Raw genomic sequence first — 55,583 nt, 5'->3', positions numbered from 1 at the left:
CACAGCCAGTTATCGGATGATGGCGAGGTTGAGAACGACGGCGGCGCCGGCCTTCCGCCGTTGGCGACCCTGAGCACTGTGGAACTGGCAGGGCTTTACCTTGCCGCCTTCAAGCAGCAACGCAAGCGCGAAGTGGAGCGGGGGATTTCGCTGGTGGGTCCCCACCGCGATGAGCTGGAACTGATGCTGGGACAGGCGCCCGCCAAAGGCTACGCCTCCCACGGCGAAACCTGGTCCTTGGCGCTGGCCCTGCGGCTGGCGTCCTACTACGTGTTCTGCGATGACGATCCTGCCCCCGGCGCGGCGCCGGTCCTGATTCTCGACGACGTCTTTGCCGAACTGGACAACCAGCGCCGGTCTAAGCTCGCCGGCATCGTTGCCGGCGCCGAGCAAGTGATCGTGACCGCCGCCGTGGCCGAAGACATCCCTGAAACACTGAGCGGCGAACAGTTCAAGGTGGTTCCGGGAGGCGTGGCCAGTGGCCAGGAAACCGTCTGAGCGCCGGCTGAACGCGCAGGAACAGGCAGAACAGCCGGTCCAATCCGGCCTGCCGGATATTGCGGGGCGTCCGCAGCCGGCCGGGCCGCCGACAGCGGAGCCCGCCCACGGCGCAGGTGCCGAGGAGGACTTGGACGCGGCGAAAGCGGTCCTCAACAGGGTGCGCCTGGCGGCGGCCGCGCGTGGCGACGTGCGCACCCGGGCCAACAGCCGCCGTCGTCAATCCCGAGGTAACCGGCCCGCTGCAACACCGCAGGACTTCGGCCGCGATCCGCAGGGCCTGGGCAGGGTGTTCGACCGGTTCGTCGCAGAACGCGGCTGGAACTCCCCCGTGGCCGTGGGGTCAGTGATTTCGCGGTGGGATGAATTGGTCGGCCCGGACATTGCGGCCCACTGCCGGCCCGAAAGCTTCGAGGACACGACGGTGCAAGTGCGCTGCGATTCCACCGCCTGGGCCACGCAGTTGAGACTGCTGAACAGCAACTTGCTGAAGCGCTTTGCCGACAAGTTGGGCCCCGGCGTCGTGACCAAAATCCAGGTATTGGCGCCCGCCGCGCCCAACTGGCGTAAGGGCAAACGGACCGTCAGCGGCCGCGGACCGCGGGATACCTACGGCTGATTCGACCCGTCGAGGCGTGCTATCCGGAATCGTCCGGGAGGCGCTTGCGTAAACGGCATGCAGAGCGCTGCGGAGGCCTACAGACATACACCGTCCCATGTGGCACCCGGCGGCGGCGTTAAAAGCCGGTTTCCGTGCCGCTTAGAGGCATGTTCGTGCAGGATTCACCGTCCCGACACGGTAGAATTGACTGGGCGGCGCCCGTCCTCACGCTGGAGGGGCGCCGACACACGAGTCCATCCGGACGGAACACAAGGAGTCAACGGCAACTGTGGCAGAGGACAACGAGCTGGAAAACACCGGCGCAGAACCCGCAATGGCAGAGGGCAACGACGGCAAGCATTACGACGCCAGCGACATCACTGTCCTCGAAGGTCTGGAAGCCGTCCGCAAGCGGCCAGGCATGTACATCGGTTCCACCGGTCCGCGTGGTCTGCACCACCTGGTCTATGAGGTCGTAGACAACTCCGTTGATGAAGCACTTGCGGGCTACTGCGACACCATCGAAGTCACGCTGATGGCTGACGGCGGTGTCCGCGTGGTGGACAACGGCCGCGGCATCCCCGTGGACATGCATCCGACCGAAGGCAAGCCGACGGTCCAGGTGGTCATGACCATCCTGCACGCCGGCGGCAAATTCGGCGGCGGCGGGTACGCGGTCTCCGGCGGCCTGCACGGCGTCGGCATCTCCGTGGTCAACGCCTTGTCCGCACGAGTGGAAACCGAGATCCGCCGCCAGGGCTACGTCTGGCAGCAGTCGTTCGCCAACGGTGGCATGCCGGTGGGCGATCTGCGCCGCGGCGAGGAGACCACCGAAACCGGGACGTCGCAGACCTTCTGGGCCGATCCGGAAATTTTCGAGTCCACCGAGTACGACTTTGAGACGCTGCGCGCCCGGTTCCAGCAGATGGCCTTCCTGAACAAGGGCCTGAAGATCATCCTGACCGATGAACGCCACCCGGAAACCCACGCCCCGTCCAGCGAAGACGTGGACCTGGACTCGGCCGGTTCCGAGGTCGAGACCACGCAGGAACATCGCCAGGTCGTCTACAAGTACGACAACGGGTTGCTGGATTACGTCACCCACCTGAACTCCTCCAAAAAGGTGGAAGTCATCCACCCCGAGGTCATTGCCTTCGAGACCGAGGACACGGAGCGGAAGCTCTCGGTGGAAATCGCGATGCAGTGGACCACCTCCTACTCGGAGAGCGTCCACACCTACGCCAACACCATCAACACGCATGAAGGCGGCACGCACGAAGAAGGCTTCCGCGCCGCGATGACGTCCTTGATCAACCGCTACGCGCGGGAAAAGAACCTGATCAAGGAGAAGGAAGACAACCTCACCGGCGACGACATCCGCGAAGGCCTGACCGCCGTCGTCTCGATGAAGTTGGGCGAACCCCAGTTCGAGGGCCAGACCAAGACCAAACTGGGCAACTCCGAGGCCAAGGGCTTTGTGCAGCGTGTTGTCACGGACGGGCTCGGCGACTGGCTGGAGCGCAACCCGGGCCCCGCCCGCGACGTCATCCGGAAGTCGATCCAGGCATCGCAGGCCCGGCTGGCCGCGCGGAAGGCACGCGAGTCCACCCGCCGCAAGGGTCTGCTGGAATCCGGCGGCATGCCGGGCAAGCTCAAGGACTGCTCGTCCCGTGACCCATCCAAGTCGGAAATCTACATTGTGGAGGGCGACTCGGCCGGTGGCTCGGCCGTCCGCGGCCGGAACCCGGAAACCCAGGCCATCCTGCCCTTGCGCGGCAAGATCCTGAACGTGGAGCGGGCCAGGCTGGACCGGGCCCTGAGCAACGCCGAAGTCCAGTCCATGATCACCGCGTTCGGTGCCGGCATCGGTGAGGACTTCGACGTCGAGAAGGCCCGCTACCACAAAATCATCCTGATGGCCGATGCCGACGTGGACGGCCAGCACATCACCACGCTGCTGCTGACCCTGCTGTTCCGGTACATGCGTCCGTTGATCGAACACGGTTACGTGTACCTGGCGCAGCCGCCGCTGTACCGGATCAAGTGGTCTAACCACGCGCACGACTATGTGTTCAGCGACCGCGAACGAGACGAAACCGTACGCCGCGGCCTCGCAAACAACCAGCGGCTGCCCAAGGAAAACGGCATCCAGCGGTACAAGGGCCTGGGCGAGATGGACTACACGGAGCTGTGGGACACCACCATGGACCCGGACCACCGCACACTGCTGCAGGTGACCATGGAGGACGCCGCCGCAGCGGACCAGATCTTCTCGGTGCTGATGGGCGAAGACGTCGAATCCCGGCGCTCCTTCATCCAGCAGAATGCCAAGGACGTCCGCTTCCTCGATATCTAGCGTGTCCCCTGGGGCCCGCCGCCGGCGGACCCAAGCAGCGGATCGCGACCAGGCTTTGACGTAAAGGAACTTAAACGATGAGCGACGAAGAGACGCCGGACCTGCCGGAAGGCATCGGCGAAGAGCCGATCGAGGGCGAAATCCTCACGGACCGGGTGGAGCAGGTTGACCTGCAGACCGAAATGCAGCGGTCCTACCTGGACTACGCCATGGCGGTTATCGTGGGCCGCGCACTGCCGGACGTCCGGGACGGACTCAAGCCGGTGCACCGGCGCGTGCTTTACGCGATGTTCGACGGCGGCTACCGGCCGGAGCGCTCCTTCAACAAGTGCGCCCGCGTGGTGGGCGAGGTCATGGGCCAGTACCACCCGCACGGCGACATGGCCATCTACGATGCACTGGTCCGCCTGATCCAAGACTGGACCATGCGGTACCCGCTGGCGCTGGGACAGGGCAACTTCGGCTCACCCGGCAACGACGGCGCTGCCGCCCCGCGGTACACCGAAACCAAGATGGCCCCGCTGGCGCTGGAAATGGTCCGCGACATCGACGAAGACACCGTTGATTTCCAGGACAACTATGACGGCAAGAACCAGGAACCCACCGTTCTGCCGGCCCGCTTCCCGAACCTGCTGGTCAATGGTTCCTCGGGCATCGCCGTCGGCATGGCCACCAACATCCCGCCCCACAACTTGCGGGAAGTGGCAGCCGGCGTCCAGTGGTATCTGGAAAATCCAACCGCCAGCCGCGAAGAGCTTCTCGAGGCCCTGATCCAGCGGATCAAGGGCCCGGACTTCCCCACCGGGGCGCAGATCCTGGGACACAAGGGCATAGAAGACGCCTACCGCACCGGCCGCGGTTCGATCACCATGCGGGCCGTGGTCAACGTCGAGGAGATCCAGGGCCGCACCTGCCTGGTGGTCACCGAACTTCCCTACCAGGCCAACCCGGATAACCTGGCGATGAAGATTGCCGAACTGGCCAAGGACGGCAAAGTCGCCGGCATCGCAGACCTGCGTGACGAGACGTCCGGCCGTACCGGCCAGCGCCTGGTCATCGTGCTCAAGCGCGACGCCGTGGCCAAGGTGGTCCTGAACAACCTCTACAAGCACACCTCGCTGCAGGAAAACTTCGCAGCCAACATGCTGGCGATCGTCGACGGCGTGCCGCGCACCCTGACCCTGGATGCCTTCATCCGGCATTGGGTCACGCACCAGTTGGAAGTCATTGTCCGCCGCACCCGCTTCCGGCTGAACAAGGCCGAGCAAGAAGCGCACATCCTGCGCGGCCTGCTCAAGGCTCTCGACGCCTTGGACGAAGTCATCGCGCTGATCCGTGCCTCCTCCACCTCCGAAGAGGCCCGCGACGGCCTGATGCAGTTGCTGGACATCGACGAGCAGCAGGCCCGGGCCATCCTGGACATGCAGCTGCGCCGCCTGGCCGCGCTGGAACGGCAAAAGATCCAGGACCGCCACGCGGAACTGGAACGCATGATCGAAGAGTTCAACCGCATCCTGGCCTCCGAAGAACTGCAGCGGAGCATTGTCAGCGAGGAACTGGCCGAGATTACTGAGAAGTTCGGCGACGACCGGCGGACTCAGATCATGATGGGCTACGGCGGGGACATGAGCGTGGAAGACCTCATTCCCGAAGAGGAAATGGTGGTCACCATTACCCGCGGCGGTTACGTCAAGCGCACCCGCAGCGACAACTACCGGTCGCAGCAGCGCGGCGGCAAGGGCGTGCGCGGCGCCCAACTGCGGGGGGACGACGTCGTCGAGCACTTCTTTGTCACGACGACGCACCACTGGCTGCTGTTCTTCACCAACCTGGGTCGGGTCTACCGGGCCAAAACCTACGAGCTGGCCGAAGCCGGACGCGACGCCAAGGGGCAGCACGTAGCGAACCTGCTGGCGTTCCAGCCGGATGAGCACATTGCCCAGGTGATGGACCTGAAGGATTACCAGCAGGCTCCCTACCTGGTGCTGGCCACCAAACGCGGGCTGATCAAGAAGACCCGGCTGGAAGACTACGACACCAACCGGTCCGCCGGTGTCATCGCGATCAACCTGCGCGAAGGCGACGAACTCGTGTCGGCGCGGCTGGTCTCTGAAACCGACGACATGATGCTGGTTTCCCGCCGGGGCCAGTCGCTGCGCTTCACCGCCACCGACGAAGCCCTGCGGCCGATGGGCCGGGCTACCTCGGGCGTGACAGGCATGAAGTTCCGCGAAGACGACGAGCTCCTGGTGGCCGGCGTGGTGCGCGACGACTCCTACGTCTTCATTGTCACCGAAGGCGGCTACGCCAAGCGGACCTTGGCCGACGAATACCGCGTTCAGGGCCGCGGGGGCCTGGGTATCAAGGTGGGCAAGTACCAAGAGGAACGCGGGCATTTGGTCGGCGCACTGATTGTCCAGGAAGAGGATGAAGTGCTGGTGGTGATGGAAAGCGGCAAGGTGGTCCGCTCGTCCGTCGCCGGCGTTCCCGCACGCGGCCGCGACACCATGGGCGTCATTTTCGCCAAGCCGGACAAGAAGGACCGCATCATCGCCGTGGCACGGAACTCCGAGCGGGGCCTGGGCGGCGACGAGGAAGATACCGAGAATCCGGACGCTCCGGAAGCTCCCGAAAACGGCACCGCAATCGACGCCGAGATCGACGCGGAAACCGATGCCGAAACCGACGCCGAAACTGCGCCGCAGGCCAACGATGAAGTACCGTTGGACGCAGACATGACGCAGTCCGCAGCCGAAACGCCGGCGCCGGAAAACGGAGGTAACGAGTGAGTACACCTAAAACGCCACGGCCGGGCACCCGCCCGCAGCCGGCCAACGCGCCTCGGGCTGGTACCACTCGCGGCGGCACGCCCGCCCGCCCCGCCCAGCGTCCGGCCAGCAGCGGGCAGCGTCCGGCCAACGGCGGGCAGCGCCCCGCCGGGCAGCCCGGACTGGTGCGGCCGGCGCCGAAAGCCAAGGTCCGCCGTGCCCGACTGCTGGTCAGCAAGGTGGACCCGTGGTCGGTGTTGAAGATGGCCTTCCTGCTCTCCGTTGCCTTGGGCATCGTCACCGTCGTGGCATCGATCGTGCTCTGGACAACGCTGGACATCACCGGCATTTTTGACCGCGTCAACGGGCTTCTGAGCGAAATTGCCGGTACTGAGGGCGGCGGCTTCGACCTGCGCTCCTATGCATCACTGGGACAGGTTGCATCCTTCGCCACCATCATCGCCGTCGTGAACGTGGTCTTGCTGACCGCGCTGGCCATGTTGTCCGCGGTGCTGTACAACATCTCGGCCACGCTGGTGGGCGGCATCGGGGTCACGCTGACGGACGACTGAGCGGATTTGAAGTTCCGGCCCGGCGTACTGTAAAGTCGTATCTCGGCCCGCAAGGGCAGGGGGCGTATAGCTCAGGCGGTTAGAGCGCTTCGCTGATAACGAAGAGGTCCCAGGTTCAAGTCCTGGTACGCCCACGGATTTACCCATTCCACCGATTTCGGGAGGACACCGTGAAGAAGTTGCTGCTGTTGGCAGCCGCGGCCGCGGGTGTGTTCGCTTATAAGAAGTGGCAGGAATCCGAAGCGGAGAGATCCGCATGGAGCAAGGCGACTGATAAAGTCGACTGACTCCGTCTCGGCCGGCCGGATACCGGCCGAAACCCTCCGGGGGCATGGCGCAATTGGTAGCGCACCTGCTTTGCAAGCAGGGGGTTAGGGGTTCGAGTCCCCTTGCCTCCACCGGATGAAAGGAAGGCCCGAACCGCAAGGTTCGGGTCTTCCTTTTTGTATAACCGCAGGTCGGCGCCGTTTTCGATAGCGAAGTGCCCAATGTTCTTACCAAGAGGCGACCCTCCGGACCGCTTCACTTGGTAGGTCTACGGTATAGAACTGGTAGTGCTTCGTGTTTGGTCTAGTGCGCCTAGGACTCCCGCGGAAACATGCGGGGAGCTGACAGTCGTCTCGACTAGGTGCGCCCGGTGCGCCTACCGAGGCCCGGCCGCGGCTGAAGGGCTGAGCCACCCGGTACACCCTTGGCGCTGGTGAATGGATTTTCAAATCCGCCTGTCAAAACAGACGCAAGTAGGTCCCAGTGCCACGCGACACAGTTAGACTCCGGAATATGAGCGATCAGCAGACTTCTCCCGAGGCCCGGTCGGGTTCCCGAGCGCAACCCGTTTCGACCAGTCGGCGGGCCGGCAAGATCGCATGGGCGGCATTTATCGCCGCAGCGATCGGTGTACTGCTCACCTGGTTCGCCACCTACGCCGGCCCCATCTCCGCACGGCAGGCAGCAGCCAGGGGGGACTACGACAACCTCTTCACTTTCGCCGCCATCGTCTGGGGTATCGTCATCGCTCTGAACATCACCGCCGTGATTCTCGGTGCAACGGGAATACGCCGTGGGGCTGGCAAGGCTCTGGCCGGCGCCGCAGTCGGCATCGGCGCTACCGGCATCGCAGGGTTCCTGGTAAACCTTCTGGTGACCTTCCAACTCTTGCCACTGCTGCACATAGCGCCGGCGTAGGGCGGCAGACCCTCACCCAACAACCAGAACGGCCGATTCGTGAATAATTCATTCACGAATCGGCCGTTCTGGTTAACGCTCATCGACTTGCGTCTGATTGAACAATACCGTCAGCGAACCACTTGGTGACGTTCGATGCGCATTGCCGACGATCGTCTGCCATAGCCCGGCGGCAGCTGCTCTGACGCTGCTTTGATCAGAATCAGATCCGGAAAGTACCGAGACAGATTCTTGCCCTGCCGCGACCAGATGGAAGTCTCATCCCCGTCGCGGGCAATCACCGCACGGTAGCCGTCCCACTTGGGCTCGTACCAGGCTCCGCCGGGTAGAGCCCGATACGGTCTCCCCAGCTGGCGGTGCAACGATGGGGCCATGCAGCAGCAGGCAATGATGCTCCTCGCCGTCGGTCTGATCCTGAATATGGGATCGGCCATCTACAACATCGCGCGGCCGCGGCGGAAAGGGGAACCGCTAGGGCCGCAGCGGACAGCGCTGCTTTCCCTGAGTTTGGTCGGTGCGCTCTGCATCGTCTGTGCGGCTGGTCTTTTCGTTGCTGGGGATCGTTGATCAATTCCCGATCTTGCTGAGCCGCATCAGGTAGGTTCAGTCCATATAAGGGTTATTCACGCCGGGGCCTTCCGAGCCACTCCCTTCCGGTGCATGGCGAAGACAAAGCGAGAAAAAGGAGCATGACATCACGAAGGTAATCTGGTTCGCGGGTGGAGTGCTCCTCAGCTTTTCCACCGTGTGCCTCATCGGCATCCTGACCATACAGATTGTGGGAGTCCGTGGCGGCGCGGTATTCGGCATCGACAATCAGTTGGTCGCTGTCACCGAGCCAAACCCTGGCTTTCCCCAACTGCTGGCAATAGCGGCAGTAGGTGCTGTGTCTATCGCCGTGCTGGCATTGGCTGTACGCAATCAATCCAAGGGCACTCGCTTCGCTTTTCGTTCAGGGTTCGTGGCAGCAACCCTCATTCAAGTCGCCGTGAGCGCTGTCTTGGCGACACACGGATCGACGTTCCCCAATCCCAACTATCCCAAACCACGCTGGGGCGAGGGATGGGTCATAGAAGGCGGAATGAACTCGGCGGTCCATCTGATCTTGATCATTGCCGGCTATCTCCTCTGTCGAACCTCTCCGTTTCGGAGAAGGCATGGGCACCAAGAAGCGACGCCGTTCTCGACACGGAATAACTGCGGCTTCGCACTTCCGAGCGTGGTCACTCGCCGGTGCCTGCCACGGCAATAGCGCGAAGTCTCTGGAGAAGGGGTAGTCCCGAGTGCAGTCAAACGTAGCCGACATTTCGAGGAATAGTACGTCTTGGTGGTCGTCCATCTGGGCGAGAACGCTGATCGGGTTGGCCCTCCTTCCCGCGTAAGTGCTCCTGCTGCACCACTTCGTCTACCTGTCCACAGACGCTGTCCAGACCCATTCCCAAGAAATCGGGGCAGCGGTGGGCGACGCTGTTTTATGGGGTGGAGTTGCCATGGCGGGCTTCGGATTGCTCGGGATCCTGGTCACGGTCTACTTGCCTAACAGGCGTCCCGTCGTCCCGGCCTGGTCACTTGCCATCTTGATGCTGCTTGCCTTGGTCGGCATCTGGGTCGTGACGCTGCTGAGCATTAGTGCTGCGAGCCTCCCTGATTCGCTGACACCACCGGTGGATCCTACGCTTGCACAGCGCCTCCACATCAGGAGGTGGGTGATCGACCTGTACCTGCCGGTGACATTCCTCGTCACCTGCATGGCCCTTATCCAACGCGTCACAGCCCGGCCCGAACACAGGCGATGGCCTTGGATTGGGTTCTCACTCGGCGCGGCCCCCTTCTTTGTGACCACCGTGCTGTTGGTGGTCGCCATCAGTTCAGAACTCGGCTAAGGAAACAAACAGGCGCCCGTCACCCTGAAGAAGGTTGGGCGTTGAAGGACTAACTCCGGTTTCTTTCGGCGCGGCTCTTGGCTATGCGCCACGCCACGAACATGAGTCCGGCGGCGACGAAAAATCCTGAGGAGATCAGCAGGCTGACGAGAAGGGACTCACCGTTCGCCAGGCGGAGCACAGCAGTGGCAATACCTCCGACCATCCAAACAACAGTCAAGAGCAGCGCTTCTTTTTGCGTCAATGCGCCGAACCTACCGACCGGCTCTTTCCCCATGCGGGTAGCCTAGCGCCAAGCAGTCCATGTCTGATGAACGCAGGAGGAACGATGAGCACATTCCGTTGGAGTCTCGCCACATGCGCCGGAGTCGGCCTTGTGTGGTCTCTGATCCTCGTAGCCCAGGGAAACGTCGGATTTTGGGGAACCGCGGTAGGCATGGTCTTTCTGCTGATCTCTGTAGCTGCTTTGGCTCAGGCAGATCGCAAGAGGAAGAAGTAAACGAGGAGTGACAGTGGCGCCCGCCCACCTTGCTGGTAGCTGTCCTCGGCGTTGCCTTCCCGAGATGGGATGAGGTTATTGAACAGATGATCCATTTTCGTAGACGGCCTTCACCGTGTAGCTGACATCCGGAGCGCCCGTCACCTCGAAAGAGGATTGGTCCGGTGACAGTGGAGATGACGAGAATGCGCGGGTTGTACCCTCATTCGGATCCGCGCAGGCTACTTCGTCACTGTCATGCAAAAGGAGAGTCCCGGCGCTGAGGCAAGTCAGCTCCACATAAATGTGGACGACTGTAGCGGGTCCGCCTACATGTTCTGCAGCCTGGACGACCGCCTGATCGTGCGCCCGATCCGTGATGGGCTTCAACGCCCACAACATAACCGACATTATCGTGTGTGCTACTCGTGCGGGGGTGGACTTTTCACAGCTAGTCGATAACACCACACGCTCACGGCCACGAGCGTTAGACCCAGGGCAAAGGAAATCCAGTAGAAGACCGTTGCAGGGCGGCCCTCCACCACGACGGCAACCACCGTGTTGGTCACCAGCAACAACGCAATAAAGCCCATGAACAAGGCTTGGCCTTTGGTCGGCTGTTTCTTGTCCTTGGCGCCCATGCCCTGAGCCTAACGGAGCAGTCAACAGACCGCCGCGCGGGCAGTACGACTGACATTATGTTGTGGCAACCCGGCCCACAAAGAGCGTTGGCTGACCCACGGCGACAGGGGCCTGATCGAGTCCCCTTGCCTCCACCCGATGAGAGAGGCCCAGATCTGCGGATCGGGGCCTCTCTGCATGTGTACCGGATGCGTGATTGCCCCGTGTCGCCCCTACGCTGATGGGGTGATCATTTTCCTGGCCACGCTGGCCGTGCTCGGCATTTCCGCCTCTGGTCCCATCATGGCGGCCACTGCAGCGCCGGCCCTCGCCATCGCGTTCTGGCGAAACATGCTCGGTGCAGTGGTGATGGGAGTTCCGTCAGCCATCGGCCACCGCCGGGAGTTCCGGCAACTCACGACGTCGGACCTTGGCTACAGCGCGCTGGCGGCGGCCGCGCTGGCACTTCACTTCGCCTGCTTCATCACGGCGCTGCAGTTGACCTCCGTGGCGGCGGCGACCGCTCTGGTCTGCCTGCAGTCGGCATGGATAGTCCTGTTTAATCGGCTTCGAGGAGTCAAGGCGTCGCGGCTGATCTTGTCCGGCGTCGGTCTCGCCTTCGTCGGGGTGTTGGTGATTTCCGGGTTCGACCTGCGGGTCTCCAGCGAAGCGCTCCTGGGCGACCTGCTTGGCCTGATCGGCGGAGCTATGGCAGGAATCTACACGATGGCCGGAGGGCGGGTTCGTCGCCGCCTCTCGACCGGACCGTACACCACCATCTGTTACGGTCTGTGCGCAGTGATCCTGCTGGTGATGGCGCTGGCATTCGGCCAACCGCTGGTCGGGTTCCCAGTTGATGCCTGGGTCGGGATCATCGGCGTGACCGGCGTCGCCCAGTTGCTGGGCCACTCGGTCTTCAACCACCTGCTGGCCGTCCTGAGTCCGCTGGTGGTTTCCATGTTCATCCTGCTGGAAATTCCAGGAGCAGCGCTGCTGGCGGCCATTTTCCTCAATCAGAGCCTGCCGTGGGGCACCTACCTCGGGCTGGGCCTGATCCTGGCCGGGCTGGCCGCCGTTGTGCTTGCCCAGAACCGGCCAAAACTGGTTGCCCCGGCGCCGGCCCCGGAAGCCAGGGGCCCGGCCCCGGAATAGCCGGCTACAGCCCGCCGCGGGGAACGCGCAGCTGGGTGCGGGCTTGGTGGACCCGGCGCAGCAGTTTTGCCGGATAGTACACGGTCATGAAGATCAGCATCGGCACCTGAAGCACGCGGCGGTGGATCTTGTGCGCTTTGTACGTCCGCTCGAAGCGAGTGACGTAGTACCGGTAGTCCTTGGGCGAATCTTCCAACCGGCGGGCGGACATGCCGCTGATCATTTCCGGCACGTATTGGATCCTGAGAGCGTGGTCGGCCAGATGAACCGAAATATCGATGTCCTCGTGCAACTGGTCCTCTTCATCACGGCAAACCTCTTGGCTGATGATGTCCCAGGCTCCGCGCCGGATGGCCATATTGGATCCGAAGAGGAAGTGGTACTGCTTCTTGGCCAGCTTTAACACAAAGCGGCGCATGCGGTCGTCGGCCTGCAACCCGAAGCGGCGCATCGGCATGTCGTAGTACAGCACCGGGCCGGTGCACGCCATCACTTCCGGGTCGGCGAAGGCCCGCTGCACCTGCTCGACCCAGTCTGGTTCCAGCACCGAATCCGCGTCGATCCTGCCCAGGATTTCCCCGGTGGCGTGGGCAAAACCGAAATTGCGGGTGGGAATCAGGCCCTGTTCGGCATCCTGATGAAGCAGGATCAGCGGCACGTCCGGGTACTCGTCCTGCATTTGGCGGACCAAGTCAGCTGTTGCATCGGTGGATTTGTTGTCCACCACGATGATTTCCGCTGGAGCCACGGACTGGCACAGGGCAGCATAGATGCACTGGCGGATGACGGACTCTTCATTGAAGGCCGGAATGATGATCGATACCCCGGGCGCGGCGTTCTTCACGGCATGAATCTATCAGCCGTGTTCTCTGTGGGCGGGGAGGCGCGGGCCGTGCTTCGCTGCGTCCTGAAACGGCGAATGGGAGCCCCCATCCGGGAGCTCCCATTCGCAGGTCGGGTTCGCTAGGGACTTACTCCTTGGCGTCCTTCTCCTCCGCCTTGTCGGCAACTTCAGCTGCCTTCTGCCCGGCCGAACGCGCCGAACGGGAGGCGCCGTTGCTGGCGGCGCCGGTTGCTGCAGCAGCTTGGCCCGGGGCAGTGCCCGCTGCAGCATCTGCACCCACGTTTTCCACGGCATGCTTGGCCGAGCCGGTAGCAGAAGTGGTTCCAGCACTAGTCTCAGCGGTTGCTGCAGTCGGTGTCGCATTGGTGGTGTTGGTTACCTGTGCGGCAGGCGGGGTGGTGGGCTGGACCGGTGTCTTCCACGGATCTTCGACGGGCCGTGCTGCGCGCCAGGCGGCCACGGCGGCCACGGCTGCTGCGGCGAGAATGCCAATGATCAGCCAAACCTTGCCGCCGCCGGACTTTTGCTGCTCCTTCAGCTCCTTGGCGGCGGACAGCTTGGCGCTTCTGGCACCTGCCTTGTGGGCTTTCTGCAGCTCCATGGCGGTCAGCTTTGCTCTCTCAGCAGCCGCCTTCTGGATCTTCTTGATGGCTCGTTTGGATCCGCCGGCCTTGATGAGTGCAGCTTGAACCGAGGGAGGCACGGCGTCCTTGTCCAAGGTCCTGGCGACCTGGTCGGCGGTTGCGCCGATCCGGGCTGAGACGGTCGGAATGTACTCGCTGACCACCTTGTCGCGGGCATGCGTGATGGCCGGGGTTGCACGGTCGAGGGTGACCTGGATCCGCGGTGCCGCTTCATCCACGGCGTGGGAAATCATTGGGGCCAAGCTGTCCAGCTTCTCCTGGAGTCGCGGCGTGACAGTGGCAACGCCGTGCGAGAGATCCTTCGCTGCGGCTCCAATACCTTTTTCAATCCGCGGGACGGCCCAGTTCCTAGCGGCTTCCACTTTGGGAGAGGCCCAGTCCTTTGCCGTTCCTACGGCGACAAAAATGTTGCCTTCTGCATCGCGGGCTACTCGATCGGTTTTCTTCACTACTACCTCCCGGAGATGGTGACGGTCGCTCATCAGCCTACTTCCTGTGCTTGGGCACGGCTATGCCGTTGAAGGAATGCGGAGGATTTTCACTCACCGCGGAACCGGCCATTGGCGGGCTCCGGCCGAAATCGGCGTGGAAGAATGGTGCCATGACTGCCATTGCTACAGCTAAAGCCACTATCCACACCAACCACGGCGACATCGTGGTGAACCTGTTCGGCAACCACGCCCCGAAGACCGTGAAGAACTTCGTGGGACTGGCCACCGGTGAAATCACCTGGAAGCACCCGCAAACCGGTGAAGAGACCAACGCTCCCCTCTACGACGGCGTGATCTTCCACCGCATCATCAAGGACTTCATGCTCCAGGGAGGCGACCCGCTGGGCCAGGGAATCGGCGGCCCGGGTTACCAATTTGACGACGAAATCAACCCGGACCTGGACTTCAACGAACCGTACAAGCTGGCCATGGCCAATGCAGGTATCCAGGGTGGCCGCGGCACCAACGGGTCGCAGTTCTTCATCACCACCGTCCCCACCACCTGGCTCCAGGGCAAGCACACGATCTTTGGCGACGTCACCGACGAAGCCTCTCGCGCCGTCGTCGATTCCCTTAATGCTGTGGCCACGGACATGCGTGACAAGCCGCTGGAAGATGTGGTCATCAACAACATCACCGTAGAGCAGCTCTAAGTTGCCTACCGTCCCCGCCCGGAACGCCGGGCGGGGACCATGTCCCAGCAGGAGCGCCTCCATGTCCTACGGAATGCCGGCCGAACCGCCGCAGACCGATGTCCCTGTCTGCCCGCGGCATCCAGACCGCGTCTCCTATGTGCGCTGCCAGCGCTGCGGCCGCCCGGCCTGCCCCGAATGCCAGCGCACGGCCTCGGTAGGCATCCAGTGCGTCGATTGCGTCAGGGAAACCTCCCGAAGCACGCCCGCGGTGCGTACGGTCTACGGCGGAGCCGCGGTGATGGGCCGGCCGGTGGTGACCTTGACCTTAATCGGCATCTGCGCCGTTGCGTACCTGCTGCAGTGGGTGATCCCGGGCTTCACCGAACAGTTCTTGTACGCTCCGCTGTACACCCTGCCGAATCCATACCTCCCGGCGGAACCATGGCGGATGATCACTTCGGCCTTCCTGCATTCGCCGAACTTTCTGCTGCACATCGCCTTCAACCTCTACGCCTTGTGGATCCTGGGCCGGCACCTGGAGCCATTACTGGGCCGCCTGCGGTTCCTGGCGCTGTACCTGTTGTCCGGCTTCGGCGGATCGGTAGGCGTGCTCCTGCTTTCGGCGCCCAATGTTCCGGTGGTCGGCGCCTCGGGGGCGATCTTTGGACTCTTTGGGGCCTTGTTCATTGTGCAGCGGCAGCGGGGCGGCGACGTGCGGTCGCTGTTGGTGCTGATTGGTATCAATGCCGTGCTGGGGTTTGTGGTGGCCGGGATAGCCTGGCAGGCCCATCTGGGCGGTCTGCTGGTCGGCGCCCTGTCCGCAGTGGTGCTGGCCTACGCACCCAAGGGTAAAAACCGCAGCATCGTGCAGTTCGCGGGTCTCACAGCCATTTTCCTGCTCCTGGTGGCAGTGACGGCGCTCAAGGCCTTCGGCTAGGCACGCCAGGTTCGCCCCAGGCGGGCAGGTTCCGCGTCCTTTTCGGATGCGGTTACCTGCCCGCCTTTGTTATTTCCCCAGCCTGTGGGTGGGACTGTGGAGAGACTCCGGTCGCTTTCCATGGATAAACGGTTTTATCCACAGGGGTTGTCCACAGTGAGGATAAGTTACACACATGTAGTTCCACAGGTGTGGATAACGTGGTTCCGGCGATGGAGGGGCAGAGGCGGGAATAATCCCCAAAGTTATGCACGCCTGTGGATAACTTCGGTCTACAAGTGTGAAAACGTGGACAACTAAGACTGCAACCCCTGCAGCGTGGCGTGCATTACCGTGGAGGCGCGACACAATCGAACGGCGGGAGACACAAGCGGGCCCGGCAACCCGGCCGTCGGGTAATCTTGAAAATCCGGTCCCTGGCTCGACCAGCCATGGACTGCGCGGCCGTCCCGAACCCAGTTGACAGTCGAATCGAATGCCGCGCCCTCGCGTTTTGCACGGCCTGCCGGGTCTGATCGAGGACCTGCTCCTGCCAGCCTGTGCCAGGCCGGGCCACCCATGCGCCCTTCCGTGATGGGAAGGATCAACAGAAGGAAACATACGTGACTACCGAAACCGGCAACTCCGCACGAATCGACCTCACCAGCGAGGAAATCTTCAGCGCCCACGAGGGTGGCAAGCTGCAGATCGGCCTCACTGCGCCGCTGGAGAGCAAGCGCGACCTTTCCATCGCCTACACCCCCGGAGTAGCCCAGGTCAGCCGCGCGATCAACACGGATCCTGAACTGGCGCAGAAGTACACGTGGGCCTCACGTTTAGTGGCCGTGGTCTCCGACGGGACCGCGGTCCTGGGCCTGGGCAACATCGGTGCGGCCGCATCGCTTCCGGTGATGGAGGGCAAGGCGGCCCTCTTCAAGCAATTTGCCGGCCTGGATTCGATTCCTTTGGTCCTGGAGACCACCGACGTCGACGAGATCATTGAGACATTGGTGAGGCTGCGTTCGAGCTTCGGCGCCGTGAACCTTGAGGACATTTCCGCGCCGCGCTGCTTCGAACTGGAAGCACGGCTGATCGAAGCCTTGGACATGCCGGTCATGCATGACGACCAGCACGGCACCGCCGTCGTTGCTCTCGCCGCACTGACCAACGCCGCCAAGGTGGTCAACCGCGAACTGTCCTCGCTCAAAGTGGTCATCTCCGGAGCTGGCGCTGCCGGCATCGCCGTTGCCGAGATCCTCTTGGCTGCCGGCATTGCTGACGTGACCCTGCTGGATTCACGCGGCATTATCCACAGGGACCGCGGCGACCTGACCGACATCAAGGCTGCCTACGCGGCCCGCACGAATCCGCGAGGCACCACCGGCGGCAGCGCGCAGGCGCTCGACGGCGCGGATGTGTTCATCGGCGTTTCCAGCGGCACGATCCCGGAAGAGACGCTGGAGAAGATGTCCGACGACGCCATTATCTTCGCGCTGTCCAACCCGGACCCTGAAGTACACCCGGAAACGGCGGCCAAGTTCGCCAAGGTCGTGGCCACCGGCCGCAGCGACTTCCCCAACCAGATCAACAATGTGCTGGCCTTCCCGGGTATCTTCCGCGGTGCCTTGGATGCCGGTGCCCGCCGGATTACATCCGCGATGAAGGTAGCAGCTGCCACCGCAATCGCGGACATCGTCGGGGACGATCTTGCCGCCGACTACATCATTCCCAGCCCGCTGGATTCGCGGGTCGCTCCGGCGGTTACTGCTGCCGTGATCGCCGCCGCCGACGAAGGCTGAGCGTTCCGCGCCGTAGCTAGGCGCAGCCCGTTAGCAAGACAGGCGCCCGTTCCCGGATTGGGAGCGGGCGCCTGGCGTTCCACCCGAGCGTGCGGGTTAGAGCCACTTATTGCGTCTGAAGAACCAATAGAGCCCGAAGGCGGTCAGGACCATGAGGACCAGAGCAAAGGGGTAGCCCAAGGGCCAGTGAAGCTCGGGCATCGCCTTGAAGTTCATTCCATAGATTGCCGCTACGAGAGTCGGAGCGAAGAGAATGGCTGCCCATGACGAGATCCGCTTGACCTGCTCGTTTTGCGCGACGCTGGTTTCTGTGAGTTTCTGCGCCTGCAGCGTCGAACTGAGGCTTAGGGCATTCTGCAGCAGGGCCCGGAAAGCATTGACTCGCTCGGTCAGCCGGATCACGTGATCCTGGACGTCGCGCAGGCCTCGGGCCACCTCAAGGTCCAGGGCATGGTCCTCCGGGCCGCGGTGCAGGATGGAAATGATGCTCTCCAGCGGCTGGATGGCACGCTGGAACTCGATGACTTCGCGCAGCAACTCGTAGATCCGTCGTGAAACGTTGGGGTCCCCGCCGAAGAGCTGGTCTTCGATTTCGTCAATGTCGTTCTCCAGGCCGAACGCCACCGGTTCGTACTCATCCACGACCTGGTCCAGGACCGCGTAGAGCGCCGCCTGCGGGCCCGCAGCCAGCAGATCAGGTACAGCTTCCATCCGATGCCGTACGCGCGACAGGTCCGGTGACTCGGCATGCCTGACGGTAATCAGGAAATTCTGCCCCATGAAGACGTGCAGTTCGCCGAACTCCACCTTCTCCGTCTCATCGATGTAGCGGGCGGGCCGGAGCACGGTGAACAGCGTGCTGCCGTACCTTTCGAGCTTGGCGCGCTGGTGGCCGCGCAGGGCGTCCTCCACGGCCAGATAGTGCAGATCGAACTCAGCTGCCACGGTGGCCAGTTCTGGCTCGCTCGGCCGGTAGAGGCCGATCCACGCCATTCCACCGTACCGGTGCAGTTCGGTGAACGTCTGCTCCAGGTTTTTCGGGGTGGAGGCACGTACGCCGTTGACGTAGATGCCGTTATCGACCAGCACCACTGCCTACGAACGCCACCTGGTCGTCATCAGGAATCCGGCGATGGCGATGCCGAAACCAATCATGATGTTCCAGGACCCTGCGGCCGGCAGCGGCCACGCTCCCTGCGTGATGTAGAAAACGATGATCCACAGCAGGCCCACGATCATGAGGCCGAACATGACCGGCTTGAACCAGACGGCATTGGGCTGGTTGCCCTTGGCAGTCAATTCCTCGGGACGCCGTTCGGTCCTCTTGCGGCGCTTCGACTCGGGCACAGATCCTCCGGGGCAACAGGGGCGGTTGGCATGCTTGGACCGGGCTGCAGTCTCCACGCGAGTCCACCGCCGTCGGGCCGTCTAATTGTTCAGTCTAGCCAATGTATGTGACGTTCGCCGCCGCGCATTTGCCGGGACCGCTGCCGCGGGCAGATCATAGTGAAGTGCTGCTGGTTGACGCAGGGCTCCCGTTTATCCGGATCGGGGCTTGCCACCGGCTCCACCAGTCTCCCATCCGCAACACGATTGGCCCGATCGTCACATGAGCAAATTTCCGCGCATCCTCGTCATCGACAACTATGACAGCTTTGTCTATACCCTGGTCGCCTACCTGCAGCAGTTGGGTGCGGAAACAACCGTGGTGCGGAACGACGACGTCACGCTGGATGAGGCGGTGGAACTGGCCGGAGCCCGCGACGGCGTCCTGGTCTCCCCCGGCCCCGGAACGCCCGCGGAAGCCGGCATCTGCATCGAGCTGATCCGCTGGTGCGGCCGGGAGGCAAAGCCGATGTTCGGTGTGTGCTTGGGGCACCAGGCGCTGGCCGAGGCCTACGGAGCCACCGTGACCCATGCCCCCGAACTAATGCACGGCAAGACGTCCGACGTCACCCACCGCAACCAGAACGCCTTCGAAGGCGTGCCGAACCCGTTCACCGCCACCCGCTACCATTCGCTGGCCGCAGTGCGCAGTACTATTCCCGCCGAACTCGAGATCACCGCGGAGACCGAGAGCGGAGTGGTGATGGGCCTGGCCCACCGGAGCGCACCCCTGTGGGGCGTGCAGTTCCATCCCGAATCGGTGTTGACCGAAGGCGGCTACTTGATGCTGGGCAACTGGCTGGAATCGCTGGGCGCAGCGGGCACGGCTGAACGTGCTGCCACGCTCAGCCCGCTGATTTCCCACTGACTAGCCTGGCGCTGATAAGCCCAGCGCAGACAAGCACCTGCGTTGGTCGCGGAGCGCGGCGTTGGGCTACCTCGGCACTGTGTGATTAGTCGTTGCCGCGGCCGTTTCCGTTGCCTGAGTTGTTCCCTTCGCCGCTGTTGCCGTCCCCGTTATTGCCACGGTCGTTGCCTTGATCCGATCCCCGGTCGGTTTCCGGTTCGGGAGGCGGAGGCTCAACGGCGACGGTCAGGATGATTTCGGTGCCTTGCTCGACGTTGGTTCCCGCTTTAACGCTTTGTCCGACGACGGTGCCTGCCTTGACTACTTCATTCTCGACTTCTTCCACCCGGTAAGGCAGGCCGACCGCGGCATCGTCGAGCATGGCGCCGGCGTCCTCGATGGTTTCGTTTACCATGTTGGGAACGCTGACCAATCCGTTCGACACGATCAGGTCCACGGTGGCCCCGGTCTTCACCTTCTTGCCGGGAGCGGGCTTCGTGGTCACCACGTTGCCCCGTGGCAGGGTGGCACTGTTCGCCGGTTCGCTGTCCCCTGGCTCCAGGCCCAGTTGCCGGAGCTTGTCCCGGACTTCGGCCTCCGTGCGGCCGGCCAGATTGTCCGGGATGGTCGCGAATTCATGGCCCTGGGAGATGTAGACCACCACCTGCCCGCCCGGTTCCACCTGTTCGCCGACCTCAGGATCGGTGCGGGTCACCGTGTCCTTCTCGACGTCGTCGCTGAACTCCTGTTCCACTCGGGGCTTGAGACCGGCTTCCCAGATGGCATTGGTGGCATCATTCTGGTCCAGCCCTGCCACGGCAGGCACGGCAACGGTATCCGGGACAGCATTCTGCACCAGCACGTTGTACAGGTAGTAGCCGCCGCCCACCAGCACCAGCAGGAGAGCGATCACCAGCGTCACCGTCCAGGCCCGGCGCCTTGCGCGGCGTTCGGGTTCAATATCGTGTTCGGTGCCCACTGCCAGGGCGGTGGGCATCTGCTCACGGTCGTAGGCGGCGGTGTGCGGACCGGCGTCGTCCTCGGGTGCGTAATCCGTGGGGGTCAGTGCTGAGGTCTGCCCAGACACCGGCTGAACCTGCTGAGTGATCAGTTCCGTGGCCGAGGCCTGGGCGGGAAACGCTTCCGTTGCCGGACCGGACGGCTGGTGCAGTTCACCGTGCAAGGCCGCGCGCAGCGCTTCAGCAAATGCTGCGGCCGTCTGGAACCGGTCGGCTTTGTCCTTCTGGAGCGCATGCTCCAGCACGGAATCAAGCGCCGGGGTCACCGCCGGATTGAAACGGCTGGCAGGTTCGGGAAGTTCGCGGACATGTTGGTAGGCCACCGAGACCGGGCTGTCGCCGATGAACGGCGGCCGGCCGGCAAGCATTTCGTAGAGCAGGCAGCCCGCCGAATACAGGTCGCTGCGGGCGTCGACGGTTTCGCCGCGGGCCTGCTCCGGGGACAAGTACTGGGCGGTTCCCAGAACCGCCTGCGTCTGCGTCATTGTTGCGGCCGAATCGGCCAGCGCCCGGGCGATGCCGAAGTCCATGACCTTGACGCTTCCGTCCGGCGTGACCATCACGTTGGCCGGTTTGATGTCCCGGTGCACAATGCCCGAGCGGTGGCTGTATTCGAGCGCCGCCAGAATGCCGAGCGTGTAGGCGATCGAGTCGTCGATGCCGAGCTCGTGGCCCTTGATGAACTCGCGCAGCGTCCTGCCTTGGACGCACTCCATCACGATGAAGGGAACCTTGACGTCGTGCGCCGCTGCGCCGGGCAGATCCATGTCGCCGGTGTCGTAGACGGCAACAATCGCTGGGTGGTTCAGCCCGGCCACCGCTTGGGCTTCCCGCCGGAAGCGGGACTGCAACATCGGGTCGCGGGCAAGATCGGCGCGCAGTTGCTTGATCGCCACGGAGCGGCCCAAGCGGATGTCGCGGCCCAACAGGACGTCGGCCATACCGCCGCGTCCAATGAGTTCACCAACCTCGTAGCGGCCAGCCAGTATGCGCGGCGAGTCCACTGGTTGTCTTCCTTCCATCAAACCGACCGGGATCCGGTCATGGCTTGCCTGCCTTATCCGGGCCCGTCGTCGGCTGATTCTTTGCCGCTGGTGACTCGGTCTGGGTCGGTGCGGGAGTTTCCTCTTGCTGGGGTCCGCTGGAGACCACGTAGCTGACGGTGGAGCCGGCAGGGACTTCGCCGCCGGCCGGGGACACGCTGAGGACGGTTCCAGCTGGCTGATCGCTCGGTTGTTCGCCAGACTTCTGCGGAACTAGGCCCGCATTCTCCAAGGCGCTCTGAACCTGGCTCTCAGACTGGCCGACCAGCCCGCCGGGGATGGAGACCGTACCAGGGCCGGTGGAGTAAGTGACCGTGATCGGCGTGCCTACCTCGACAGTGCCGGTTGGCGCGATGTCGATGACTGTGTTCTTGGATTCGCCGCTCTCCACCGGGTTCGGGACCACTTGGTAGCCCATGTTTTCGAGCTCCGAGCGGACGTCATTGAACGGCCGGCCCAAGAACGCATTAGCCGACAGCCGATTTGCTTCCACCGTCGGCGTTTGGCTTGGTGTTTCGCTTGGTGTTTCGTTCTGCGTTTCCACCGGCGTGGCGGAGGTTGCCTTCGGCGAAGACGACCGGGTTGCTGAGCTGCTGGCGGAGGAGGACGACTCGGTTCCACCAGTGGGCGTCAGCATGGGCAGCAGGATCGCCCCGGCGACGGCGAAGAGCACAAGCAGGATCAAACCAATCAGCGGCCAGGTCCACGGGCTGCGCTTCTTCTGCTGGCGGCGCGGCGCCTCCTCCGGAGCGTCGCTGTCCAGGTCCTCGTCGGTCCAGTTACGTTCGGCGCCAAGGCCGGCGGCTCCGGCTGCGGCTCCGGCGCCGGCCACGGCCGGCAGCTGGGAGGTCCCGGGGCTGACGGCGCGGGTGGGAGCGGTCCCGGTGGTGGGCACCGGGGCAGTCATCACTCCCGTGTTGCCCTCGCCCTCGAACAGCAGCATGCCGGGCACTGCGGCTTCGGCGGTACGGATGTCGCCGGCGCGGATGGCGTCGGCCGCCTCCGCCAGTTTTTCGGCGGTGGCGGGACGGTCGGCCGGGTCCTTGGCCAGCATTGACATCAGCAGTGCCCGGATCGGCCGCGGGAGCGACTCAGGCAGTGGCGGCGGCGTGTCGTTGACCTGGGCCAACGCGATGGCGATCTGCGACTCACCGGAGAACGGCCGGGAACCGGAGAGGCACTCGTAGCCGATCACACCCAGAGAGTAGATATCGCTCTGCCCGGTGGCGGTCTGACCGGTGGCCTGTTCAGGGGCGAGATACTGGGCGGTGCCCATGACCTGTCCGGTTGCCGTCAGCGGCACCTGGTCTGCCAGCCGGGCGATGCCGAAATCGGTGATCTTCACCCGTCCTTCGGGCGTGATCAGCAGGTTGCCGGGCTTGACGTCGCGGTGCACCAGTCCCTGTGCATGCGCAACGGCAAGCGCCTTGGCGGTCTGGGTGATGATCGACAGCGTCCGGTCCGGGGAGAGCACCCGCTCGCGCTCGATGATGGCCGAGAGCGGATGGCCGGGCACGAGTTCCATCACCAGATACGCGGATCCGGCCTCTTCGCCGTAATCGAAGACGTTGGCGATGCCGATGTGGTTCAGCAACGCGGTGTGCCGGGCCTCGGCGCGGAAGCGGTTGAGGAAGCCCGGGTCGCCGGTGTACTCCTCCTTGAGGATCTTGATGGCGACGATGCGGCCCAGGACCTGGTCTTGCGCCTTCCAGACCTCACCCATGCCGCCGATGGCGATACGTTCAGTGAGCTGGTACCTGCCGCCTAATGTGATACCCGAGGTAGGTCTCACTTATTTAACACCGCCTCTAGGAGTTGCTTAGCACTTGTACTTGCGAGTGAAGAACCGGTAGCCACATCGACATCTTCGAAGACCACTGATACTGCAGCTTGGGGATCGTCCGCGGGCGCGAACCCGGTGAACCAGGAGTTGTTGCCTTCTTTGCCGGCCACCAGTTCGGCCGTGCCGGTTTTGCCCGCGACTTTTACGCCGGGAATCGCCGCGCGGCCGCCGATGCCGCGGTCCACCACATTGACCATCCAGTCTTGGATCAGCTTGGCATTGTCGGCGGAAAGGGAACGCTGAAGCTCTTCGGGCTTCGGGCTGTCCATGACCCGCAGGTCCGGCGCACGGACGGTGCGGACCAGGTTCGGCTTCATCAGCACGCCGTCGTTGGCAATGGCACTGGACGTCATGGCGACCTGCAGCGGTGTCACGCGCACGTCGTACTGGCCGATGGCCGACTGGGCGAGCAAGTCGTCGCTCATGCCGGTGGGGAACCGGCTGGCGGTGACGTGGGTAGGGATCTGGTAGGACTCGCCGTAGCCGAACTTGGCAGTCTGTTCGGCGATCGCGTCTTCACCCAGGTCCATGGCGATCTGGGCGAACGGAGTGTTGCAGGACTGCTCCAGGGCAAAGGAGAAGTCGACGGTGGTCTGGGCGGCACAGCCGCCGTTGACGTAGTTCGGCAGCTCAACGTTGGTGCCCGGAAGCTTCAGCGCCGGCGGGTTGTCCAGCTTGCTGTCGGCGTCGTACTTGCCGGACTCCAGGGCGGCAGACGCTACCACCAGCTTGAACACGGATCCGGGGGCCAGCAGGCTCTCGTTGGCCGCGTTGGTGAACGGCGACAGGCCTGGCACGTCCTCCAGTGCCGCCATGTTCTGGGTGACCTTTTCGGTGTTGTGGCCGGCAAGCTTGTTCGGGTCGTAGCTGGGCTTGGATACCATCGCCAGGATGTTGCCGGTGTCCGGCTCCATCACCACGATTGAGCCTTTCACACCGTCGGGCATCAAGTCCCAGGCCAGCTGCTGCAGTTCGGCGTCCAAGGTCAGCTCCACAGAGGCGCCTTCAACCTGGCCGCCGGAAAACATCTGCACGATCTGTTCGTAGAAGAACTCGTCGCCGGAACCGGAGAGCTGGGCGTTCATTGCCGATTCCATCTGCGTGGAGCCGTAAACCAGTGAGTAGAAGCCGGTGATCGGCGCGTAGAGCTCCGGTTCGTTGTAGACCCGTTGGTAGGCAAACTCGTCATCGGAAGGAACGGACTCGGCGATGGGATCCCCGTCCACCAAAATGGCGCCGCGGTTCTTGTCGAAGTCCTTGTAGATGGTCCGGCTGTTCCAGGGGTTCGCGTTGAGGTTCTCGGCCTCGAAAAACTGCACCACGGTGAGCGATCCGAAGAGCAGCGCGAACATCGCGAGGGCGACAATCCAAGTGTTGCGGATGGCCTGGTTCATGGCTGGATCACCTCCGTGGATCCGGTGTTCCGTTCATTGGTCTTGCTGCGGCCCCACGGCCGGTCACCCGGGGGACGGCTGTCGGTTGCCGGGCCGGTCACGGTGGGGCGGCGAGCTGCGTCGGAAATGAGCAGCAGCAGGGCAACGATCAGCCAGTTGGCCAACAGCGAGGAGCCGCCGGCGGCCAGGAAAGGCGTGGTCAGGCCGGTCAGCGGAATGAGCCGGGTGACACCGCCTATCACCACAAAGCACTGCAGCGCCAGGGTGAAGGAGAGCCCCGTGGCCAGCAGCTTGCCGAAGGCGTCCCGGCTGCCCAGAGCGGCGCGGATGCCGCGGCTGATCAAGAGGACGTAGAGCATGACAATGGCGGAGAGGCCGATCAGTCCAAGTTCCTCGCCGAGGGCGGCAATGATCATGTCGCTGTTGGCGAAGGTCACCAGGTCCGGGCGGCCCTGGCCCAGGCCCGTGCCGGTGAGCGCCCCGCTGGCCAAGCCGAACAGGCCTTGGACAATCTGGTGACTGCCGCCGACGGCGTTGTAGACCTCGGGATCAAAGGCCTTGATCCAACTGTTGATGCGGGCGGTGACATGCGGAAAGAGCTGGAATGCCACAAAGCCGCCCACGGCGATCATGAGCAGGCCGATAATGACCCAGCTGACTCGGCTGGTGGCCACGTAAATCATCGCCATGAACAGGCCGAAGAACAGGATGGAGGAACCGAGATCGCGCTGGAAGACGAGCACGCCGATGCTCACCAGCCATGCTGCCAGCATGGGCCCCATATCCTGCCAGCGCGGAAGCTGCAGCGGACCGATTTTCCTGCCGGCAAGCAGGATGAGGTCCCGGTTGGTCGATAGATACCCGGCGAAGAATATGGCGAGGGTGATCTTGGCGATTTCACCAGGCTGGAAGGTGGCGAAGCCTAGGTTGACCCAGATTCTGGCGCCGTTGACCTCCATGCCAACGAAGGGCAACAGCGGGAAAATGAGCAGGGCGGCGCTGGCTATCAGCGACAGATAGGTAAAGCGGCGCAGCACGCGGTGGTCGCGCAACAGCCAGATGACGGCGACGACGACCGCGATGGCGATGCCGGTCCAGAACAGCTGCCGGGTTGCCGCAGAGTCGCCGGTGGCGATGTCCAGCCGGTGGATCATCGCCAGCCCGATGCCATTCAGCGCGGTGACGATGGGAAGTATTACCGGGTCGGCATATTTGGCGCGGAGGCGCAAAACTACGTGCACCACTAGGACGAGCACCACGAGGGTGACGCCTTGGGTGAAGAAGTCGCTGTCGAACGCGCGGTCCTGGTCCAGCCCAACCAGCATGTTGGCGCCGATGCCGACCACCAGCGCCAGTATAAGCAGAAGCAGTTCGGTGTTGCGCCGCGAACGGGGCGCTGTCTGGATGTTACTCATGGCTTATCCACCTACACATTCCGGCGGCAGGGCGGCTTCCGGACTGGCAGCCGGACTCGGGGTGGCGCGCGGTGAGGCGTTGGGCCGTTCCGTCGGTACAGCGCTGGGGCTGGGCCCTGGTTCGGGGCAGTTCCGTTGGCTACTGATCCTGAGCTGCTCCACGATTTGTTCGGCATGCACCAGATCCCGGGCGGAGATGCTCGAATTCAGCCGCTGCTGTTGATATACGGGCAGGCTGTCCAGCGGGATGTTGTAAACGGTGTCCACATGTGAAAGGTCAAGCGGGCCGAAGTTCTGCGAGACGCCATTGAAGATGGCCACCCGTCCATCCGACGCGCCGACAAAATACTGTGTCTGGGTCCAGAGGTAGCCGAACCACAGCACAGCCACCAGCAGAAGCGACATGACGGTCAGGAACGCCGGGATCAGCCACGGCTTGCGGAGCGGAGCAGCCGCTTCAACTTCGGATGCCTCCGGTGCCTCCGGGGCCTTGTGGGTTAGCAGCGCCGCGGCGCGCCGCTTGTTGGAGTGGGCCGTGACGATCGGGATCTGTCCGGTTTCCGTGGCCAGCGCCGCGGCACCCACGAGCACATGCGGGCGGTTTCCCAGCTCACGGCGGATGGCGTCGGCGCGGATCGCCTCGTGGGATTCAGTCGGTTCGCCGGGTGCCTCGGAGTCCGCCAGGACTCCGGAGGCTCCGTCCGGAGAGGCGCCCGTAGCGACCGCCGGCGCAGCGGCGGCAGGGGAGGCACCGCCGTCGTCGGTCGCCGCCGGCTCGAGCGGTTCCGCGCTGAGGTTCAGGGATGCGGTGTCAGCGGCTTCCGACGGTGCCTCGACGACTTCGATCATCACAATGGTCACGTTGTCGGGCGAGCCGCCGTCGAGCGTAAGGTCCACCAGTTGATCCACGGCGTCCTGCAGCGTGGGCGCGTTGCGCACCACCGACTCCACCACTCGGTCCGGCACGACGGCATTGAGCCCATCGGAGCAGAGCAGCCACTTCTCCCCCGGCTCGGCATTATGGCTGGCCAGGTCGAGTTCGGGGCTGGCGTCCACGTCGCCCAGCACGCGCATGAGCACGTTGCGGTGCGGATGGATTTCGGCTTCCTCGGGGCGGAGCCGGCCTTCGTCGATGAGCCGCTGGACGAAGGTGTGGTCAATGCTGACCTGCTCGAAGATTCCGTTCTTCAGCCGGTAGGCGCGGGAATCGCCGATGTGCGCGAATTCGAGCTTGTCGTCGTGAAGCAGCAGGGCGGTCACTGTGGTGCCCATGCCGGCTAGCTTGGGATCGGTCTGCACCAGCTCCGAAAGGATGGAGTTGGCGGTCTGGATCTCGTCGGCCAGGACCGTGGCCGGCTCCTGATGGCCCGCGCGGTCCAGATGGACCAGGTCCAGCACGGTGGAGGCGGACGCGACGTCGCCGCCGGCATGGCCGCCCATGCCGTCGGCAACTACGGCAAGAAAGCGGCCGGCATAGGCGGAATCGTCGTTTTTGGACCGCGTCATGCCCACGTCCGACCGCGCTGCATAGCGCAGAACCAGAGCCACGGTCAGGGCCTCAATTCAATGACCGTCTTGCCGATCCGGATGGGAACTCCCGGGTCAACGGGCAGGGCTCGGGTCAATTGGTTCTCGGCCAGATAGGTGCCGTTGGTGGAACCCAGGTCCTCAATGAACCAGCGGCTGCCCTGCGGAAAGAGGCGGGCGTGCCGGCCGGAGGCGTAATCGTCCTCCAGTACCAGCGTGGCTTCCTGCGCGCGGCCCAGCAGGATGGGACTGGCGGCCAGCTCCAGCGAATGTCCGGCCAGCGGGCCTTCGGTGACAACCAGTCGGCGCGGAGCGGCCCGGGGTGCCGGGGCGGCTTCGGCCAGATCGGGATTCTTGCGCACTTCCCGCGCGGTGGGGCTGCCGGTGCGGTTGCGTTTGCCGATCTGCAGGTCGCGCCGCAGGGCCGAGACGATGCTGATGATCATGATCCAGAGCAGGATCAGGAAACCGAACCGCAGTGCGGTGACAACAAGCTCCCCCATTAGGCCCCGCCGCCCCGTGTTGGCAGCAGGCGGAAGGTAATGCGGGTGCGGCCCATGGTGATGATGGAGCCGTCGGTGAGATCGGTCTGGCCGATGATCTTTTGGCCGTTGACGTAGCTGCCGTTGGTGGAGCCCAGGTCAACGGCCAGTGCGGAGCCGCCCGCGGTGCGGATCTCCAGATGGCGCCGAGAGACGCCTGTGTCGTCGACCATGATGTCGGCTTCGGAGGAACGTCCCAGCACAATTGAGGGTGCGTTGAGCGAGTAGCGCTGCCCGTTGATTTCGAGCACGGCCTGCAGTTGGGTGGGCTGCCGGGACGGTGCGGCGGGTGCGCTGCGTTGTGCCGGGCGCTGCTGTTGGCCGTCGGACTTCACCACGGTGGCCTGGACCTCGAAGTCGCCGCCCTTGAGGCCGCTGTCCTTGGCGAAGGAAACGCGGACCGGACCTTGCAGCGTGTATTTCTGGCTATTGACATGGCGGATCACCACGTCGCACAGTTCTTCGGCCAGGGTTGCCCCCCATTGTTCAGCCATGGCGTAGTCGGAGTCGCCCAACCGGACCTCGAAGACGTTGGGCGCCAAGGTGCGGCCCTGCGCAAGCGTGATGGAACCATTGTCCAGCTCGCGGCGCAGGCGGCTGGCAATCTCCACCGGCTGCACCTGGCCTTTGCCGCCCACGGAGAAGGCGCCACGGACCATCTTCTCGATGCCGCGTTCCATACTGTCCAGAATTCCCATCGGGCCGCCTCCTCCCTGTTGTCGTCCGGCATGCTTTGCCTGCGAGAAGCGGACAGAGCACACCGGTCTGGCGATTCTCCCATTCGATACTACTTGTGCGTGTCCCAAAAGGCCCTATTCAATAACGATTGCCAAAGCCGCGGCGGTGCCGCAACGTGGTGAAGTTCACTTGGGCAAACTGCGACGGCGGCGGGTGTCGCCGGCCGTTGAGGCCCTATCGATCCCCGTGCCCGTGCGGATCAAGGGGGCTGGATCCCCCGATTGGGAATTTGGGCCTGTTTCACGCTACTATTGATCTCGCTGTTCTTGAGGAATGCGAACCGGGAAAAACGGTTCCATCCGGCGGGGCATGCGAAATGCGCGCGAGTGGCGGAACGGCAGACGCGCTGGCTTCAGGTGCCAGTGTCCGAAAGGGCGTGGGGGTTCAAATCCCCCCTCGCGCACGCAGAACAAGAGCCCCGGTCTTCGGATCGGGGCTCTTGCCGTTAACATCCGGTTCGATCGTGCAGGACCACGCAGCCGCACCTTTCTTGAGATGGCGCGACCGGATAGTGTGCCAGCCATGCGCATCAAGATGACCAGCATCCACGTCACGGATCCGGCAGCCGCCTTCACCTTCTACACCGAGGTGCTCGGCTTCCAGGAGCTGATGGCCCTGCCCGAATTCTCCCTGTTCATCGTTCAGTCGGCCGAGCCGGGCGAAGGTGCAGGGCTGTTGCTCGAACCCAGTGACAATCCGATCGGCGCGGCCTACCGGCAAGGGGTGTACGACGCCGGGATGGCCGCCATCGTCTTCGGCACGCCGGATGTACAGGCCGATTACGAGTGGCTTACCGCCGCCGGTGTGCGGTTCACCGGCCCACCGGCTCCGGACCCCTCCGGCACCCTGGCCGCCGTCTTGGACGACGGCTTCGGCAACCTGATCCAGCTGCACCAGGACTGAACCGGGCCTAGGCCTGCCGGTACTAGGCCCGCAGGTACTTGAGCACGGCCAGGATGCGGCGATGGTCCCCCGGCGCTGCCGCAAGCCCCAACTTGCCGAAGATGGCGGTGATGTTCTTCTCCGCGGCCCGGGCGGGTCAGGCCTGCTTGCCAGCTTCCTTCACGCGCTGCTCTTCCTTCACGCGCTGCTCTTCCGCGCGAACGGCGGCAAAGGAGGCGCGCTCGGCAACCAGCCACTGGGGCGGATCCTGCAGCAGCGCGGTGATCTCCGCCGTCGTCAGCGCCTCGGTGACGCCGCCGCGTGCCAAACCGGAGATGGAGACGTTGAGCTTGCGGGCCACCTCGGGCCGTGGATGCGGGCCGTTGCGGCGCAGGTCGGCCAGCCACTGGGGCGGATCCGCCTGCAGTTTGTTGAACTCCTCACGCGAAATCAGGCTGTCCTGGAACTCCTGCGGGGCCGCGGGCAGGTAAATGCCCAGTTTCTTGGCGGCCGTGGCCGGTTTCATGGACTGGGACGTTTTCGCGCTCATGAGCCCAGCCTATCCGCCCTGCGCTACGGTGATGAAGTGCAGGATGCAGACCACGAGCCGAAAACGCCGGCCTCGCCCGCCGGACTGAAGGTTGGCTACGTCCCGGGCGTGACGCCGGGGAAGTGGACGCGCCGTTGGGTTGAGCGGTTGCCGGACATCCCGCTGACCGCTTTCCCCTGCGCACAGGACGAACAAACCGCCATCCTGCGCGACGGCCGGGCAGACCTGAGCTTCGTGCGGTTGCCGGTAGACCGCGAGGGCCTGAGCGTGATCCCTTTGTACGCGGAACAGCCGGTAGTGGTCGCGCCGAAGGAACATGAGATTGCCCTGTACGACGACGAGGTGCCCTACCAGGAGATCGCGGGCGAGAACTTCCTGGACCCGGAGGAAATGGGTGGTGCCAAGACCGGCATCGAGGTGGTGGCCTCCGGGGCCGGGCTGATGATTTTGCCGATGTCCGTGGCCCGGCTCTACAACCGCAAGGACGTGGTGTACCGGACGGTCACTGACCAGCCGGAAACGCAGATTGGCCTTGCCTGGCTGGCGGACCGGACGGACGCCGCCATCGAGGAGTTCATCGGGATTGTCCGGGGCCGCACCGCGCGAAGTTCGCGCCAGCCATCGGTGCAGGAACAGCAGGAGAACACCAAAGGCCGCAAAAAGACGGCTCAGAACGACGGCGGGGCCTCCGGCGCGGCTAAGGGCGGCAATGCGGGCAAGGGCTCCGGCGCGAGGCGGGAACGCGGTTCCGGGCCGGCGGCGGGCAAGCAGTCCGGCCAGGGCAAGGGCAATCCCGGCGGCGGTCGCACGCCCAAGGGCCGCGGACCGCGGCGCGGACGGCGGTAGCGTCCGTCCGCTGCATGCCGGGTCCACGGCCGTGTTGGCTAGGCTTCAGTCATGACCGTGAGCAGCCCTGACCATCTGGACGATACCGATCTTGCGGCCTGGCTGGTGCGCGCCGCCGGCACCCTGGCCAACGGAATGCGGTCGGGGGTGACCACGTTCGAGGAGAAGACCAGCATCTCCGACGTCGTCACCGCTGCCGACCATGCCGCGGAGAAGCTGGTGGTGGACACGCTGCGCGAGCTCCGGCCGGACGACTCGATTCTGGGCGAGGAAGGCTCCAGCCACCAAGGAACATCGGGCCGGACCTGGGTGATCGACCCGGTGGACGGGACCTACAACTTCTTCACCGGAGGCCATTATTGGTGCTCCGCGCTGGCATTGACCGACGACGCCGGGTCCCGGCTGGGGGCGGTCTACCATCCCGCAGAGGACGCGCTGTGGCTCGGCGGGCGGGACCTGCCCACCGCCCGGAACGGCCTGCCGGTGGCGGAGATCGCCAGCGCGCCGCTGGCGGCAAGTTGCGCCTCGGCGTACCTGCATCACACCTACTTGCGGGACGAGGCCGCGGGCGAACCTTACCTGCGCACGCTGCTCGGTTCGGCCACCTACCGCAGTTGGGGGTCCGCCTCCTGCGAGCTCGCCGCCACCTCCGCCGGACTCTTTGGGGTTTGGTACCAGCAGGGGCTGCCGGACTGGGACTGGCTACCAGGCCAAGCCTTGGTGGAAGCGGCAGGCGGATCCTCCGCCGTCGTGGAAGTGGACGGCTATCGTTGGTCGGTGGCAGGCGGCCGGCAGCAGGTGGCCGAGGCGGTCAGCCTGTTGCAGGGGTGAATCGGGTTGCCGCGCCGGCCGGCGTGGCATAGTGGGGCTGTGGAAAAGACCTACGAAACCATTCAGCTGGAATGCCTCGGCGAATTAGCCACCATTGTCATTAACCGTCCCGGTTCGCTCAACTCGCTGAACACCCAAGTGGTGGACGACCTGGCGCAGTTCGTCGCCGACATCCGGTCGCCTGAAGGCCAGGAAGTCCGCAGCATCCTGATTACGGGCGCCGGCGAGAAAGCATTTGCAGCCGGCGCAGACATCCGCGAGCTGTCGTCGATGGGGCCAGACGAAGCAGAGGCGCACAGCGCGGCAATGCAGGACCTCACCCGCGTGCTCGAGACCCTGGACCTCCCCGTGATCGCCTGCGTCAACGGGTTCGCTCTGGGCGGGGGCTTGGAACTGGCACTGGCCTGCGACTTTATCTACGCCACGGAGAACGCGAAGTTCGGCCTCCCGGAAGTCGGGCTGGGCCTCATTCCCGGCTTCGGGGGCACCGTTCGGTTGCCGCAGCGGATCGGCGCCGGCCGGGCAAAGGAACTGATTTACACCGGTCGCAGCATCAGCGCCACCGAAGCGCTGCGGATCGGCCTGGCCAACGCGGTCTTCGCCACCAAGGACGACATGCTGGACGCTGCGGCCGCTACCTGCCGTGAGATTTCCGCAAAGTCCCCGGCCGCCGTCGCCAATGCCAAGCGGACCGTGGATGCGGCCCTCGGCATTCCCACGGCAGAGGGGCTTCAGGTGGAGCGCCGGGCCTTCGGGCAGGCCTTCACCACGGAAGATTCGCGGATCGGCCGGGACGCCTTCCTGGACAAGGTGGCGCCCGCCTTTACCGGGCATTAAAGGCGGGCGCGGGTAGCGGCGCTCAGCGGGTGGCGCGGTGCCACGCCGGATCGTACTGGGTGGCGAGCCGGGCCAGGGTCAGTGCCGCCAGCATCAGGCCGAAGTCGCGCAGTGCCACGTCGTAGAACCCCGACAGTGTCAACAGGTTGATGATGATGCCGGCCAGCCACAGGGCCACAACATAGGCGGCGTAGCGGGGCTTGATCCAGACCAGGATGCCGGCGGCGATTTCGATGACGCCGACGATCAGCATGGCGGTATGGGCGCTGAAGGGGAGCAGGTTAACGACCCACGGTGCCAAATACTGTTCCCAGTCGGTGAGCAGGTTGAAGAACTTGTCCAACCCCATCAGGATCGGCAGGACGGTGAATCCCAGCCTCAGCATCCAGAAGGCGCCGTAGGCGGGCTCGGTCCGGACCCGCTGCAGCGTTGGAGTGATGGTAGCCATCGGAACCTCCGGTAAATTCTAAAAACCGAATAAGTATTTTTAGAATCCTCCGTCTTGACTCGAAAGTCAATGGCCGCCTGGTTGCCCTCGCTAATGCTCCGGATGCCACGCTTCGGCCTGCGTGAGCCGCTTGATCATCGCGGGGCCGCCGATGCTGGACAGGATCGAACGCTCGCCGACGATGACCAGCAGGCTCCGTGCGCGGGAAGCCCCCACATAGAGCATCTCGCGGGCCCGCTCCGGATCGGCGAACCCGTTGACTGCCAGCACCACCACGGATCGTTCCAGGCCTTTGAAACCCAGCACGTTTCCATAGAACACGTCGCTGTCGTCGAAGAAGGCGTCCCAGTATCCTCGCCAGCCCAGCGCATCCACGTCCTGCTGCTGAACCGGGTGCTTTCGCTTGGTGGTCAACAGGGCCACCTGCTGCGGGGCCCAGCCTTCACGCTCAATCAGCTGATTGACGGCATCGTCAGCCCGTTCAATGACGGTGCCGGCCGTTGCTTCCACTATCCGGATCCGGGCGCCCGAAAGGCCCCGGGGGATGGCCAATTCGTTGGACAGCGCGCCGGACAGCGCCGCGATTTGCTTGGTGTTTCTCAGGTTCTCGTTCAGCACGAAGGGCGGCGCCTCGATCGGCGGCCGGCCCTCGCGGCCGAAAATACGCTGGTCGTCGTCCATGAAGACATACAGCCCGCCGGCAGCGGGATCCTTCAGGCAGACCAGGACGGATTCCCACCAGAGAGCACCGAAGTCCTGGCCTTCATCAACCACGATGGCATCGAAGAGCTCCCGGTCCGGCTGGATCTTGGCCAGGCGTTTGAGCGTCCGGGGCAGGTAATGCTCGTAGTACTGGTTGGTCAGCAGCCGGGGGTCCAGCGGATGGTGCGCGCCCCAGCGCACCGGAAGGTCGTGGAACATGCCAACGTGGGCGGGACGGTCGGCCGGTTTCCAGCCTGCGGTTTCCGTCTCGAAGTAGCGGGCCAGGCCCCGGCTGTAGCAGAGCAGCGCCACCCGCTGTCCGGTCCGGGCCAGCCGCCGGGCCTGCTCCAGGGCCAGCCAGGTCTTGCCGGTTCCGGCTCCGCCGATGATCCGCGCCCGCTGCTGGTTTTTGAGGACATCAAGGATCGCCGCTTGGTCACGGGTCATTTGGTCGGCGCGGCCTTCGTGTTCTGCCGCCGCGGAGAGGGCTCCGTTGCCGGGCAGCGGTCGGGTCAGCTGTGCCAGGATGCGCTCGGCGACGTCGGGGGTGGTTTCGCCGTCGCCGTCGCCGTGGAAGTTGATGGCCTCCCGGACAGCATCGTCCGGATACTTCAGGTCCTGAGCGCCGATCACCATGGCGCGCCTCAGGCCGGGAATATCCCAGTGCCGGGGCACCGACGTGTAGGGAAATGCCAGCAGGTGCGTGAAACGGACCTGCCGGCCGAGCCCCAGCTGGGCGCCGAGATAACGCTGGAGCATGTGCCGGCCGTCTTGGACTTGGACCAGCGGGTCTTTGATCCGGTGTTGCTGGCCGTTGCTGGCCTGGTACCACTGCCCCGCGTCGTAGCTGACGTGTCCGCCTTTGACTTCGATGGCTGCTATCCCGACGCCCGGCCAAATGACGAGCAGATCGATTTCCCGCTCGGTGCCGTTTTCGATGAGGTTGACCGAATGCAGCAGCGCTGCGGACGGCGGAAGCGTACGCACCAGCGCGTCCCAGACCTCCCGTTCGGCGTGCCTGTCCCGGCCGAACTCAGGCTGTTCCGGAAAACAGCGCGGCATACCGCCCCCTCAACATCAACACAGTGGTTTACCACACAGACTACCCAATGCACGTCACCGGTCCGCCGCCGCCGGCACGGGCGAGACTGCGGCAGGCATCGGCGTCGACTGCTCAGCAAGCGTGGCAATTCGTTGCCGTGCCACCGACCGTTATGTAGCGTTAAGCCAAGTGGCAGCTGAAAGCGGCGCACGCGGCGCCGTTCCTCAGCGGATTGAGGATGATCATGGCAACTGTAGATGAAACCGTCGAGATCGCCCGGCCCGCCCAGACGGTCTACGCCGAATGGCTGCGCTTCGAGTCCTTTCCCTCGTTCATGCACGGCGTGAAGTCCGTGATCCGGACGTCAGACACCACCCACCACTGGGTCACGAAAGTCGGCGGTGTGCGACGCGAATTCGACACCACCGTGATCGAGGAAGAGCCCGGACAGCGGATGGTCTGGACCTGCGAAGGCGGCGTCAGGCACCGCGGGACGGTGACCTTCGGAGTGGTCGACGCCAACACCACTTCTCTGCACGTCCACATCGACTGGCAGCCGGGTTCGCTGCTGGAGAAGGCCGGGTCCGGGCTGGGCTCGGACCACCGGGAAGTGCGTAACGAGCTGTGGCGCTTCAAGAATTTCGTGGAGTCCGGCGGGTCGGAAACCCATGATGTGGACGGCAAGGAATTCTACGGCGGCACCTTTGCAGGTGGGTTCCCGCCACAGACAACGGCGCAGCGATACCTCCCCCGGAACGAGGACGCCAACGCCTACAGTTGGGAACCGGACATCAGCGAGGCGGAGCGGGAGCGCCGGAGGCTGCTGCACCTCAGGAAGCATAGGGAGGCCCGGGAAGGCCACGGCGAGGCCCGGGAAGGCCACGACGAACCGCGCGAATGGGCCGACGATCCGATGCTGGACGACCCCGCGCTGCGCGAACCACGGGCCAAGGACGAGAGCTCAGGTGCAGGCAGCTAGCCGCGCGGACACAGCCTGAAGCCAGCTGTCCGGAACCGCCGTTAGGAACGTGCGCTGATCCGTTCGACCGACTCTGCAGCCCGCTGCGACAGCTCCTCGGACAGCGGTGCACTCTTGGCGGAGTTCGCTGCATCTGCCTGGCCTTCGGGGCTCAGTACGTATTGCCCGAAAGCCTTCACCAGATCCACCTTGTTCTGGTCCTCGTACGTGGTGCAGTAGATGTGGTAGGACACCAGCATCAGTGGGTAAGCTCCGGCCGCGGTAGTCGCCCGGTCCAGTTCCAAGGCCAGATCGTGCGCCGGCCTGCCCTGGACCTGCTTGGCCTGGTCGAGCGCCGTGGCGGCTGCTTCTGCGCTGACCGGGACAAAGCCATCGCCGACTTTGAGGCTGGCCTTGCCCAGTGGGGCTCCGACGGCTGAATCGTCGGCGTAGGTCACGGCGCCTTTGGTCCCGGCCGCCATGCTGACGACGCCGGTGGTTCCCTGGGCGTTTTCGCCGGCGTATTCAGCGGGCCAGGTGTCGCTCGGCTCTGCCGTCCACGTGTCAGGCACAACGGCATGCAGATATTCGGTGAAGGTCTCCGTGGTGCCGGAGTCCTCCGAGCGGTTCACCGGCGTGACCGGCAGGTCGGGCAGGTCAACGTCCGGGTTGTGCTTGGCGATCGCGGGGTCGTTCCAGGACTTGATCTTTCCCTGGAAGATCTTTGCGATGGTCTCCGCGTCCAGATTCAGTTCGGTGATGCCGGGGAGGTTGAACGCCACGGCGATCGGTGAGATGTACGCCGGGACGTCGAAGGCGCCCTCGGGGCCGCAGACTTTCCGCGACCGCTCCAATTCCTCGTCATCCAAGTAGGCGTCCGACCCGGCGAAATCGACGGCGCTGGCCAGGAAAGCGGTGCGGCCGGCACCCGAGCCGTCCGGCGAATACTGCACCTGCGCGTCGGTGTGGAGCAGGCCGAAACCGGCCACCCAGGCATCCATGGCGGCATTCTGGGACGATGCTCCGGCTCCGGTCAGGGTGCCGGACAGCGTAGAGCCTTGTTGCGCGGCGGACTCTTGCTCCGGACCCAGTGGGTAATCGGAACCGCAGGCGGCCAGGGACAAGGACATGAGGGCGGCGGTCCCTAGGGCGGCCGCGCGGTGTTTCAGCTCAGGCATCCGGACTAGCGTACCCGTGCGCTGGCGCGAACCCAAGGCGCTAGCGTCCCTCCAAGTCCTTGACGGCCGGTCCTTCCAGTACCTTTCCGTCGGCACTGAAGCGGGACCCGTGCAGCGGGCAGTCCCAGCTTGCTTCGGCATCGTTCCAGGACAAGACACCGCCCAGATGCGTGCACACCGCACTGATCCGATGCGTGGCGGAATCCACGGTGCACACGCCGACCGGCCGCGCATTCTCCCGGACCACCGTTCCCTGTCCCTCAGGCGGTGCAGTCTGAGTGGTCCGGGTTAGCCCGCCCAGCCATCCGGTCAGCAGTTCCAGTCCGACAGACACGTTGGTTTCGGCCGTGCTCGCGGCATCCCGGCCGGAGATGCGGGATTTGTAGAGCTCCTTGGCCCAGTGGTTGTCGCCGCCCAAGATCGAGGCCGAGAGTGCCAGCGCAGCGGCAACCCCGTTCGTCATGCCCCACTTGTTGAAACCGGTGGCCACCAGGATCCGCTTTTCGCCGGGTAGGACAGGGCCCACATAGGGCAACGCCCCGGCCGGTTCATAGTCCTGGGCGGACCAGGTGTGCGTCGGCTCGGCGCCGGGAAAGTGCTGTTGGGTCCAGCGGACCAGGTCTTCGACATGTCCGCGTGTGTGGCTCTGCCGCCCCACCACGTGGCCGTTGCCGCCGGCCAGCAAGAGCTCCCGACCGCCGTGGCGGGCCGTGCGCAAAGAGCGGGTGGGCGCGTCGATGGACAGGTACATTCCGGTCGGGATGTCGCCCGGGACGGTAAAGGCGGCTGCGTAGGACCGCTTGGGCGTCAACACGCCGAAATGGCCCCCGCGGTTGAGCATGGGTGTCCCGGTGGCCAGCACCAGGGTCCCGGTCTGGACGTCACCCAAGCCGGTTCGCACCGTAACGGTCCGCGCCGCGGTGCCGGCGCCGCCGTCGTTCGCACGGCCGACGCCGGTGACCCGCATGCCCTCGAAGACCAAGCCACCGCGGCCGCGCAGTTCGGCAACCAACGCGGCGAGTAGGCGCATCGGGTGGAGCTGGGCCTGGTTCGTTAACCGCAGCATGCCGGTCACTGCGAACGGCAGCTCGGCGGAGCCGGACACCGTTTCCACTGCCAGGCCCGCCGATTCACTGGCACGCTGCTCGGCAGCCAGATCGTCCGCGCCCTGCGGGGTAGCGGCGTAGGTGTAGGCGTCGCGCCGGTCGTATTCCACCTGGTGTTCGTCGCAGTACCGCAGAATCCACGCCTGCGCTTCTTGCTGTCCAGCAACATAGGCCGCGGCGGTGGCGGCATCGTGGTGGCTGGTGATGCGGGAGAGTTGGCCGCCCTGCAGCAGGGACACTTTGGCGGTGGTATGGCCGGTGGTTGCCGCGCCCACGGACCGGGCCTCCAGCACCGCGACCCGCTGTCCGGCCCTGGCAAGCAGCACCGCAGTGGCCAGTCCGGTCAGACCCGCTCCGGCTACTACCGAATCGAACCCGGACTGGCCGGTATACGTATCCACGGCAATCCCGTCCGCGGTATCTAGCCAGAGCGAATGCATCGATGCTGTCCTTTCGGCCTGTACTACACACCACACCCTGTCCCTGCTGGCGCGTCAAGGCCCAAATGCACCGGACACCTGACAGGATGGAAGCAATGACGGCCGGCGGAAGGCGGAGGGCATGAAAACTGCGGTACTGATGATCGATTTGCAGAACGCGTACTTCGAAGACCCAGCGTTGGCCAGCCGGCAGGAAACCGTGGTGGAGGCGGCAAACCTGCTGATCAAAACCGCGACGGCGGCGCAGGTACCGGTGCTGCTGGTCCGCACCGAGCACCAACGCGATCGGTCCACCTGGACAGTGAGCATGCTTGATGATGACCAGGGCTTCATCTTCGAGGGCACCGAACAGGCCGACCTCCTGCCGGGGCTGCAGGCGGACGGGCTGGAGAGCATCGTCAAAACCCGCGATAGCGCGTTTTTCGGTACCGACCTGGCCGAGCGGCTGCGCCGTGACGGGGTGGAACGACTGGTACTCGCGGGCGTCGCCACACACAATTGTGTCGCACAGACGGCGGCCGATGCGTTCGCCCACAACTTCCGAGTGGTCTTCGCCAAGGACGTCATGGCCTCGACGAATGAAGACTATGCCGACTCCATGATGCAGATCCTCAGCGAGGAGTACCGCCAACCGGTATTGGGACGGGGCTCGATAGCAGAGCTGCTGGCCGGAGCCCGCGAACGCTGACCTGCCCGCCTAATCCTCCGAGAGCAGATGGCACCAGGAGTCCGTCAGTGTCTCCAAGCAGGTCTCTCGGTCCACGAACCAGCCGGTGCTGATCCAGCGCTGGGACAAGTATTCCAACTGGCCGAAGGCAAGCACGCAGCGGATTTTGCGGCTGGTCGGGTCAAACCGGTCGGCCCGGTCCAAGCCGGCCGTCATGTCTGCGGCTACGTCGCGGAACCAGTCCTCCAGCGTGGTGGCGACTTCGGGCTCAATCGGGGCCGCCTGATAGACCGCGTGAAGATAGGGGCGGGTCGCCTCCCACTGGTCGAACTTGCGGTTGATCCAGGTCCGGACCAGATCTCGCTTGCCCAGCTCAACCACGGTTGACAGGGACGGGTCGTCCACGCTGGTGAGGATGGCGTCCACTGTCTTGACCACCTCGCCCATCAATTGCGCCTTCGACGCGAAGTGCAGGTAGAAGGTGGTCCTGGTGGTGCCGGCGCCCGCCGCGATGTCGTCGATCGTCGTGGCCGCATAACCCTTCGACTCGAAGAGCTCCAGACCGGTGTCCAAGAGGAGCTGCCTGGTCTGCTGTTTCTGGACTTCGCGGAGTGTTGCCATGCGTCACAGGATAGTCGTTGGCGGCGCCGTCTCCTGACAGCGCGAATGTACGGCACGGAGAGCGGCTCCGCCGGAACGCCTGCCGGGCGCGGGATGACGCGGATCTTTGCCGCTTTAAGGTCGAAAACGACGCTAAGCACATTCACTTGACACAGTGTTGTCTGAATCACTAGTGTAGGCGCCATCACAGGGTCTGTTGCCCGCCGTCACACTCAGCAGCACCGTCGCGCAGCAGTCACAGACGCACAGGCACGCCCAAGTGCTACCCCGTTCCGCATCAACAAGGAGTTCCTATGAGTCAGGGCCAGGAGACCGTTTCGTCGCCGCAGTCCTTCCCACCGCCGCAGGCGCCGCCGGTGGACACCCCGCCGGCCCGCACGAAGGGCACCCTGGCTGCCGCCTCGCTGGCAGTGATGGTGGCGCAGGTCGCCAACGCACTGCCCGGCGCCCTCAACGGCGAGTTCCAGTTGACCTTCAACACCTTCGGTTCCCAGCTGACCTGGATCACCGCGGCCTTTATGATTCCGGTGGTGGTCTTCGAACTGACCTTCGGTGTGCTTGGCGACAAGTACGGCCACCGCAAGCTAGTCCTCGGCGGTGCGGTGCTGGTCATGATCGGTTCGGTCATCTGCGCGATTTCACCGACGGTCCAGGCCATGTGGATCGGCTCGGCCATCAATGGTCTCGGCGCAGGCGCCATCTTCCCCGCGTCACTGGCGCTGGTCGCGTCGGTGGCACGGACGATGCAGGAACGCGTGCGGGGCATCGCGATCTGGGCAGGCTTCCTGTCCGCCGGTTCGGCCCTGTCACCCTTGCTCGGCGGAATGTTCGCCGGCTTCGGCTGGTGGCGCGGCGCCTACGCCGTCGTGGTGCTCACCGGCCTTGCCGCCCTGCTGCTGACCGCCCTGCGTTCAGCCGAAGCCAAGGTGGCGCGGGAACGCCGGCTGGACATCTGGGGCCAGATCACCTTCGCGCTGGGCCTCATCCTGATTCTCTTTGGCCTGGTGCAGGGCCCGGAAGACGGCTGGACCGCCTCCCACGTGGTGGCTGCCCTGGTCGCCGGTGCCGTCCTGCTGGCCGTCTTCGTGGCCATCGAACTGCGGGTGGAATCCCCGTTGCTGGAGCTGAGGCTGTTCCTGAACCGCCAGTTCACCATCTCCTCGATCGTTGCCGTGGTCGGCATGTTCGCTTTCCTGGGCGCCTGCTTCTCCACGAGCATGTGGCTCGGACCGGTCCAGCACCAGAACCCGCTCTACCTCGGCCTGCTGTTCCTGCTGCTGCAGGGCCCGGCGTTCGTGTTGATCCCTGTGCTTTCCCGGCTACAGACGCGGGTTTCCTCCCGCTGGCTGATGACCTTCGGATTCCTGGCCATGGGCGTCGGCGCCCTCATCAATTCCCACGCCGACGTAACCAACCGCGACGTAACCACCTTCATGCTGCCGTCCCTGCTGGTCGGTCTGGGCTTTGCCTTCACGTTGAGCCCGATGACTGCCGTCGCCGTGAACTCGGTGCCGCGGGAGATGACCGGCATGGCCAGCGCCACCACCAACCTGCTGCGCGACCTCGGCTTCGCCCTGGGTCCCGTGCTGGTGGGCGCCATCGCACTGTCCGCCGCGGGCGGCCAACTGATGGCTTCGCTGCAGACCTCCGGTTTGGCGCCGGACCAGCTGGGCCCGGCAATTGGCATTGCCGAAGCCGGGGGCCCCATCGCGCTCAACAGCATCCCGGATGGCGTTCCCGGATCGGGCGCCAGCCAGTTGGCGCTCGAGGCGTTGGGCAGAGGATTTACCCAAGCCTTCCTGGTGGTTGCCATCGCAGCCCTAGCCGCGGCCTTGCTCAGCTTCTTCGGGCTGCACGGCGTCCGCGAGACCGATCAGGAGCCAGCAGCAGTGGTAACCGACGCCTAGTCCTCCTCGCCCTGAGCAGATGAGGAAGCCGGTCACTCCCAGTGGAATGACCGGCTTCCTTGCACCGAGCGGACGTGATCCGCGGCGCTTAGTGCTCTGCGTCCGGCTGCAGGCGGCGCACGAACGGGGCGCACACGACGGCAACGAGGCCTAGGATGCCGCCCACGGTGAAGGCGACCCGCACGCCGTCGACGAGGGCAACGTTGTCCGCGATGCCGCTTGCAGCGGCCATCGTGGTGCCGATGGTCATGGCCGCGATCAGCACCGCGGTGCCCGCTGCACCAGCCAGCTGCTGCAGCGTGTTCATGATGGCACTGCCGTGGCCGTACTGCGCGCGCGGCAGGGCGCCCAGGGCAACGGTCATCAAAGGCGTCATCAGCATGGCCATGCCGATGCAGAAAACTGTATGGAAAGCGATGATCATGGCGATCGAGGTGTCAATGTGGACGCTGCCCAGCAGCCACTGTCCGCCGGCCAGCAGGACGGCGCCCGGAATGACGATGGGGCGAGGTCCGACCTTGTCGTAGATGCGTCCGACGATCGGGGAAACGATGCCTTGGATCAACCCGCCCGGGAGCAAGGCCAATCCGATCGTCAGTGTGCCCAAGCCCATGCCGTTCTGCATGAAAATGGGCATGACCATGACGGTGCCCAGCATGGTTGCCATGGCGATCATGACGATGACCACCGAGATGCGGAAGTTGTGCACCTTGAACGGGCGCAGGTCCAGCAAGTCCGAATCCGTCTTGCGCAGGGCGCGCTGGCGGTTGATGAACAGTACCAGCGCGATGATGCCGACAACGAGGGAGACAATCGGCGCCCAGGCACCTTCCATCAGGTCGGCAATGGAAGAGAGCGCGTAAACGATGCCGCCGAAGGCGAAGGCGGACAGCATGACCGAGAGGACATCCAGCGGAGCCTTGCGGGTTTCCTTTCCGGTCTTGATGGCGAAGACGCCGAAGAGGAACACGATGACGGCAACCGGGATCATCAGTCCGAACACCCAGCGCCAGTTCAAGGAGTTGATAATGGCACCGGAAAGGGTGGGACCGATCGCTGGAGCCACGGAAATCACTACGGAATTCAGGCCCATCACCGTGCCTCGGTGCTGGACCGGGACGGAGGTCAGCGTGGTGGTCATCAGCAGCGGCAGCATGATCGCAGTGCCGCTGGCCTGGATGATGCGTGCGATGAGCAGGACTGCGAAGGTCGGCGCAATGGTAGCCAACGCCGTGCCCACGATGAACAGCAACAGCGCGGCGACGAAGAGGCTCTTGGTGGTGAAACGCTGGAGCATAAAGCCGGTGGTCGGAATGACAACGGCCATGGTGAGCATGAAGCCGGTGGTCAGCCACTGCGCGGTGGTGGCCTGGATGCTCAGATCAGCCATCAGGTTGGGCAGGGCGACGGTCAGGACTGTCTCGTTGAGGATCATGATCAGCGCTGACAACACCAGCGCGGTGATCACCGCGGCGATGCGCTTGGGCGAGATCCTTTCAGGCTCTACGGCCTGTGCCGCCGCCACTTCTCCGGGCGGAACTTTCTCCTCTAGGACGTCTTTCATGGACACCTTTTCTGTTGCGTTGGTGGGGCGAGCAGCCCAGCGAAGTATTACTTACAAAAGTATAAGTATATTTCCCGGAGAGTTGTAGCGACGCGGGCGGGCTCAGCTCGGTTCGCCGATCAGGACGGCCAGGCGCTGGAGGGCCGGTAGGCTGCCCGCGAGCTGCGTTTGCTCCTCGGGGCCGAGTTTTGCGGCTGCGGCGCCGAGCGCTTCCGCCCACGCTGTCTCCAAGAGGGTTCTGATGCGCTGTGATTCCTCAGTGGGGTGCAGCGTGACGTAGCGTTTGTCGGCCGCGTCGCGGATGCGGGTCACCAGGCCGCGGGCAACCAGTTCGCGGAGCTGTGTGCTGACGTTGCTAAATTGACGGTCCAAGCGGGCGGCGACTTCTGCGACGGTGATACCGGGCTGGGACTCGATGACGCGCATGATGTCCACCATGCCGTTCGGAAGCAACGGAATCCCGGCGTTCTCATGCGATTTGCGACGCACATCGGACGAGATGTCGATCAATGCCACGGCCAGCTGGCGGTGGTCCACGGCGTGGCCCTGCACGGCGCCGGGCTGGGTGCTCTCCATCCCACAAGCATAAGATGCGGGGCTCGGCAGGACGCCGGACGGGAGTCGGGACCCTCACCTCCAGTCATCGAGCATGACCCTAGCCCGCGGGCAGTGTGCGACGTAGCCTGAGGTGAACCGCCAGGAGGGACGTGCCATGGACCAGGACATCCAGAAATACATCAGCGCACTGGTTGAGAAGGAACAGCAACTGCGGGACTCCATGCCGGACGATCCGGACAAGGCCTCGGCCCGTGCCACTGAACTTCGCTGGTTGGAGGAGCAGCTGGACCAGTGTTGGGACCTGCTTCGCCAGCGCCGGGCCAAGCGCAAGGCCGGCGAGGATCCCGGCGAAGCGGAGACCCGGCCGGTGGACGAAGTGGAGCACTACCGCCAGTAGCCGCGGTCCACGCTGAGCCAGCAGCGGCAGGCGCCGCCCCGCCGTCGTACGCTCGGGGCGGGAGTCAGGCGCCCTTGGTGGATTTGGATCCCGACTTCTTCTTGGCCGGGGCATCGGAGGACGATTTGGCCTCCCGGTTCTTTTCCACGCTGCGGCGCAGGGCCTCCATTAGGTCCAGCACCTTGCCGCCTTCTTCCGCTTCCTCCTCGCCGAAGGTCTTCTCCGTGTCCAGCGCCTCGCCCTGCTCCAGCTTCGCCTCGATCAGGGTACGAAGCTGTTCCTGGTACTCGTCGGTGTAGTCGGCGGGGGTGAAGTCCGAGGAAAACGAATCCACCAGTGCCGCCGACATCTCCTTTTCTTTGGCGGAGATCCGTACCGATTCTTCCAAAGACGGAAAACTCGCCTCCCGCACTTCGTCCTCCCAGAGCAGGGTCTGGAGCATCAGGACCTTGCCGCGGACGCGCAGCGCCGCCAGCCGGGTCTTTTGCCGCAGGGCGAACTGGACAATGGCGGTGCGGTCCGTCTCCTCCAGCGTCCGGCGCAGCAGGACGTACGCCTTGGTGGACTTCGAATCAGGCTCCAGATAGTAGCTGCGGTCGAACATGATCGGATCGATCTGGTCGCTCGGCACGAACTCCACGACTTCGATTTCGCGGCTCTTTTCCACCGGCAGCGACTTGAAATCCTCGTCGGTGATCACCACCGTGTGCTCGCCGTCGTCGTACGCCTTATCGATGTTCTGGTAGTCGACCGTCTTGCCGCAGACCTCGCAGCGGCGCTGGTACCGAATACGGCCGCCGTCCTTGTCATGGACCTGGTGCAGGCTCACATCGTGGTCTTCGGTGGCGCTGTAAAGCTTGACCGGCACGTTGACCAGCCCGAAGGCCACGGCTCCCTTCCAGATGGCTCTCATGGCACTAGTCAACACCCGCGGGCAGTACAAAGCCAGAGGCAAGCCACTAGCCAAAGCGGGCAGGCGGCGGAGAGACTGGCGGTATGGCCACCCGGAAATCCAGTCAGCAGGAGACCGTCACGGTTGACGGGCACCGGCTCAGGCTCACCAATTTGGACAAGGTGCTGTATCCGGAGACCGGGACCACCAAGGCAGAGGTCATCGCCTATTACTCCGAGATTGCCGAGTACCTGATTCCGCATGCGGCCGACCGGCCGGTGACCCGAAAACGGTGGGTCCACGGCGTGGGTACCGCAGCTGAACCGGGCCAGGTGTTCTTCCAAAAGAACCTGGACAAGTCCGCACCCGACTGGGTTCAGCGGCACGCCATTGAACACAAGAGCAACACCAACGTCTACCCCTTGGCCAATGACCGGGCCACGCTGACCTGGCTGGCCCAGATTGCCGCCTTGGAAATCCACGTTCCGCAATGGAAGTTTGGTCCGCGCGGCAAGATCAACAACCCGGACCGGATGGTGCTGGACCTTGATCCGGGCGAGGGCGCGGGTTTGCCGGAGTGCGTTGAGGTCGCATTCCTAATCAAGGACATTTTGGAGGGGATGGGGCTTGACCCCAGGCCGGTCACGTCCGGCTCCAAAGGGATCCACCTCTACGCCGGGCTGGACGGCAAGCAGACCTCGGACGAAGTCAGCCAGGTGGCCCATGAACTGGCGCGCCTGCTGGAGGCCGACCATCCGGACCTGGTGGTCAGCGACATGAAGAAGTCGCTGCGCACGGGCAAGGTGCTGGTGGACTGGAGCCAGAACAACTGGGCCAAGACCACCATTGCCCCGTACTCGCTGCGTGGCCGCCCGCACCCTACCGTGGCAGTGCCCAGGACCTGGCAGGAACTGCAGGACCCGGGCCTTACCCATCTGGACTTCCAGCAGGTGCTGGAGCGGGTCAAGCAGATCGGGGACCCGCTCTCCGGCATGGCCGGCGGCAGCGCCGACGAAGAGTCACTGGCCGCGGCGCCGGCGTCCGACCGGCTCAGTACCTACCGCTCCATGCGCGATCCGGACCGCACACCCGAACCGGTGCCGGCAGCCATTGAACGCAGGGAATCGTCGGACGAACCGGTTTTCGTGATCCAGGAACACCACGCACGCCGACTGCACTACGACGTTCGGCTGGAGCACAGCGGGGTGCTGGCGTCCTGGGCCGTGCCCAAGGGGCCGCCGACCACAACCGGCAAGAACCATCTGGCCGTCCAGACCGAGGACCACCCAATGGAATATGCGACATTCCAGGGCACAATCCCTCAGGGCGAATACGGCGCCGGCGTGATGACAATCTGGGACAGCGGCACCTATCAAGTGGAGAAGTGGCGGGACGGCAAGGAAGTCATCGTGGTGCTGCACGGGCGCCCGGATGGCGGTTTGGCCAACGACGGCGGTCCGGCCGGCGCGCGCCGGTACGCCTTGATCCACACCGGCGGCGAGGGCGGCAAGAGCAACTGGTTGATGCACCTGATGAAGGACCAGCCGCGCGCTGAACCCGGGACGGCGCAGGGCGTACCGTCAAAAACGAAGGACAAGGACAAGGACAAGGACAAGGACGAGCGGGCGGCCGGCGCGCCGGCGGCGCCAGCCGGCACCGGCTCCGGCTCCGCGCCGGGGAACGTTGATATGCCCCGGCCGGTAAAACCCATGCTGGCGGTCCAAGGTACGGAGGCCTCCATCGACGAGGAGGACGGCTGGGCCTACGAGATGAAGTGGGACGGTATCCGCGCTGTCGCCGTCGTGGCGGAGGGCCAGGTGCAATTGATCAGCCGCAATGGCCAAGACATGACCAAGACCTACCCGGAGCTGGCCGACCTGCCGGATTATCTGCTGGCCCAAACCGCGGTGCTGGACGGGGAAATCGTCGCGCTCGACGCCAAGGGACGGCCGGACTTCGGCCGGCTCCAGAACCGGATGAATCTGGTGAAGGCAGCGGACATCGAGCGGGCGGCCAAGAAGTATCCGGTGGAGTATTTCCTCTTCGATTTGCTGGAATTGGACGGATCAGCAACGCTTGGGCTGGAATACTCCCAGCGGCGCGAAATCCTCAACGAAGCGGTGGAGACTCCCCAGGACGGACACATCCAAGTTCCGCCGGCACTGGACGCCGCCGTGACGGAAGCCGTCGCGGCCAGCCGGGAGGTCGGCCTCGAGGGGATTATTGCCAAGCGCACGGACAGCAACTACGCGCCGGGCCTGCGGACTAGGAGTTGGATCAAAATCAAAAACCAGCTGACCCAGGAAGTGGTCATCGTGGGCTGGCGGCCGGGCAAGGGGTCCCGTGCCCGCAAGGTTGGCTCCTTGCTGGTGGCCGTGCCCGACGGTGTGGAGCTGAGCTACCTTGGCCGCGTCGGTTCCGGCCTGACCGAACGGGAACTGGCCGAGATCGGATCCCGGCTGAAGAAAATGTCCCGCAAAACCCCGCCGCTGGAAGGCGTGCCGTCGGCGGATGCCTCGGATGCGCACTGGGTCCGGCCGGCGCTGGTCGGCGAGGTGCAGTTCAGCGAACGCACCGAGGCCGGAAAGCTGCGACATCCAGTCTGGCGGGGCTTCCGGCCGGACAAGAAGCCGTCGGACGTCGTCGTCGAGATTCCGCAGCTTCAGCCCTGACGAGTCGGAGCCGAACGCTTAAAAGTTTTTGCACCGAACCCCTATCATTCTGCGGCTCAATCGTTAGTCTTTACCCAGAGGAACTTCAGGGGGAAGTTTCCGGGGGATGTTTCTTGGGGAAGAAGGCCGTACCTCATGGGGAGTTCATTTAAGCCTACTATTCGCGACGTTGCCGAGCGGGCGGGAGTCTCGCTGGCAACGGTTTCCTATGTCTTATCCGGCCGCCATGGGGGCTCTACGCGGATCAGCGAGCCGACCAAGGCGAGGGTGGTGGAGGCCGCCAAGTCGCTGGGCTACGTGCCAAACCATGCGGCACGCGGCATGCGGCGCGGGCGCACGGACACGGTGGCCGTGGTGGTGGAAAACCTGGATTCGGCCTGGGACCGGCAGTTGGCAGAGGTGGCCAACCGCGTGCTGCCGGAACACGGCTACCGGGTGGTGGTCCTCCTGGGGCAGGAGGCCTGGCGGAACTTCATGCTCTCCGGCGGCGCGGACGGCGCCATTCTGGGGTTCAGCACCGAAACGCCGGAGGAAGACCACACCCTGCGCGATCTCGCGGACCGCGGAGTGGCCCAGGTAGTGGTGTCGCAGTTCCAGCAGCCGGACGGCTTCGACGTGATCGCGGTTGACGCCGAAGCGGGCATCGCCCAGGCGGCGGCATACCTGGCTGCCCGGCACAGCCGCATCGCAGTGCTGCACCGCGGCGGACCCGCCCCTGGCCCGCGGGGCACCCGGCTGGGGCTGTTCCGGCAGGCGATGGCCGACCTCGGGGTCGAGCTGGACGAGAACCTGATCCGGGCCACGCACGGGTCCTGGCGTGAGTCGTACGAGGCGACCGGCGAGCTTCTGAAGCTGGCCGATCCGCCCACGGCATTCTTCACCACCGCAGACCTGGAGGCACTGTGCGTTTCCGGTTCCGCCACCGCGGCCGAACTCCGGATCCCGGACGATGTGGAAATCATCGGGGTGGAGACCTCGGACCTGGGGCACCATTCCGACCCGCCGTTGAGTTCGGTGGGCCCGGATCCGCTGGTGGGCACCGTGGTGGACCTACTGATCGACCGGCTGGAGGGGCGTGCCCCGACCAGCGGACGCTTGGTGCCTGCGCCGTGGAAGCTGCACCACCGAGGGACCACTGTGGCTGGCGCTCCCGGTGAAACTGCCGCGCACGGCGCGGACGAGCCCGCGGACAGCGTTTCCGACGGGGTCCCCTAGCCGAGCCGCCGCTAAAGTGCAGGGATGGAGTGCACGCGGCACAGCTACGGCCCAGATCCCAGTCAGTACGCCGAACTCTACCTGCCTGACCGGCGCCGGCACGAGGCCCTCGTCGTCCTGATCCACGGCGGATACTGGCGAGCCGTCTACGGGGCCGAGCTGGCCCGGCCGCTGGCAGCGGACCTGGCCGGACGCGGCTGGATTTGCTGGAACCTTGAGTATCGCCGGGCAGGCAACGGCGGCGGCTGGCCTGAAACGTTCGACGACGTTGCCTCCGGCGTCGACCAACTCGCCATCTCTGCGCAACGGCTGGGATTCGCGGCCGACCACGTGGTGGGGCTCGGCCATTCGGCGGGAGGCCAGCTGGCCGTATGGGCCGCCGGCCGGGGCCGGTTGCCGTCGGAGACCGCCGGACTGCGGGTGCCAGGGGTGGATCCGCGGGTTCAGTTCGACGCCGTGCTCAGCCAGTCCGGCGTGCTGGACCTGGCGCGTGCCCATGAGTTGCGCCTGAGCAGCGGGGCGGTGGAGAACCTGCTGGGCCGCCCCCGGGTCAGGGCGACTGCGGAAGCGGGGCCATCACAGGCGGTGGGCGGCCAAGCCACCGGAGCGGAAGACACCGGTGCGGACGCGCGTGACCCGTACCGGCTGGCCGACCCGATGCGGAACCTGCCGCTGCCGGTCCCGGTCTACGCCTTCCACGCGGACCAGGATGCGGACGTGCCGCGGGAGCTGTCCGAACGCTATGTCACCGCCGCCCAGGCGGCCGGCGGCGAGGCGGAACTGATCCCCGTTCCGGGAGACCACTTCGACCTGATCGACCCGGCCTCGGAGGCCTTCGCCCGGATCCGGCAGGTGCTGGAGCGGCTGGGCTGAGAGCCGTGCCGCAACCGGCACCGCTCTGCTACCTTGGCAGTGTGCTGACGGTCATAGGCGAGGCGCTGGTGGACGTGGTCCGGTCCGACACCCGGCCGCCGCGCGTGCATGTCGGCGGAAGTCCGATGAATGTGGCAGTCGGGCTGGCGCGGCTGGGCCACGCCGTCCAGTTCGTCGGCCGGTACGGCAAGGACCAGCACGGGGACTTGGTGCACAGCCATCTGCGCCGCAACTCCGTGCTGGTGCCGCTGGACCCGGACGCGTCGCCCACCAGCAAAGCCACCGCCACCCTGGATCCCACCGGAGCCGCCCGCTACTCGTTCGACCTGCTCTGGGAACTGCCGGAGCTTGACCAGGTCAGGCCCCGCCTGCTCGACGAAACGGTCTGGCTGCACACCGGCTCGATCGCCACCATGCTGGAGCCCGGTGCGCACACGGTGTTCAGGACCGTGCAGCGGGCGCACCCCCGGGCGCTGGTCAGTTACGACCCGAACTGCCGGCCCACGCTGATCACCGACCGGGATTTTGCCCGCCGGCAGGCCGAAAAGTTTATGGTGTTGGCCGACGTGGTGAAGGCATCTGACGAGGACCTGCGGTGGCTGTACCCGGACCGTACGGTCGAGGAGACGGCACGGGATTGGCTGAAGCAGGGGCCGGCCGCAGTAGTGGTCACGCACGGGGCCAGAGGCAGCTGGGGAGTGGTCCGGGCCGGATCCGCCGAGGTCGCCGCTCCGGCGGTGTCCGTGGTGGACAGTGTAGGAGCCGGTGACGCGTATATGTCAGGGCTGCTCGATGCGCTGCTGGAGGCAGGATTTTCCGGTTCGGCGCGGCGGGAAAGGCTGCGGGCCATGACCGCCTCCACGCTGGAAAGCCTGATGGCCCACGCTGCCCGGTCTGCCGCGGTCACGGTGTCAAGGGCCGGGGCGAACCCGCCGCATCGGGCCGAGTTGGGCTAGCGCGGCGTCCGGCGGCAGGTTCATCCCTAGACTGGTGCAATGCGCCTTATTGCCAGCGACTTGGACGGAACCATCATCGGCCGGGACGGGAAGATCAGCCCCCGCACCGTCCGTGCATTCCGCAGTGCCGCGGCCGCCGGGGTCGAAATCGTCTTTGTCACCGGCCGGCCGCCGCGTTGGCTCACCCCGCTGGCTGAGCAGATCGGCCACCGCGGCAGGGTGATCTGCTCCAATGGCGCCGTGGTCTATGACCTGGTGTCCGGCCAGGTTCTCTCGGCGCAGGCGCTGCCGTACCAGAACATCCTCGAGGTGCGCCAAATCATCCTGCACCTGCATCCGTCCGTGACCTTCGCGGCGGAAACCACCGAGGGCTTTCAACTTGAACCGGGCTTTATCCAACCCGGCTCGGTCGAGCTGCTGGACGGCATCGTGCCCAAACTGCTGCCGGACAGTCTGCGCCGCACCGATGCTGTGGTGAAACTGCTGGCCCGCGGCACGGACCTCGATCCGGACGACTTCCTCGCAGAGGTTGGTCCGGCAGTGGGCCATCTGGCGGCGGTGACGCATTCGGCGCCGGGCAACCCGCTGCTGGAAATGGCGCGGCCGGGGCTCAACAAGGCGGTCACCCTGGCCGAGTACGCGGAGTCGCTGGGCATCGACGCCCAGGACGTGGTGGCCTTCGGCGACATGCCGAACGACATCGAGATGCTGCAGTGGGCTGGGGCGGGCTACGCCATGGCCTCCGGACATCGGAGGGCACTGGAAGCGGCCCCGTTCCGCGCCCCGGCTTTCAATGACGACGGCGTCGCCCAGGTGATCGAGGAACGCTTGGCCGGCCGAGAGCAAACGCCGCGCGGACCGTTGGCTACCGCCTGAGCCGACCCATGCTGAGCCGACCACCGCCTGTTTCGGGGCTCAGGAGCCGCGGCCCGCTCCGGTTGCCGCGGCTTGCGGCCGGGCTTGGCGACCTTCGGAGAGATACCGGCGGGCAAACCAGCTGGGGCCCACGGTCCGTTGCCTCGCGGACAAGTCCACGTCGGCGAAAATCAACTCTTCGAACAGGCCGGCTTCGGCGGAGACACCTGTGCCCGGCGCAGCAATGAAGCTGCGGCCCGGACCGTTCCACGCCACGGCCGGTGCAGGTTTGCCGCGGCGAGCCAGCGCCCGGAACCAGCCGTCCCGGCCCGCGCTCCCGCCGGGCAGTACCAGCAGTTGGGCGCCCTCATCGGAAATCGTTCGGCGGGGCGCGTGGGCCGCGCCCGACACGGCCGCACCGGCGTCGTCCTCGGTCGCCAGGCAGATCAGCCGCCCGGTCAGCGGCACCACCGCGGCAGAGTCAGTGCAGGCCTGGAGCTCGCCGGCGGCGTCCAGCAGCCAGAGTTCGGTTCCAGCGCCGGTTCCGGTGCCTGTGCCGGCCACAGCGGCAACTCCGTGTCGCGCAGCTAGCCTGCCCAGCTCGCGCCGGAAGTGCGGCGGGAATCCGGCGGGGAGCACCAGCAGCTGGGCGCCCAAACCGGCCGCCTGTTCCAACCAGCGCTGACAGCGCACCGCTGCGCCATCGCCGTGCAGCCCGGCGGCCTGCACAAGGGCAATGCGCATGGGTTCCTCCTGGTCGGCATCGGTGGGCGGGCCGGTAGAGTACCGGATGTGAGCAGTACCAGCCCGTACCTCAATCCTACGTTTCCCGGTTCCGGGCGGAACCGTCCGCTGGCCCTGTCCCACCGTGGCTTTTCCTTGGCCGGACAGGAGAACTCGATGGCTGCCTTCCGCGCCGCCGTCGAATTGGGCTACCGCTACCTGGAAACCGACGTCCGGGCCACCCGGGACGGCGTGCTGATGGCGTTCCATGATCCGACGCTGGAACGCACCACCGACGGCCGCGGCGAACTGGCCGCACACACGGCCGGACAGCTGGCGCAGGTGCGGATCTCAGGGGAGCCGATCCCCACGTTCGAGGAGCTGCTGACCGCGTGGCCGGATGTATGCCTCAACGTGGATGTCAAGGACATGGCTGCGGCGGACGAGCTGGCCCGGCTGATCGAAGCCTACCGGGCGCATGACCGCGTGCTGGTGACCTCGTTCTCGGACCGCCGCCGCTTCCGGGTCTTACGGGGGCTCAGCCGCCCGGTCGCGGGCTCCGGCGGTGTATATGCCACCGCAGGAATTTATCTTCTGGGCTACGTCGGTTTGGCCAAGATGCTGGCTCGGCTGCTTCGGGTGCATGTCGTGCAGGTGCCCGTAAAGTACGGCCGGTTTACGGTGCTCACACAGGGATTTGTACGGCGCTGCCACCGCGCCGGCCTCCCAGTGCACGTATGGACCATCAACGACCGCGCCGAGATGCTGCGGCTGCTGGCCCTCGGTGTGGACGGATTGGTCTCCGACCGTGCCGACATTCTGGCCGAGGTCATGGCCGAACGCGGCGGCTGGCCGCAGCGGGATTCAATGCAGAGGGAGTCACCATGAAGGTTTTGATTGCACCGGACAAGTTCAAGGGAACGCTCTCGGCCGCCGAAGCTGCCAGCGCGATGGCCGACGGGGTGCTGCGGGTCTATCCGGATGCCCACGTCCAGCTGCTACCGATGGCCGACGGCGGCGAAGGCACCTTGGAGACCGCTCTCGCCGCCGGTGCGGTGGAGCACAAGGACCGCGTGGTCGGGCCGTTGGACCGTGAAGTGACGGCGTCCTGGGCGATGCTGGAACGGCCGGATCGCAAGACCGCCGTGATCGAGACGGCGCGCGCCTCCGGGTTGCTGCTGACCGAACCCAGCGTGCAGTCGGCCCTGGCGGCCCATTCCTATGGCAGCGGCCAGTTGATCGAGGCGGCGCTGAACGCCGGCGCCACCGAAATCGTGCTGGGCGTTGGCGGCTCGGCTATGACCGATGGCGGGTCCGGCGCGCTGCGCGCCCTCGGGCTGAGCATTTACAACGACGGCGGGGCCGAAGTCCTGCTCGGCGGTGCGGCCCTGGCAACGGCCGAGCTGCTGGATGCCACCGGTCTGGACCCGCGCTTGGCGGAGGCGTCCATCCGGATAGCGGCCGACGTGTCGAACCCCCTCTACGGCCCGGACGGCGCCGCGCACGTCTTCGCTGAACAGAAGGGAGCCGATGCGGTTTCGCGCCGGCTGCTCGACGAGGCATTGCAGCGCTGGGCGCAGCTGCTGCTGCAGGCAACCGGCCGCGATGTGAACGTGGCCGGCGCCGGGGCGGCTGGTGGATTCCCGTCCGGATTCATCGCGCTGGCCGACGCCGGCGTGGAGCGGGGTTTCGAGGTCGTCGCAGACCTGGTGGGGCTGGACGCCGCCCTGGCCGATGCGGACCTTGTGCTGACCGGTGAGGGTTCCTTGGACCGGCAATCGGAGTTTGGCAAGGTGCCGTTGGCGGTGGCCGGACGCGCACACGAACGGGGAGTCGCCGCCGTCGTCGTTGCCGGTCAAATCAGCTTGTCGCCCGACCAGCTGGCCGAACACGGCGTGCACGCGGCCGCCAGCTTGGTCGAGGCGGCCCGCAGCGAGGAGCAGGCGATGGCCCACGCCGCGCGCTATGTCGCGTTGGCCACGCAGCACGCCCTCGAAGGGGCCTAAGCCCGGGGCCAGACCTATCATGAGGGCATGAGCAGTACCTTTGTCCCGTCCTCCGCAGCTGTCCGTGAACGCTTCCTTCCGTCCCTGGTACTCTGGCTGGCCCTTCCGATGGCGGTGCTGGTGCCGCTCTGGGTGGTGGCCGGGCGGATGCTGTTCGGGATCGGCGGGCAGATGGTGCTGTGGCTGGGCATCAGCCTGGGGCCGGTGCTGTTGGTACTGCTATTGCTCACCGGCATGAAGCTGGCCGAGGCGGCCCGCCGGGGTGTGCAGCTTCCGGTCCGGGCCGTCGTGGCGCCGGCACTCGCCTGGCTGTCTGCGATCGCCTTTGGATTCACTGTCCCGGACTTCGGCGGCGGTGCCGGAGACGGCACGTCCATCATGTCGCTGTTGGCCGGTCCATCCGCCCTCGGGATGTCTACCGCATTGTGCAATCCGTGCGGCATCATCGCCATGGCTCTGACCATCGCAGCCACGGTGTTCGCCTTCCGCGCCGCGGCCGATGGCAGGCCGGAGACGGCCTAGCTAGAGCTGTTGCGCCTCGCGGTTGCGCCGGACATGGCTGCGGGCATGCTCCACCGCAGCGTCCAGCTCCCCGAACAGGTGCTTGTGGTGCCGCAGCGACTCCAGGACGCCCACCCGGCGGGCCAACTGCAGGTGCCG

The 55,583-nt window shown here is 65.1% G+C and carries 56 protein-coding genes and 3 tRNA genes (2 of these 59 running past the window's edge); 34 read left to right on the top strand and 25 right to left on the bottom strand.

Going from position 1 to position 55,583, the window contains the following annotated elements; all coding sequences use genetic code 11:
* The 9 genes from recF to AC5RW2_RS19090 form a co-directional block, all read left to right on the top strand.
* Positions 1–498 carry the end of a DNA replication/repair protein RecF gene (recF, locus tag AC5RW2_RS19130; protein WP_493963618.1) on the top strand. It extends 699 nt beyond the left edge of the window, so 498 of the gene's 1,197 nt are visible here — the last part of the coding sequence; its start codon lies beyond the left edge, outside the window; the stop codon is at positions 496–498.
* Positions 499–628: 130 nt separating this feature from the next.
* Positions 629–1,117, top strand: coding sequence for a DciA family protein (locus AC5RW2_RS19125; RefSeq protein WP_493963804.1), 489 nt, complete (start codon positions 629–631; stop codon positions 1,115–1,117).
* A 316-nt stretch (positions 1,118–1,433) separates the two neighbouring features.
* Positions 1,434–3,455: a DNA topoisomerase (ATP-hydrolyzing) subunit B gene (gene gyrB, locus AC5RW2_RS19120; protein ID WP_493963803.1), complete on the top strand. Its 2,022-nt coding sequence runs from the start codon at positions 1,434–1,436 to the stop codon at positions 3,453–3,455.
* A 77-nt stretch (positions 3,456–3,532) separates the two neighbouring features.
* On the top strand, positions 3,533–6,244 hold the full coding sequence (gene gyrA, locus AC5RW2_RS19115; RefSeq protein WP_493963617.1) for a DNA gyrase subunit A: 2,712 nt from the start codon (positions 3,533–3,535) through the stop codon (positions 6,242–6,244).
* Complete coding sequence (locus AC5RW2_RS19110; RefSeq protein ID WP_493940592.1) at positions 6,241–6,795, top strand: DUF3566 domain-containing protein; 555 nt, start codon at positions 6,241–6,243, stop codon at positions 6,793–6,795. Before gyrA ends, AC5RW2_RS19110 begins: the two co-directional genes overlap by 4 nt.
* 60 nt (positions 6,796–6,855) lie before the next feature.
* Positions 6,856–6,929, top strand: a tRNA-Ile gene (locus tag AC5RW2_RS19105).
* A 36-nt stretch (positions 6,930–6,965) separates the two neighbouring features.
* Positions 6,966–7,082, top strand: a complete 117-nt coding sequence (locus AC5RW2_RS19100) for a DLW-39 family protein (protein ID WP_240691783.1) — start codon at positions 6,966–6,968, stop codon at positions 7,080–7,082.
* A gap of 38 nt (positions 7,083–7,120) precedes the next feature.
* A tRNA-Ala gene (locus tag AC5RW2_RS19095) sits at positions 7,121–7,193 on the top strand.
* A gap of 382 nt (positions 7,194–7,575) precedes the next feature.
* Positions 7,576–7,980, top strand: coding sequence for a hypothetical protein (locus AC5RW2_RS19090; protein WP_493963616.1), 405 nt, complete (start codon positions 7,576–7,578; stop codon positions 7,978–7,980).
* 110 nt (positions 7,981–8,090) lie between these two features.
* Here AC5RW2_RS19090 and AC5RW2_RS19085 read toward each other — a convergent pair whose 3' ends face one another.
* Positions 8,091–8,354 (bottom strand): ATP-dependent DNA ligase, encoded by a 264-nt coding sequence (locus AC5RW2_RS19085; RefSeq protein WP_493963615.1) that lies wholly within the window; start codon positions 8,352–8,354, stop codon positions 8,091–8,093.
* Here AC5RW2_RS19085 and AC5RW2_RS19080 point away from each other — a divergent pair.
* The 3 genes from AC5RW2_RS19080 to AC5RW2_RS19070 all read left to right on the top strand — a co-directional run bounded on the left by AC5RW2_RS19080 (position 8,353) and on the right by AC5RW2_RS19070 (position 9,863).
* Positions 8,353–8,547, top strand: coding sequence for a hypothetical protein (locus AC5RW2_RS19080; RefSeq protein ID WP_493963614.1), 195 nt, complete (start codon positions 8,353–8,355; stop codon positions 8,545–8,547). The genes AC5RW2_RS19085 and AC5RW2_RS19080 overlap by 2 nt on opposite strands.
* A gap of 178 nt (positions 8,548–8,725) precedes the next feature.
* Positions 8,726–9,232 carry a hypothetical protein gene (locus tag AC5RW2_RS19075; RefSeq protein ID WP_494074338.1) on the top strand — a complete coding sequence of 169 codons (507 nt, stop codon included), beginning with the start codon at positions 8,726–8,728 and terminating at the stop codon, positions 9,230–9,232.
* A gap of 238 nt (positions 9,233–9,470) precedes the next feature.
* Positions 9,471–9,863, top strand: coding sequence for a hypothetical protein (locus AC5RW2_RS19070; protein ID WP_493963613.1), 393 nt, complete (start codon positions 9,471–9,473; stop codon positions 9,861–9,863).
* A 49-nt stretch (positions 9,864–9,912) separates the two neighbouring features.
* Here AC5RW2_RS19070 and AC5RW2_RS19065 read toward each other — a convergent pair whose 3' ends face one another.
* Together AC5RW2_RS19065 and AC5RW2_RS19060 are read right to left on the bottom strand one after the other, a co-directional pair.
* Entirely contained in the window at positions 9,913–10,140 is a 228-nt protein-coding gene (locus AC5RW2_RS19065) for a hypothetical protein (protein ID WP_493963612.1), read from the bottom strand.
* Positions 10,141–10,763: 623 nt separating this feature from the next.
* On the bottom strand, positions 10,764–10,982 hold the full coding sequence (locus tag AC5RW2_RS19060) for a hypothetical protein (RefSeq protein WP_493963611.1): 219 nt from the start codon (positions 10,980–10,982) through the stop codon (positions 10,764–10,766).
* Positions 10,983–11,208: 226 nt separating this feature from the next.
* Between AC5RW2_RS19060 and AC5RW2_RS19055 the strand changes: the two genes are divergently transcribed.
* Positions 11,209–12,114: a DMT family transporter gene (locus AC5RW2_RS19055; protein WP_493963610.1), complete on the top strand. Its 906-nt coding sequence runs from the start codon at positions 11,209–11,211 to the stop codon at positions 12,112–12,114.
* A 4-nt stretch (positions 12,115–12,118) separates the two neighbouring features.
* Here the strand turns inward: AC5RW2_RS19055 and AC5RW2_RS19050 are convergent, their stop codons facing one another.
* Together AC5RW2_RS19050 and AC5RW2_RS19045 are read right to left on the bottom strand one after the other, a co-directional pair.
* Positions 12,119–12,967, bottom strand: coding sequence for a glycosyltransferase family 2 protein (locus AC5RW2_RS19050; RefSeq protein WP_493951823.1), 849 nt, complete (start codon positions 12,965–12,967; stop codon positions 12,119–12,121).
* A 118-nt stretch (positions 12,968–13,085) separates the two neighbouring features.
* A complete protein-coding gene (locus AC5RW2_RS19045; RefSeq protein WP_493963609.1) occupies positions 13,086–14,084 on the bottom strand; it encodes a hypothetical protein in 999 nt (332 codons plus the stop codon).
* Positions 14,085–14,203: 119 nt separating this feature from the next.
* Here AC5RW2_RS19045 and AC5RW2_RS19040 point away from each other — a divergent pair, with 119 nt between their 5' ends.
* From AC5RW2_RS19040 to AC5RW2_RS19030, 3 genes are all read left to right on the top strand, one after another.
* Positions 14,204–14,746 carry a peptidylprolyl isomerase gene (locus tag AC5RW2_RS19040; RefSeq protein ID WP_414959014.1) on the top strand — a complete coding sequence of 181 codons (543 nt, stop codon included), beginning with the start codon at positions 14,204–14,206 and terminating at the stop codon, positions 14,744–14,746.
* A 61-nt stretch (positions 14,747–14,807) separates the two neighbouring features.
* Positions 14,808–15,665, top strand: coding sequence for a rhomboid family intramembrane serine protease (locus AC5RW2_RS19035; RefSeq protein WP_493951739.1), 858 nt, complete (start codon positions 14,808–14,810; stop codon positions 15,663–15,665).
* A gap of 602 nt (positions 15,666–16,267) precedes the next feature.
* Entirely contained in the window at positions 16,268–17,443 is a 1,176-nt protein-coding gene (locus tag AC5RW2_RS19030; protein ID WP_493963608.1) for an NAD(P)-dependent malic enzyme, read from the top strand.
* 96 nt (positions 17,444–17,539) lie between these two features.
* On the opposite strand, the gene corA is transcribed toward AC5RW2_RS19030, so the two are convergent.
* Positions 17,540–18,535, bottom strand: coding sequence for a magnesium/cobalt transporter CorA (gene corA / locus AC5RW2_RS19025; protein ID WP_493951741.1), 996 nt, complete (start codon positions 18,533–18,535; stop codon positions 17,540–17,542).
* A gap of 3 nt (positions 18,536–18,538) precedes the next feature.
* Positions 18,539–18,790 (bottom strand): cell division protein CrgA, encoded by a 252-nt coding sequence (locus tag AC5RW2_RS19020; RefSeq protein WP_493951742.1) that lies wholly within the window; start codon positions 18,788–18,790, stop codon positions 18,539–18,541.
* 262 nt (positions 18,791–19,052) lie between these two features.
* On the opposite strand from AC5RW2_RS19020, the gene AC5RW2_RS19015 reads away from it, so the two are divergent.
* Positions 19,053–19,697, top strand: a complete 645-nt coding sequence (locus AC5RW2_RS19015) for an aminodeoxychorismate/anthranilate synthase component II (RefSeq protein WP_493951743.1) — start codon at positions 19,053–19,055, stop codon at positions 19,695–19,697.
* Positions 19,698–19,782: 85 nt separating this feature from the next.
* Here AC5RW2_RS19015 and pknB read toward each other — a convergent pair whose 3' ends face one another.
* The 7 genes from pknB to AC5RW2_RS18980 are packed head-to-tail and all read right to left on the bottom strand — an operon-like array spanning position 19,783 to position 29,157.
* Positions 19,783–21,699 carry a Stk1 family PASTA domain-containing Ser/Thr kinase gene (gene pknB, locus AC5RW2_RS19010; protein ID WP_493963607.1) on the bottom strand — a complete coding sequence of 639 codons (1,917 nt, stop codon included), beginning with the start codon at positions 21,697–21,699 and terminating at the stop codon, positions 19,783–19,785.
* A gap of 37 nt (positions 21,700–21,736) precedes the next feature.
* Positions 21,737–23,530: a protein kinase domain-containing protein gene (locus AC5RW2_RS19005; RefSeq protein ID WP_493963606.1), complete on the bottom strand. Its 1,794-nt coding sequence runs from the start codon at positions 23,528–23,530 to the stop codon at positions 21,737–21,739.
* Positions 23,527–24,975: a peptidoglycan D,D-transpeptidase FtsI family protein gene (locus tag AC5RW2_RS19000; RefSeq protein WP_493963605.1), complete on the bottom strand. Its 1,449-nt coding sequence runs from the start codon at positions 24,973–24,975 to the stop codon at positions 23,527–23,529. Before AC5RW2_RS19000 ends, AC5RW2_RS19005 begins: the two co-directional genes overlap by 4 nt.
* Complete coding sequence (locus AC5RW2_RS18995; protein ID WP_493951747.1) at positions 24,972–26,390, bottom strand: FtsW/RodA/SpoVE family cell cycle protein; 1,419 nt, start codon at positions 26,388–26,390, stop codon at positions 24,972–24,974. Before AC5RW2_RS18995 ends, AC5RW2_RS19000 begins: the two co-directional genes overlap by 4 nt.
* Before the next feature lie 3 nt (positions 26,391–26,393).
* A complete protein-coding gene (locus AC5RW2_RS18990) occupies positions 26,394–27,896 on the bottom strand; it encodes a PP2C family protein-serine/threonine phosphatase (RefSeq protein WP_493963802.1) in 1,503 nt (500 codons plus the stop codon).
* 44 nt (positions 27,897–27,940) lie between these two features.
* Positions 27,941–28,420 (bottom strand): FHA domain-containing protein FhaB/FipA, encoded by a 480-nt coding sequence (locus AC5RW2_RS18985; protein ID WP_353917064.1) that lies wholly within the window; start codon positions 28,418–28,420, stop codon positions 27,941–27,943.
* Positions 28,420–29,157, bottom strand: coding sequence for an FHA domain-containing protein (locus AC5RW2_RS18980; protein WP_493951748.1), 738 nt, complete (start codon positions 29,155–29,157; stop codon positions 28,420–28,422). Before AC5RW2_RS18980 ends, AC5RW2_RS18985 begins: the two co-directional genes overlap by 1 nt.
* Positions 29,158–29,517: 360 nt before the next feature.
* On the opposite strand from AC5RW2_RS18980, the gene AC5RW2_RS18975 reads away from it, so the two are divergent.
* Positions 29,518–29,600: transfer RNA gene (locus AC5RW2_RS18975), tRNA-Leu, on the top strand.
* 119 nt (positions 29,601–29,719) lie between these two features.
* Complete coding sequence (locus AC5RW2_RS18970) at positions 29,720–30,100, top strand: VOC family protein (protein ID WP_493963604.1); 381 nt, start codon at positions 29,720–29,722, stop codon at positions 30,098–30,100.
* 136 nt (positions 30,101–30,236) lie between these two features.
* Here AC5RW2_RS18970 and AC5RW2_RS18965 read toward each other — a convergent pair whose 3' ends face one another.
* Complete coding sequence (locus tag AC5RW2_RS18965) at positions 30,237–30,629, bottom strand: DUF5997 family protein (RefSeq protein WP_493951750.1); 393 nt, start codon at positions 30,627–30,629, stop codon at positions 30,237–30,239.
* A gap of 36 nt (positions 30,630–30,665) precedes the next feature.
* Between AC5RW2_RS18965 and AC5RW2_RS18960 the strand changes: the two genes are divergently transcribed.
* From AC5RW2_RS18960 to AC5RW2_RS18950, 3 genes are read left to right on the top strand one after another with little or no spacing between them, the layout of a single operon-like run.
* Positions 30,666–31,475, top strand: coding sequence for a LysR family transcriptional regulator substrate-binding protein (locus AC5RW2_RS18960; RefSeq protein WP_493963603.1), 810 nt, complete (start codon positions 30,666–30,668; stop codon positions 31,473–31,475).
* Between the two features lie 51 nt (positions 31,476–31,526).
* Positions 31,527–32,306, top strand: a complete 780-nt coding sequence (locus tag AC5RW2_RS18955) for an inositol monophosphatase family protein (RefSeq protein ID WP_493963602.1) — start codon at positions 31,527–31,529, stop codon at positions 32,304–32,306.
* A gap of 39 nt (positions 32,307–32,345) precedes the next feature.
* Positions 32,346–33,143 (top strand): enoyl-CoA hydratase/isomerase family protein, encoded by a 798-nt coding sequence (locus AC5RW2_RS18950; RefSeq protein WP_493951753.1) that lies wholly within the window; start codon positions 32,346–32,348, stop codon positions 33,141–33,143.
* A gap of 22 nt (positions 33,144–33,165) precedes the next feature.
* On the opposite strand, the gene AC5RW2_RS18945 is transcribed toward AC5RW2_RS18950, so the two are convergent.
* Together AC5RW2_RS18945 and AC5RW2_RS18940 are read right to left on the bottom strand one after the other, a co-directional pair.
* Positions 33,166–33,591: a hypothetical protein gene (locus AC5RW2_RS18945; RefSeq protein WP_493963601.1), complete on the bottom strand. Its 426-nt coding sequence runs from the start codon at positions 33,589–33,591 to the stop codon at positions 33,166–33,168.
* A gap of 90 nt (positions 33,592–33,681) precedes the next feature.
* On the bottom strand, positions 33,682–35,355 hold the full coding sequence (locus tag AC5RW2_RS18940) for a nuclease-related domain-containing DEAD/DEAH box helicase (RefSeq protein ID WP_493963600.1): 1,674 nt from the start codon (positions 35,353–35,355) through the stop codon (positions 33,682–33,684).
* 224 nt (positions 35,356–35,579) lie between these two features.
* Between AC5RW2_RS18940 and AC5RW2_RS18935 the strand changes: the two genes are divergently transcribed.
* Entirely contained in the window at positions 35,580–36,314 is a 735-nt protein-coding gene (locus tag AC5RW2_RS18935; RefSeq protein ID WP_493963599.1) for an SRPBCC family protein, read from the top strand.
* 41 nt (positions 36,315–36,355) lie between these two features.
* On the opposite strand, the gene pstS is transcribed toward AC5RW2_RS18935, so the two are convergent.
* Both pstS and AC5RW2_RS18925 read right to left on the bottom strand, forming a co-directional pair.
* Positions 36,356–37,471, bottom strand: coding sequence for a phosphate ABC transporter substrate-binding protein PstS (pstS, locus tag AC5RW2_RS18930; protein ID WP_493963598.1), 1,116 nt, complete (start codon positions 37,469–37,471; stop codon positions 36,356–36,358).
* A gap of 40 nt (positions 37,472–37,511) precedes the next feature.
* Positions 37,512–39,017 (bottom strand): FAD-dependent oxidoreductase, encoded by a 1,506-nt coding sequence (locus tag AC5RW2_RS18925; RefSeq protein ID WP_493963597.1) that lies wholly within the window; start codon positions 39,015–39,017, stop codon positions 37,512–37,514.
* 121 nt (positions 39,018–39,138) lie between these two features.
* Here AC5RW2_RS18925 and AC5RW2_RS18920 point away from each other — a divergent pair, with 121 nt between their 5' ends.
* Positions 39,139–39,705, top strand: a complete 567-nt coding sequence (locus tag AC5RW2_RS18920) for a cysteine hydrolase family protein (protein ID WP_493963596.1) — start codon at positions 39,139–39,141, stop codon at positions 39,703–39,705.
* Between the two features lie 9 nt (positions 39,706–39,714).
* Here the strand turns inward: AC5RW2_RS18920 and AC5RW2_RS18915 are convergent, their stop codons facing one another.
* Positions 39,715–40,305: a TetR/AcrR family transcriptional regulator gene (locus tag AC5RW2_RS18915; protein ID WP_493951760.1), complete on the bottom strand. Its 591-nt coding sequence runs from the start codon at positions 40,303–40,305 to the stop codon at positions 39,715–39,717.
* A gap of 293 nt (positions 40,306–40,598) precedes the next feature.
* On the opposite strand from AC5RW2_RS18915, the gene AC5RW2_RS18910 reads away from it, so the two are divergent.
* Positions 40,599–42,212 carry an MFS transporter gene (locus AC5RW2_RS18910; protein ID WP_493963595.1) on the top strand — a complete coding sequence of 538 codons (1,614 nt, stop codon included), beginning with the start codon at positions 40,599–40,601 and terminating at the stop codon, positions 42,210–42,212.
* Between the two features lie 88 nt (positions 42,213–42,300).
* Here AC5RW2_RS18910 and AC5RW2_RS18905 read toward each other — a convergent pair whose 3' ends face one another.
* Positions 42,301–43,776, bottom strand: a complete 1,476-nt coding sequence (locus AC5RW2_RS18905; RefSeq protein WP_493963594.1) for an MDR family MFS transporter — start codon at positions 43,774–43,776, stop codon at positions 42,301–42,303.
* 102 nt (positions 43,777–43,878) lie between these two features.
* Entirely contained in the window at positions 43,879–44,352 is a 474-nt protein-coding gene (locus AC5RW2_RS18900; RefSeq protein ID WP_493963593.1) for a MarR family winged helix-turn-helix transcriptional regulator, read from the bottom strand.
* Between the two features lie 136 nt (positions 44,353–44,488).
* Between AC5RW2_RS18900 and AC5RW2_RS18895 the strand changes: the two genes are divergently transcribed.
* On the top strand, positions 44,489–44,731 hold the full coding sequence (locus AC5RW2_RS18895; RefSeq protein ID WP_493951764.1) for a DUF2630 family protein: 243 nt from the start codon (positions 44,489–44,491) through the stop codon (positions 44,729–44,731).
* A 64-nt stretch (positions 44,732–44,795) separates the two neighbouring features.
* On the opposite strand, the gene ku is transcribed toward AC5RW2_RS18895, so the two are convergent.
* Positions 44,796–45,644 (bottom strand): non-homologous end joining protein Ku, encoded by an 849-nt coding sequence (gene ku / locus AC5RW2_RS18890; protein ID WP_493951765.1) that lies wholly within the window; start codon positions 45,642–45,644, stop codon positions 44,796–44,798.
* A gap of 83 nt (positions 45,645–45,727) precedes the next feature.
* Between ku and AC5RW2_RS18885 the strand changes: the two genes are divergently transcribed.
* The 5 genes from AC5RW2_RS18885 (at position 45,728) to AC5RW2_RS18865 (ending at position 52,215) form a co-directional block, all read left to right on the top strand.
* Entirely contained in the window at positions 45,728–48,295 is a 2,568-nt protein-coding gene (locus AC5RW2_RS18885) for an ATP-dependent DNA ligase (RefSeq protein WP_493963592.1), read from the top strand.
* A gap of 135 nt (positions 48,296–48,430) precedes the next feature.
* Positions 48,431–49,510 carry a LacI family DNA-binding transcriptional regulator gene (locus AC5RW2_RS18880; protein ID WP_493951767.1) on the top strand — a complete coding sequence of 360 codons (1,080 nt, stop codon included), beginning with the start codon at positions 48,431–48,433 and terminating at the stop codon, positions 49,508–49,510.
* Between the two features lie 24 nt (positions 49,511–49,534).
* Positions 49,535–50,383, top strand: coding sequence for an alpha/beta hydrolase (locus AC5RW2_RS18875; RefSeq protein ID WP_493963591.1), 849 nt, complete (start codon positions 49,535–49,537; stop codon positions 50,381–50,383).
* 41 nt (positions 50,384–50,424) lie between these two features.
* On the top strand, positions 50,425–51,339 hold the full coding sequence (locus tag AC5RW2_RS18870; RefSeq protein ID WP_493951769.1) for a carbohydrate kinase family protein: 915 nt from the start codon (positions 50,425–50,427) through the stop codon (positions 51,337–51,339).
* 39 nt (positions 51,340–51,378) lie between these two features.
* Entirely contained in the window at positions 51,379–52,215 is an 837-nt protein-coding gene (locus AC5RW2_RS18865) for an HAD family hydrolase (RefSeq protein ID WP_493951770.1), read from the top strand.
* Between the two features lie 39 nt (positions 52,216–52,254).
* Here AC5RW2_RS18865 and AC5RW2_RS18860 read toward each other — a convergent pair whose 3' ends face one another.
* On the bottom strand, positions 52,255–52,938 hold the full coding sequence (locus AC5RW2_RS18860; protein WP_493963590.1) for a hypothetical protein: 684 nt from the start codon (positions 52,936–52,938) through the stop codon (positions 52,255–52,257).
* A 48-nt stretch (positions 52,939–52,986) separates the two neighbouring features.
* Between AC5RW2_RS18860 and AC5RW2_RS18855 the strand changes: the two genes are divergently transcribed.
* Genes AC5RW2_RS18855 through AC5RW2_RS18845 form a run of 3 tightly spaced genes read left to right on the top strand, consistent with a single transcriptional unit; the run spans position 52,987 to position 55,445 of the window.
* Complete coding sequence (locus tag AC5RW2_RS18855; protein WP_493963589.1) at positions 52,987–53,805, top strand: glycerophosphodiester phosphodiesterase family protein; 819 nt, start codon at positions 52,987–52,989, stop codon at positions 53,803–53,805.
* A complete protein-coding gene (locus AC5RW2_RS18850) occupies positions 53,802–54,923 on the top strand; it encodes a glycerate kinase (RefSeq protein WP_493963588.1) in 1,122 nt (373 codons plus the stop codon). Before AC5RW2_RS18855 ends, AC5RW2_RS18850 begins: the two co-directional genes overlap by 4 nt.
* 27 nt (positions 54,924–54,950) lie before the next feature.
* Positions 54,951–55,445: a hypothetical protein gene (locus tag AC5RW2_RS18845; RefSeq protein WP_493963587.1), complete on the top strand. Its 495-nt coding sequence runs from the start codon at positions 54,951–54,953 to the stop codon at positions 55,443–55,445.
* Here AC5RW2_RS18845 and AC5RW2_RS18840 read toward each other — a convergent pair whose 3' ends face one another.
* Positions 55,446–55,583, bottom strand: partial view of a SulP family inorganic anion transporter gene (locus tag AC5RW2_RS18840; protein ID WP_493963586.1) — the 3' portion only. 1,509 nt of this gene lie beyond the right edge of the window; the window shows 138 of its 1,647 coding nt (coding positions 1,510–1,647); its start codon lies off the right edge, out of view; its stop codon occupies positions 55,446–55,448. It lies immediately after the preceding gene.

Source organism: Arthrobacter sp. B0316-1-20 (assembly GCF_059091865.1).
The sequence above is the reverse complement of the archived record's forward strand: the minus strand, read 5'-3'. Positions and strand labels throughout refer to the sequence as shown.

Bases quoted from the DNA above. Each gene is read 5' to 3' on its own strand.
- gyrB (WP_493963803.1), top strand. From the start codon at position 1,434: ATGGCAGAGGGCAACGACGGCAAGCATTACGACGCCAGCGACATCACT.
- gyrA (WP_493963617.1), top strand. From the start codon at position 3,533: ATGAGCGACGAAGAGACGCCGGACCTGCCGGAAGGCATCGGCGAAGAG.
- AC5RW2_RS19090 (WP_493963616.1), top strand. From the start codon at position 7,576: ATGAGCGATCAGCAGACTTCTCCCGAGGCCCGGTCGGGTTCCCGAGCG.
- AC5RW2_RS19080 (WP_493963614.1), top strand. From the start codon at position 8,353: ATGCAGCAGCAGGCAATGATGCTCCTCGCCGTCGGTCTGATCCTGAAT.
- AC5RW2_RS19085 (WP_493963615.1), bottom strand. From the start codon at position 8,354: ATGGCCCCATCGTTGCACCGCCAGCTGGGGAGACCGTATCGGGCTCTA.
- AC5RW2_RS19070 (WP_493963613.1), top strand. From the start codon at position 9,471: ATGGCGGGCTTCGGATTGCTCGGGATCCTGGTCACGGTCTACTTGCCT.
- AC5RW2_RS19065 (WP_493963612.1), bottom strand. From the start codon at position 10,140: ATGGGGAAAGAGCCGGTCGGTAGGTTCGGCGCATTGACGCAAAAAGAA.
- AC5RW2_RS19060 (WP_493963611.1), bottom strand. From the start codon at position 10,982: ATGGGCGCCAAGGACAAGAAACAGCCGACCAAAGGCCAAGCCTTGTTC.
- AC5RW2_RS19045 (WP_493963609.1), bottom strand. From the start codon at position 14,084: ATGAGCGACCGTCACCATCTCCGGGAGGTAGTAGTGAAGAAAACCGAT.
- AC5RW2_RS19040 (WP_414959014.1), top strand. From the start codon at position 14,204: ATGACTGCCATTGCTACAGCTAAAGCCACTATCCACACCAACCACGGC.
- AC5RW2_RS19035 (WP_493951739.1), top strand. From the start codon at position 14,808: ATGTCCTACGGAATGCCGGCCGAACCGCCGCAGACCGATGTCCCTGTC.
- AC5RW2_RS19015 (WP_493951743.1), top strand. From the start codon at position 19,053: ATGAGCAAATTTCCGCGCATCCTCGTCATCGACAACTATGACAGCTTT.
- AC5RW2_RS19000 (WP_493963605.1), bottom strand. From the start codon at position 24,975: ATGAACCAGGCCATCCGCAACACTTGGATTGTCGCCCTCGCGATGTTC.
- AC5RW2_RS18995 (WP_493951747.1), bottom strand. From the start codon at position 26,390: ATGAGTAACATCCAGACAGCGCCCCGTTCGCGGCGCAACACCGAACTG.
- AC5RW2_RS18990 (WP_493963802.1), bottom strand. From the start codon at position 27,896: ATGACGCGGTCCAAAAACGACGATTCCGCCTATGCCGGCCGCTTTCTT.
- AC5RW2_RS18985 (WP_353917064.1), bottom strand. From the start codon at position 28,420: ATGGGGGAGCTTGTTGTCACCGCACTGCGGTTCGGTTTCCTGATCCTG.
- AC5RW2_RS18980 (WP_493951748.1), bottom strand. From the start codon at position 29,157: ATGGGAATTCTGGACAGTATGGAACGCGGCATCGAGAAGATGGTCCGT.
- AC5RW2_RS18970 (WP_493963604.1), top strand. From the start codon at position 29,720: ATGCGCATCAAGATGACCAGCATCCACGTCACGGATCCGGCAGCCGCC.
- AC5RW2_RS18965 (WP_493951750.1), bottom strand. From the start codon at position 30,629: ATGAGCGCGAAAACGTCCCAGTCCATGAAACCGGCCACGGCCGCCAAG.
- AC5RW2_RS18955 (WP_493963602.1), top strand. From the start codon at position 31,527: ATGACCGTGAGCAGCCCTGACCATCTGGACGATACCGATCTTGCGGCC.
- AC5RW2_RS18945 (WP_493963601.1), bottom strand. From the start codon at position 33,591: ATGGCTACCATCACTCCAACGCTGCAGCGGGTCCGGACCGAGCCCGCC.
- AC5RW2_RS18940 (WP_493963600.1), bottom strand. From the start codon at position 35,355: ATGCCGCGCTGTTTTCCGGAACAGCCTGAGTTCGGCCGGGACAGGCAC.
- AC5RW2_RS18935 (WP_493963599.1), top strand. From the start codon at position 35,580: ATGGCAACTGTAGATGAAACCGTCGAGATCGCCCGGCCCGCCCAGACG.
- pstS (WP_493963598.1), bottom strand. From the start codon at position 37,471: ATGCCTGAGCTGAAACACCGCGCGGCCGCCCTAGGGACCGCCGCCCTC.
- AC5RW2_RS18925 (WP_493963597.1), bottom strand. From the start codon at position 39,017: ATGCATTCGCTCTGGCTAGATACCGCGGACGGGATTGCCGTGGATACG.
- AC5RW2_RS18920 (WP_493963596.1), top strand. From the start codon at position 39,139: ATGAAAACTGCGGTACTGATGATCGATTTGCAGAACGCGTACTTCGAA.
- AC5RW2_RS18915 (WP_493951760.1), bottom strand. From the start codon at position 40,305: ATGGCAACACTCCGCGAAGTCCAGAAACAGCAGACCAGGCAGCTCCTC.
- AC5RW2_RS18910 (WP_493963595.1), top strand. From the start codon at position 40,599: ATGAGTCAGGGCCAGGAGACCGTTTCGTCGCCGCAGTCCTTCCCACCG.
- AC5RW2_RS18905 (WP_493963594.1), bottom strand. From the start codon at position 43,776: ATGAAAGACGTCCTAGAGGAGAAAGTTCCGCCCGGAGAAGTGGCGGCG.
- AC5RW2_RS18900 (WP_493963593.1), bottom strand. From the start codon at position 44,352: ATGGAGAGCACCCAGCCCGGCGCCGTGCAGGGCCACGCCGTGGACCAC.
- AC5RW2_RS18895 (WP_493951764.1), top strand. From the start codon at position 44,489: ATGGACCAGGACATCCAGAAATACATCAGCGCACTGGTTGAGAAGGAA.
- ku (WP_493951765.1), bottom strand. From the start codon at position 45,644: ATGAGAGCCATCTGGAAGGGAGCCGTGGCCTTCGGGCTGGTCAACGTG.
- AC5RW2_RS18885 (WP_493963592.1), top strand. From the start codon at position 45,728: ATGGCCACCCGGAAATCCAGTCAGCAGGAGACCGTCACGGTTGACGGG.
- AC5RW2_RS18880 (WP_493951767.1), top strand. From the start codon at position 48,431: ATGGGGAGTTCATTTAAGCCTACTATTCGCGACGTTGCCGAGCGGGCG.
- AC5RW2_RS18875 (WP_493963591.1), top strand. From the start codon at position 49,535: ATGGAGTGCACGCGGCACAGCTACGGCCCAGATCCCAGTCAGTACGCC.
- AC5RW2_RS18865 (WP_493951770.1), top strand. From the start codon at position 51,379: ATGCGCCTTATTGCCAGCGACTTGGACGGAACCATCATCGGCCGGGAC.
- AC5RW2_RS18860 (WP_493963590.1), bottom strand. From the start codon at position 52,938: ATGCGCATTGCCCTTGTGCAGGCCGCCGGGCTGCACGGCGATGGCGCA.
- AC5RW2_RS18850 (WP_493963588.1), top strand. From the start codon at position 53,802: ATGAAGGTTTTGATTGCACCGGACAAGTTCAAGGGAACGCTCTCGGCC.
- AC5RW2_RS18845 (WP_493963587.1), top strand. From the start codon at position 54,951: ATGAGCAGTACCTTTGTCCCGTCCTCCGCAGCTGTCCGTGAACGCTTC.